This window comes from Streptosporangium sp. NPDC048047, from assembly GCF_040653115.1.
Taxonomy (GTDB): domain Bacteria; phylum Actinomycetota; class Actinomycetes; order Streptosporangiales; family Streptosporangiaceae; genus Streptosporangium.
In genome coordinates this window covers 1-56930 of the sequence record NZ_JBEZNH010000036.1, presented here as the reverse complement: position 1 = coordinate 56930, position 56930 = coordinate 1, and the positions used below count along the sequence as shown (strand labels likewise).

The 56930-nt window shown below is 71.8% G+C and carries 50 protein-coding genes and 1 tRNA gene (1 of these 51 running past the window's edge); 27 read left to right on the top strand and 24 right to left on the bottom strand.

Going from position 1 to position 56930, the window contains the following annotated elements; all coding sequences use genetic code 11:
- Positions 1–884, bottom strand: the 5' portion of a protein-coding gene (locus AB0D67_RS26515; protein ID WP_362941278.1) for a sugar ABC transporter substrate-binding protein. It extends 409 nt beyond the left edge of the window; only the first 884 of its 1293 coding nucleotides appear in the window; it begins with the start codon at positions 882–884; the stop codon falls past the left edge of the window.
- Positions 881–2101 carry an ROK family protein gene (locus AB0D67_RS26510; RefSeq protein ID WP_362941275.1) on the bottom strand — a complete coding sequence of 407 codons (1221 nt, stop codon included), beginning with the start codon at positions 2099–2101 and terminating at the stop codon, positions 881–883. The genes AB0D67_RS26515 and AB0D67_RS26510 overlap by 4 nt, the downstream gene beginning before the upstream one ends.
- 281 nt (positions 2102–2382) lie before the next feature.
- On the opposite strand from AB0D67_RS26510, the gene AB0D67_RS26505 reads away from it, so the two are divergent.
- Together AB0D67_RS26505 and AB0D67_RS26500 are read left to right on the top strand one after the other, a co-directional pair.
- Positions 2383–4935, top strand: a complete 2553-nt coding sequence (locus AB0D67_RS26505; protein ID WP_362941272.1) for an RICIN domain-containing protein — start codon at positions 2383–2385, stop codon at positions 4933–4935.
- 68 nt (positions 4936–5003) lie between these two features.
- Positions 5004–6833, top strand: coding sequence for an alpha-L-fucosidase (locus tag AB0D67_RS26500; RefSeq protein WP_362941269.1), 1830 nt, complete (start codon positions 5004–5006; stop codon positions 6831–6833).
- 63 nt (positions 6834–6896) lie between these two features.
- On the opposite strand, the gene AB0D67_RS26495 is transcribed toward AB0D67_RS26500, so the two are convergent.
- The 4 genes from AB0D67_RS26495 to AB0D67_RS26480 all read right to left on the bottom strand — a co-directional run bounded on the left by AB0D67_RS26495 (position 6897) and on the right by AB0D67_RS26480 (position 12315).
- Entirely contained in the window at positions 6897–8942 is a 2046-nt protein-coding gene (locus tag AB0D67_RS26495) for a beta-galactosidase (RefSeq protein ID WP_362941266.1), read from the bottom strand.
- Between the two features lie 110 nt (positions 8943–9052).
- Positions 9053–10405: a sugar ABC transporter substrate-binding protein gene (locus tag AB0D67_RS26490; protein WP_362941263.1), complete on the bottom strand. Its 1353-nt coding sequence runs from the start codon at positions 10403–10405 to the stop codon at positions 9053–9055.
- A gap of 59 nt (positions 10406–10464) precedes the next feature.
- On the bottom strand, positions 10465–11403 hold the full coding sequence (locus AB0D67_RS26485) for a carbohydrate ABC transporter permease (RefSeq protein ID WP_362941260.1): 939 nt from the start codon (positions 11401–11403) through the stop codon (positions 10465–10467).
- Positions 11404–11406: 3 nt separating this feature from the next.
- Complete coding sequence (locus tag AB0D67_RS26480) at positions 11407–12315, bottom strand: sugar ABC transporter permease (RefSeq protein ID WP_362941256.1); 909 nt, start codon at positions 12313–12315, stop codon at positions 11407–11409.
- Positions 12316–12670: 355 nt separating this feature from the next.
- Between AB0D67_RS26480 and AB0D67_RS26475 the strand changes: the two genes are divergently transcribed.
- Positions 12671–13660 carry a LacI family DNA-binding transcriptional regulator gene (locus AB0D67_RS26475; RefSeq protein ID WP_362941253.1) on the top strand — a complete coding sequence of 330 codons (990 nt, stop codon included), beginning with the start codon at positions 12671–12673 and terminating at the stop codon, positions 13658–13660.
- Between the two features lie 181 nt (positions 13661–13841).
- Here AB0D67_RS26475 and AB0D67_RS26470 read toward each other — a convergent pair.
- Positions 13842–13915: transfer RNA gene (locus AB0D67_RS26470), tRNA-Pro, on the bottom strand.
- 33 nt (positions 13916–13948) lie between these two features.
- A complete protein-coding gene (locus tag AB0D67_RS26465; protein ID WP_362941250.1) occupies positions 13949–14872 on the bottom strand; it encodes a metallophosphoesterase in 924 nt (307 codons plus the stop codon).
- An 80-nt stretch (positions 14873–14952) separates the two neighbouring features.
- Here AB0D67_RS26465 and AB0D67_RS26460 point away from each other — a divergent pair, with 80 nt between their 5' ends.
- Positions 14953–15408: a GatB/YqeY domain-containing protein gene (locus AB0D67_RS26460; RefSeq protein WP_362941247.1), complete on the top strand. Its 456-nt coding sequence runs from the start codon at positions 14953–14955 to the stop codon at positions 15406–15408.
- 101 nt (positions 15409–15509) lie between these two features.
- On the opposite strand, the gene AB0D67_RS26455 is transcribed toward AB0D67_RS26460, so the two are convergent.
- A complete protein-coding gene (locus AB0D67_RS26455; RefSeq protein ID WP_362941244.1) occupies positions 15510–17774 on the bottom strand; it encodes a transglycosylase domain-containing protein in 2265 nt (754 codons plus the stop codon).
- Positions 17775–18091: 317 nt separating this feature from the next.
- Here AB0D67_RS26455 and AB0D67_RS26450 point away from each other — a divergent pair, with 317 nt between their 5' ends.
- Positions 18092–18388 carry a WhiB family transcriptional regulator gene (locus AB0D67_RS26450; RefSeq protein ID WP_179820724.1) on the top strand — a complete coding sequence of 99 codons (297 nt, stop codon included), beginning with the start codon at positions 18092–18094 and terminating at the stop codon, positions 18386–18388.
- Positions 18389–18571: 183 nt separating this feature from the next.
- Here the strand turns inward: AB0D67_RS26450 and AB0D67_RS26445 are convergent, their stop codons facing one another.
- Both AB0D67_RS26445 and AB0D67_RS26440 read right to left on the bottom strand, forming a co-directional pair.
- Positions 18572–19720 (bottom strand): ArsA family ATPase, encoded by a 1149-nt coding sequence (locus AB0D67_RS26445; protein ID WP_362941241.1) that lies wholly within the window; start codon positions 19718–19720, stop codon positions 18572–18574.
- Positions 19717–20721: an ArsA-related P-loop ATPase gene (locus tag AB0D67_RS26440; protein WP_362941238.1), complete on the bottom strand. Its 1005-nt coding sequence runs from the start codon at positions 20719–20721 to the stop codon at positions 19717–19719. Before AB0D67_RS26440 ends, AB0D67_RS26445 begins: the two co-directional genes overlap by 4 nt.
- Before the next feature lie 205 nt (positions 20722–20926).
- Here AB0D67_RS26440 and AB0D67_RS26435 point away from each other — a divergent pair, with 205 nt between their 5' ends.
- The 4 genes from AB0D67_RS26435 to AB0D67_RS26420 all read left to right on the top strand — a co-directional run bounded on the left by AB0D67_RS26435 (position 20927) and on the right by AB0D67_RS26420 (position 23398).
- Positions 20927–21082 (top strand): DUF4177 domain-containing protein, encoded by a 156-nt coding sequence (locus tag AB0D67_RS26435; RefSeq protein WP_012887236.1) that lies wholly within the window; start codon positions 20927–20929, stop codon positions 21080–21082.
- Positions 21079–21537 (top strand): RidA family protein, encoded by a 459-nt coding sequence (locus AB0D67_RS26430; RefSeq protein WP_362941235.1) that lies wholly within the window; start codon positions 21079–21081, stop codon positions 21535–21537. Before AB0D67_RS26435 ends, AB0D67_RS26430 begins: the two co-directional genes overlap by 4 nt.
- Positions 21538–21662: 125 nt before the next feature.
- Positions 21663–22604 (top strand): NUDIX hydrolase, encoded by a 942-nt coding sequence (locus AB0D67_RS26425; RefSeq protein WP_362941232.1) that lies wholly within the window; start codon positions 21663–21665, stop codon positions 22602–22604.
- Positions 22601–23398: an MBL fold metallo-hydrolase gene (locus tag AB0D67_RS26420; RefSeq protein ID WP_362941229.1), complete on the top strand. Its 798-nt coding sequence runs from the start codon at positions 22601–22603 to the stop codon at positions 23396–23398. The genes AB0D67_RS26425 and AB0D67_RS26420 overlap by 4 nt, the downstream gene beginning before the upstream one ends.
- Before the next feature lie 120 nt (positions 23399–23518).
- Here AB0D67_RS26420 and AB0D67_RS26415 read toward each other — a convergent pair whose 3' ends face one another.
- Positions 23519–24199 carry a Crp/Fnr family transcriptional regulator gene (locus AB0D67_RS26415; protein ID WP_179820706.1) on the bottom strand — a complete coding sequence of 227 codons (681 nt, stop codon included), beginning with the start codon at positions 24197–24199 and terminating at the stop codon, positions 23519–23521.
- Between the two features lie 87 nt (positions 24200–24286).
- Between AB0D67_RS26415 and nth the strand changes: the two genes are divergently transcribed.
- Positions 24287–25006 (top strand): endonuclease III, encoded by a 720-nt coding sequence (gene nth, locus AB0D67_RS26410; protein ID WP_362941226.1) that lies wholly within the window; start codon positions 24287–24289, stop codon positions 25004–25006.
- 176 nt (positions 25007–25182) lie between these two features.
- The gene (locus AB0D67_RS26405; protein ID WP_362941223.1) at positions 25183–25824 is read left to right on the top strand and encodes a CoA pyrophosphatase; all 642 of its coding nucleotides are present in this window, start codon (positions 25183–25185) and stop codon (positions 25822–25824) included.
- On the opposite strand, the gene AB0D67_RS26400 is transcribed toward AB0D67_RS26405, so the two are convergent.
- Positions 25774–26490: a HEAT repeat domain-containing protein gene (locus AB0D67_RS26400; RefSeq protein ID WP_362941220.1), complete on the bottom strand. Its 717-nt coding sequence runs from the start codon at positions 26488–26490 to the stop codon at positions 25774–25776. The two genes, AB0D67_RS26405 and AB0D67_RS26400, sit on opposite strands and share 51 nt — an antisense overlap.
- 72 nt (positions 26491–26562) lie before the next feature.
- Between AB0D67_RS26400 and AB0D67_RS26395 the strand changes: the two genes are divergently transcribed.
- A complete protein-coding gene (locus AB0D67_RS26395) occupies positions 26563–27765 on the top strand; it encodes a MarP family serine protease (protein ID WP_362941217.1) in 1203 nt (400 codons plus the stop codon).
- A gap of 192 nt (positions 27766–27957) precedes the next feature.
- On the opposite strand, the gene AB0D67_RS26390 is transcribed toward AB0D67_RS26395, so the two are convergent.
- The 5 genes from AB0D67_RS26390 to acs all read right to left on the bottom strand — a co-directional run bounded on the left by AB0D67_RS26390 (position 27958) and on the right by acs (position 33280).
- Entirely contained in the window at positions 27958–28413 is a 456-nt protein-coding gene (locus AB0D67_RS26390) for a DUF309 domain-containing protein (protein ID WP_362941214.1), read from the bottom strand.
- 61 nt (positions 28414–28474) lie between these two features.
- Positions 28475–29398, bottom strand: a complete 924-nt coding sequence (locus AB0D67_RS26385) for an alpha/beta hydrolase (RefSeq protein ID WP_362941211.1) — start codon at positions 29396–29398, stop codon at positions 28475–28477.
- Positions 29395–29868, bottom strand: a complete 474-nt coding sequence (locus AB0D67_RS26380; RefSeq protein ID WP_362941208.1) for a phage holin family protein — start codon at positions 29866–29868, stop codon at positions 29395–29397. Before AB0D67_RS26380 ends, AB0D67_RS26385 begins: the two co-directional genes overlap by 4 nt.
- A 14-nt stretch (positions 29869–29882) precedes the next feature.
- Complete coding sequence (gene nhaA, locus AB0D67_RS26375; RefSeq protein WP_362941205.1) at positions 29883–31133, bottom strand: Na+/H+ antiporter NhaA; 1251 nt, start codon at positions 31131–31133, stop codon at positions 29883–29885.
- A 161-nt stretch (positions 31134–31294) separates the two neighbouring features.
- On the bottom strand, positions 31295–33280 hold the full coding sequence (acs, locus tag AB0D67_RS26370) for an acetate--CoA ligase (protein WP_362941202.1): 1986 nt from the start codon (positions 33278–33280) through the stop codon (positions 31295–31297).
- Positions 33281–34024: 744 nt separating this feature from the next.
- Here acs and AB0D67_RS26365 point away from each other — a divergent pair.
- The 5 genes from AB0D67_RS26365 (at position 34025) to AB0D67_RS26345 (ending at position 40117) form a co-directional block, all read left to right on the top strand.
- Positions 34025–34798, top strand: a complete 774-nt coding sequence (locus AB0D67_RS26365; RefSeq protein WP_362941199.1) for an oxidoreductase — start codon at positions 34025–34027, stop codon at positions 34796–34798.
- Between the two features lie 1128 nt (positions 34799–35926).
- Entirely contained in the window at positions 35927–36985 is a 1059-nt protein-coding gene (gene ssd, locus AB0D67_RS26360; RefSeq protein ID WP_362941196.1) for a septum site-determining protein Ssd, read from the top strand.
- Positions 36982–38301, top strand: coding sequence for a TadA family conjugal transfer-associated ATPase (locus AB0D67_RS26355; RefSeq protein ID WP_362941193.1), 1320 nt, complete (start codon positions 36982–36984; stop codon positions 38299–38301). The genes ssd and AB0D67_RS26355 overlap by 4 nt, the downstream gene beginning before the upstream one ends.
- Positions 38298–39002: a type II secretion system F family protein gene (locus AB0D67_RS26350; RefSeq protein WP_362941190.1), complete on the top strand. Its 705-nt coding sequence runs from the start codon at positions 38298–38300 to the stop codon at positions 39000–39002. Before AB0D67_RS26355 ends, AB0D67_RS26350 begins: the two co-directional genes overlap by 4 nt.
- Positions 39003–39562: 560 nt before the next feature.
- The gene (locus tag AB0D67_RS26345; RefSeq protein ID WP_362941187.1) at positions 39563–40117 is read left to right on the top strand and encodes a type II secretion system F family protein; all 555 of its coding nucleotides are present in this window, start codon (positions 39563–39565) and stop codon (positions 40115–40117) included.
- A gap of 39 nt (positions 40118–40156) precedes the next feature.
- Here AB0D67_RS26345 and AB0D67_RS26340 read toward each other — a convergent pair whose 3' ends face one another.
- Positions 40157–41434, bottom strand: coding sequence for an alpha/beta hydrolase (locus AB0D67_RS26340; protein ID WP_362941184.1), 1278 nt, complete (start codon positions 41432–41434; stop codon positions 40157–40159).
- Positions 41435–41512: 78 nt separating this feature from the next.
- Between AB0D67_RS26340 and AB0D67_RS26335 the strand changes: the two genes are divergently transcribed.
- The 4 genes from AB0D67_RS26335 to AB0D67_RS26320 all read left to right on the top strand — a co-directional run bounded on the left by AB0D67_RS26335 (position 41513) and on the right by AB0D67_RS26320 (position 43708).
- Entirely contained in the window at positions 41513–42136 is a 624-nt protein-coding gene (locus AB0D67_RS26335) for a TetR family transcriptional regulator C-terminal domain-containing protein (protein WP_362941181.1), read from the top strand.
- Between the two features lie 212 nt (positions 42137–42348).
- Entirely contained in the window at positions 42349–42687 is a 339-nt protein-coding gene (locus AB0D67_RS26330) for a DUF4244 domain-containing protein (RefSeq protein ID WP_362941178.1), read from the top strand.
- Between the two features lie 185 nt (positions 42688–42872).
- On the top strand, positions 42873–43250 hold the full coding sequence (locus AB0D67_RS26325; protein ID WP_362941175.1) for a TadE family type IV pilus minor pilin: 378 nt from the start codon (positions 42873–42875) through the stop codon (positions 43248–43250).
- The gene (locus tag AB0D67_RS26320; RefSeq protein ID WP_362941172.1) at positions 43247–43708 is read left to right on the top strand and encodes an Rv3654c family TadE-like protein; all 462 of its coding nucleotides are present in this window, start codon (positions 43247–43249) and stop codon (positions 43706–43708) included. Before AB0D67_RS26325 ends, AB0D67_RS26320 begins: the two co-directional genes overlap by 4 nt.
- Before the next feature lie 87 nt (positions 43709–43795).
- Here the strand turns inward: AB0D67_RS26320 and AB0D67_RS26315 are convergent, their stop codons facing one another.
- Positions 43796–46120 carry a DEAD/DEAH box helicase gene (locus AB0D67_RS26315; protein ID WP_362941169.1) on the bottom strand — a complete coding sequence of 775 codons (2325 nt, stop codon included), beginning with the start codon at positions 46118–46120 and terminating at the stop codon, positions 43796–43798.
- A gap of 253 nt (positions 46121–46373) precedes the next feature.
- Between AB0D67_RS26315 and AB0D67_RS26310 the strand changes: the two genes are divergently transcribed.
- From AB0D67_RS26310 to AB0D67_RS26290, 5 genes are all read left to right on the top strand, one after another.
- On the top strand, positions 46374–46724 hold the full coding sequence (locus AB0D67_RS26310) for an STAS domain-containing protein (RefSeq protein ID WP_030916965.1): 351 nt from the start codon (positions 46374–46376) through the stop codon (positions 46722–46724).
- A gap of 2 nt (positions 46725–46726) precedes the next feature.
- On the top strand, positions 46727–47173 hold the full coding sequence (locus AB0D67_RS26305) for an ATP-binding protein (protein WP_362941166.1): 447 nt from the start codon (positions 46727–46729) through the stop codon (positions 47171–47173).
- A gap of 498 nt (positions 47174–47671) precedes the next feature.
- The gene (locus tag AB0D67_RS26300) at positions 47672–50011 is read left to right on the top strand and encodes a sodium-translocating pyrophosphatase (protein WP_362941163.1); all 2340 of its coding nucleotides are present in this window, start codon (positions 47672–47674) and stop codon (positions 50009–50011) included.
- Positions 50012–50302: 291 nt separating this feature from the next.
- On the top strand, positions 50303–51382 hold the full coding sequence (locus AB0D67_RS26295; protein ID WP_362941160.1) for a transposase: 1080 nt from the start codon (positions 50303–50305) through the stop codon (positions 51380–51382).
- Positions 51383–51740: 358 nt separating this feature from the next.
- Positions 51741–52214: a histidine phosphatase family protein gene (locus tag AB0D67_RS26290; RefSeq protein ID WP_362941157.1), complete on the top strand. Its 474-nt coding sequence runs from the start codon at positions 51741–51743 to the stop codon at positions 52212–52214.
- Between the two features lie 89 nt (positions 52215–52303).
- On the opposite strand, the gene serB is transcribed toward AB0D67_RS26290, so the two are convergent.
- The 4 genes from serB to AB0D67_RS26270 form a co-directional block, all read right to left on the bottom strand.
- Positions 52304–53527: a phosphoserine phosphatase SerB gene (gene serB / locus AB0D67_RS26285; protein WP_362941154.1), complete on the bottom strand. Its 1224-nt coding sequence runs from the start codon at positions 53525–53527 to the stop codon at positions 52304–52306.
- A 147-nt stretch (positions 53528–53674) separates the two neighbouring features.
- Positions 53675–54268, bottom strand: coding sequence for a hypothetical protein (locus AB0D67_RS26280; protein ID WP_362941152.1), 594 nt, complete (start codon positions 54266–54268; stop codon positions 53675–53677).
- A gap of 450 nt (positions 54269–54718) precedes the next feature.
- A complete protein-coding gene (locus tag AB0D67_RS26275) occupies positions 54719–55966 on the bottom strand; it encodes an S-adenosylmethionine:tRNA ribosyltransferase-isomerase (RefSeq protein ID WP_362941149.1) in 1248 nt (415 codons plus the stop codon).
- Positions 55963–56628, bottom strand: coding sequence for an SDR family NAD(P)-dependent oxidoreductase (locus AB0D67_RS26270; RefSeq protein ID WP_362941146.1), 666 nt, complete (start codon positions 56626–56628; stop codon positions 55963–55965). Before AB0D67_RS26270 ends, AB0D67_RS26275 begins: the two co-directional genes overlap by 4 nt.
- A gap of 145 nt (positions 56629–56773) precedes the next feature.
- On the opposite strand from AB0D67_RS26270, the gene AB0D67_RS26265 reads away from it, so the two are divergent.
- A partial coding sequence (locus tag AB0D67_RS26265) for a transposase (protein ID WP_362941333.1) occupies positions 56774–56930 on the top strand: 157 nt, incomplete at its 3' end.

Genomic DNA, 56930 nt, shown 5'->3' with positions numbered 1-56930 from the left:
AGGCCGGGTGTGTCCTTCAGGGTGCCGATGCCCCAGTAGCCGGTGAAGATCATGGCCGCCCTGCCCTGGGCGAACAGTGGTTCGGGGGCCATGTCCTTGCCCAGGTTGGCGTAGTCGGTGGGCGACGGCGCGACCTTGTCGACGTGGACGAGGTCGTTGTAGAACTTCAGGGCCTCGACGTTGGCCGGGGAGTTCGCCGTCGGCCTGCCGTCGGGGCCGACGACGCCGCCGCCGTTCTGCACCATGAAGGTCATCCACCAGGGCCACCAGGCGCCCGCGGCCATGCCGTACCGGGTGACCTTGTCGCCGTCGCGTTCGGTCAGCCTGATCGCGGCGTCGCGGAACTCCTTCCAGGTCCAGGAGCCCGTCGGGTACGCGACACCCGCGTCGTCGAAGAGCTTCTTGTTGTAGTAGAGCACCATGGCGCCGGCGCGGTCGGGCAGTGCCCAGGTCCTGCCGTCGCGCTGGTAGGCGGCGGCCACCTTCGCGCCGAACCGCCGGTTCAGGTCCAGCTTGGACGCGGCGATGTACTCGTCGAGCGGGGCGAGCTGGTTCCGGCTGGAGAAGACGTGCACGTTCTCGGCGAGCTGCATGATGTCGGGGCCCTTGCCGCCCGCGAGCGCCGTCTGGATCTTCTGGTCGTAGTCGCCCGAGCCGGGGGTCTGCTCCAGCTTCACGGAGACGTCCGGGAACTTCCGGGCGACCAGCGCCAGCCGCTCCCTGTACGCCTTGGCGTCCACGTCGCCTCCCCACACGCTCATGGTGAGCTCGACCTTCCGGCCGGGAGCGGCGGCCGGTCCGCCGTCTCCCGTGGAGGAGGAGCAGGCGGTGGCCAGGATGGAGAGGGCGATGACGGCCAGCGCCGCCTTTGGGGGGTTCTTCATGAGGACCTTCCGGAAATGGTCGCGCCGGCGCTTGAGACGGCTTCGTCGAGGAAGCCTTCGAGGGCGAATGTGGCGGCACCGAGACTGACGGGGTTGCCGGGGATGTCGGACAGGAGAAGCCGGGCGGCGGTCGCCGGGCGGTCCAGGGCGTGCGCCGCCATGGCCTCGGCCACCTCGGGGAGCAGCCGGGGGCCGAGGCGCCTGGCCACCCAGCTGCTGAGGACGACCGCCTCGGGGTTGAGCACGTTGACGAGGTTGGCGAGTGCGGCGCCGAGCAGTCGTGCCGTACGGCTCATGGCCGCGACGGCCCGTGGGTCGTCCGCCGAGGCGAGGCCCGTGATGAACGCCGTCTGGTCGCCGCCGCGCAGCAGCGCGTGCGAGGGATCGGATTCGGCGAGGGTGGCCATGATGCCCGGCGCCCCGACGTACGCCTCGACGCAGCCGCTGCTGCCGCACCGGCAGGTGCGGCCGTCGAACATCAGCACGCTGTGACCCCACTCGCCCGCGGAGTTGGTGGTGCCGCGGTAGAGCGAGCCGTGGATGGCGACGCCGGCGCCGACGCCCGTGCCGATCGTGACGCAGACGAGGTTGTCGGCCTCGCGCCCGGCCCCGAACCACAGCTCGGCCACGGTGCTGGCCATGAGCGGGTTGTCGAGGTAGAGCGGCAGGCCGATGCGGTCCTGCAGGATGGCCAGGAGCGGCACGTCATGCCAGTTCCAGCCGGGTGCGAAGACCGATACGCCGTGCCGGGGCGCCACCTGCCCCGGCACGCTGACCCCGACTCCCCGCACGTCGGCGCGTTCGGCGCCGCATTCCGACAGCAGCGCCTCGATGGCGGCGGCGATGTGCCCGGCCAGATCCTCCGGCTGGTTGATCTCCGGGGTGATGGGGTGCTCGGTCGCGTGCAGGCGACGCAGCGCCAGGTCGAAGAGCTCGACGTGGACGTAGGTCTCCGCCACGTCCACGCCGACCAGCAGGCCGCGCTGCGCGTTGGGGGTCAGGATGGCGCGCGGCCGGCCCCCACCGGACTCCCGGAAGCGGTCCTCCACGACCACTCCGGCCGTGAGCAGGTCGTTCACGACGTTGGCGATGGTGGCGAAGCTGAGCTCGCAGGCACCGGCGATCTCCTGCCGGCTGATGGAGCCGGCGGCGTAGATGCGGCGGAGCACGTCGAGCCGGTTGGCCTTCCGGATGTCGCTCGTGGTTCGGCGCAGCATCGTGTGACTTACCTCTCAAACGGGGGCGGGTGGAGAGAGAGTATGACTTCGTCTAAGAGTTGTAAATACTCCGGAAGCAAATCGGCGGATCCGGAAACCAGGTATTGACGGCCCTCGACGTTCGGGTCAACATAACCGCCAAGCGACAGATGGTGTGAGGCCGACGAAAGGCGCCCGTCACACCGCCCGCATCTCGTGAGCCCTCACCGGCTCCCCACCCCCCGTTCACGCGTGACTCGTCCGCGTACCCCCACCCCCTGGAGACACGCATGCCTTCAGCCATGCCGAAATCCGTCCCCAAGATCCTTTTAGCCCTGACGACCGCGCTGTCGTTCACCCCCCTCGCAGCCGCACCCGCGCAGGCGGCCACGGCCGTCACCGCCCCCGTCAACCCCGGCCTCGTCACCGTGGACGAGTTCCAGGGCTTCGGCACCTCGCTGGCCTGGTGGGCCGACGTCGTCGGCGGGTGGAAGGAGCCTCAGCGGTCACAGCTCATGAACTACCTGTTCACCGACTCCTTCTCCCTCGACGGCAAGACCGTCCAGGGCATCAACCTCAGCAGCGCGCGCTACAACCTGGGCGCCAGCGAACCCGGCGTGGACTACCCGGTCGTCGACCCGCACCTGCCGCCGCGCAACGGCGCCTGGATCGACAGCCTGATCCGCGCGGACGGCACCTACGACTGGAACGTCGACGCCAACCAGCGCTGGGTGCTGGCCGAGGCCGCCAAGCGCGGCGTCGGCAGCTTCGAGCTGTTCTCCAACTCGCCGCCCTGGTGGATGACCTACAGCGGGCACCCCGCGGGACGGTACTCCCACAACTCCCCGGAAGGCTGCTCGCACAGCAACCTGCGGCCCGAGTACCAGGACGACTTCGCCGCCTACCTCGCGACCGTCGCCCAGCGGTTCGCCACCGTCGGGGTGAACGGCGCGGCCAGCCCCAAGGTCCGTTTCAAGACCGTCGAGCCGTTCAACGAGCCGTCCAACGGCTGGTGGTGCTGGGGCAACAACCAGGAGGGGACGTTCCTGCCCGCGTCCGAGCAGAGCTCCGTCATCCTGGCGCTCCGATCCGCCCTCGACTCCCGCGGGATGGACACGGGCGTCTCCGCGACCGACAGCAACAACTACTGGCTCGTCGCCTCGGAGTACGACGCGCTCTCCCCGGCCGCCCGCGCCGCGCTCGCCCAGATCAACGCGCACGGCTACGCCGGCTCCGACCCCGAGCCGGTCCGGGACCGCGTCCAGGCCGGCGGCATGCGCTTCTGGCAGTCGGAGTGGGGGCCCGCCGGCTGGGGCGGATACGACATCACCTCGGAGATGGACGCCGCCCTCGAACTCGCCACCCGCGTCACCAACGACCTGAGCTACGTCGGGGCGAACGCCTGGCAGTACTGGCAGGCCATCGAGGACAGCTCCCGCGGCGACGACCCGGGCTTCTGGGGCCTGATCCAGGCGCCGCTGGACGGCTCCGCCCAGACCTACGACATCCAGAAGCAGTTCCACGTGCTCGGCCAGTACAGCAAGTTCATCCGCCCCGGCGATCTGGTCATCGACTCCGGCAACGGCAAGACCGTCGCGGCGTACGACCCGGCCGGGCACAAGCTGGTGCTGGTCACCTACAACGACACCGCCGAGGCGTTGCCGATCGCCTTCGACCTCAGCAGGTTCACCACCGCGGGGGCCACGGCGCAGGTGTGGCGCACCTCCGGCAGCGAGAACCTGGCGCAGTTGCCCTCCGTCGCGGTCGGCGGCACGCTCAACGCCACCGTGCCCGCGAACGCCGTCACCACGTACGTGATCAGCAACGTCACCGCGAACTCCGCCGGGACGACCGCGGAGGCCGTGAACGACTCCGCGGGCGGGTTCGCCTACGCCGGCAACTGGTCGGACAACGGCTACAGCGGCGGCGCGGTCGGCGCGTACGGCCTGTGGGACCAGGACGAGCACTCGTCGCAGTCGGCCGGGGCCACCGCCGCCTACCCGTTCCACGGGACCCGGATCAGCCTGTTCGGCACGCTCGCCCCGACCAGCGGGAAGATGGCCGTGTCGATCGACGGCGGCCCCGAGACGACGCTGAACCTGTACCGCACGGTCCGGGTGGACGGCGCGAACCTGTGGACCAGTCCCGCCCTGACAGCCGGCCGGCACACCCTGCGGGTCCGGGTCCTCGGCGAGGCCGGAGCGGCCGGCGGCGGGACCTGGGGCAACGTCGACCGCGTCGTCGTCGAGAACTCGGCCTGGACGTCCTGCGCGGCCGAAGGCGGGCAGTGTTCCTTCACCGGCACCGCCGAGGTGCGCTACGGCGCGAACGGCGTGTACAGGCGCGGTGTGTTCGCCGGCGGTGTCGCCTGCGGCAACGCGGTCTTCGGCGACCCGATCCCCGGCGCCAAGAGATGCCACTACCGCCCCGTGACCACGGCGGCCCTGATCCCCAAGCACAGCAGGAAGTGCGCCGGCGTCGGCGACAGCAGCCAGACGGCGGGGGCGGCCGTCATCCAGTGGTCCTGCACGGGGGCGGCCGACCAGAAGTGGACCCTGGAGAAGACCGGGGACGCCTACCGGCTGCGGCCCGCCCACGCGCCCGCCCTGTGTCTGGACGTCGCCGGAGCCTCGACGGCGAGCGGCGCCCAGGCGATCCAGTGGACGTGCGGCACCGGGCCGAACCAGCAGTGGAAGTTCGTCCCCGCCATGGACGGGTTCTACAGACTGACCCCGCTCCACGCCCCCGGCATGTGCCTGGACGTGGCCTCGGCGGCGGGCAACGACGGGGCGGCCATCGCGCAGTACTCCTGCAACGGCTATCCCAACCAGTTGTGGTCGCTGGGCACTCCCTGACCACCCCGGCGGTGTGCCCCGCGGGGCACACCGCCCACCCCGCGAGACACGCGAGAGGAACACCCCCCATGACACCGTCCCTGTCCCGGCGGCAGCTGCTGGCCGCCGCCACGATCGCCGCCGGAGCGCCTCTCCTGGCGGCGCGGCCGGCCTCCGCCGGCGCGTCCCCTCCGGTGGCGCGGCCGGCCGCCTACACCGTGCCGTCCCGGCTGGCCTGGTGGTACGCCGCGCGGTTCGGCATGTTCATCCACTTCGGCTCCTACTCCTACCTGGGCCGCGGCGAATGGGTCTTCAACAACGAGAACTGGTCCAAGGCCGACTACCAGTCGCAGGCCTCGGCCCGCTTCCAGCCCACCGCGTTCAGCGCCGCGACCATCGTGGGCCTGGCCAGGAGCGCCGGGATGAAGTACCTGGTCATCACCGCCAAGCACCACGAGGGCTTCGCGATGTGGGACTCCTCCGTGGGCGGCTTCACCGACACGACGGGCACGAAGCGCTACACACTGCCCGCCTACGCCGGCTACCGGCCCGACCTGCTCGCCGCGCTCAAGGCCGAATGCGACCGGCAGGGCATCAGGTTCGGCCTGTACTACTCCATCCTGGACTGGAACCACCCGTCGCAGACCATCCGCCGCGGCGACACCGTCTTCTCCACGATGTCCTCTCCCGCCGCCCGCGCCGCCTACATCGGCGACATGAAGGCGCACCTACGGGAGCTGCTCACCCGCTATGACCCGGCGATCCTGTGGTTCGACGGCGACTGGTGCGCCAACCCCGCCACGCCCACCCCCGACGACTGGTGGACCGAGGCCGACGGCCGCGAGCTCTACGACTGGCTGCTCACCCTCAAGCCCGGCCTCATCGTCAACGAACGCGTCAAGCGCGGCCTGGGGCTCGGCGACTTCGAATGCCCCGAGGAGATGGTCCCCGCCGCGCCCCTGACCCGCCCCTGGGAGACGAACGTGACGGCCAACGGCGCCTGGGGCTACAACGCCGGCAGGGAGGGCTCCTACCGGTCCACCGGGACCCTCGTCCGGGAACTCGTCACGGTCGTCAGCCGCGACGGCAACTACCTGCTCAACATCGGCCCGGCCGGCGACGGCACGGTGACCCCCGGGTCGACCGCGATGCTGCAGGGCATCGGCGGCTGGATGAGCGTGTACGGCGAGGGCGTCCACGGCACCACCGCCAGCCCCTATCCCTTCGAGTGCTGGTGGGGCCGGTTCACCAAGAAGCCCGGGAAGCTCTACGTGCACGTGTTCGACTGGCCGGCCGACGGCCGGCTGCGCGTGCCCGCCCTGCAGAACTCCGTCAGCCGGATCTACCCGCTCAACGCCCCGGCGACCTCCCTGCCCTACAGCGTCGGCGGCGGATACATCGACGTCACCGTGCCCGCGCAGGCGCCGAACGCCCTCGTCTCGACACTCGTCGTCGAGGTCGCCGGCACGCCGGCGGCCGCGACGAGCGGCGGCGTCCTCTCCGGCGCCGTCTACAAGCTGATCAGCCGGCGCAGCGGCAAGGCCCTCGACAACGGCAACACCACCGGCGACGGCGCCTACGCCCTGCAGTGGACGGACCACGGCGGTCCGCAACAGCGATGGACGGTCACGGCCACCGGCTCCGGACGGTACAAGCTCGTCAACCACCTGAGCGGCAAGGCCCTCGACAACGGCAACACCGTCGATGAGGGCGCGCCGGTCGTGCAGTGGACCGACAACGGCGGCGTCCAGCAACGCTGGACGATCAGCGACGCCGGCGGCGGAGCCTTCAAGCTGGTCTGCCCCCTGAGCGGCAAGGCCCTCGACAACGGCAACACGACCGACGAGGGCGCCACCGCGATCCAGTGGACCGACAACGGAAGCCCGCAACAGGCGTGGCAGCTCGTCCGTGTCGGCTGACCGCGGCCACCGCCGCGCGGCACCGCGTCCACCCGCCTGACCCTCCGGCGGGCCCGCGTCCCCTCACCGGAGACGAGGACGGCGGAGGACGCGCACCTGCCGCGGGGCGAGGATCGGGCCGGAGGCCAGGGAGGGGCCGCCGAGCGGCTCGCCGGAGATCGAGGAGAGGTCGGCCTGCCGGTCCGTGCGGTTGATCAGGAACCAGTAGTCGTCGGTTCCGTCGGTACGGACGGCCAGCTCTACCGTGCCGCGGGCTTCGGGTGGCAGCTCGGAGGAGACCCCGGCGGCGTCCAGCAACAGGGGAAGGAGCACGCCGAGACCTCCGGGACCGAGGCGGGTGGAGACGTAGGACGCCGACCCCGCTCCGGTCCGGCGCGTCGTGACGGCGGGGCGGCCCGCCTGGTCGCCGTTCTCGTACGTCGCCAGGACCTCGGTCGCCGGGTCGGTGAGGTCGATCCGGTCGGTCCACAGGGTGCCGGAGACGCCGAGGTCGAGGTCGACGGCCTCGCCGTCCGGCAGGGGGGCGAACTCCTGGATGCGGATGCCGAGCAGGTCGCGCAGGGCCCCGGGGTAGGCGCCGGGCCACACGCGGTCGTTCTCGTCGACGATGCCGGAGAAGTAGGTGGTGACGAGGTGGTAGCCGGAGGCGACGAGGTCCTCCAGCCGTCCGGCCAGGGCGGCGGGCACGACGTGCAGGATCGGCGCCACGACCAGCGCGCGGCCGGTGAGGTCGTCGGCGGGGCCGACGACGTCGGCGCGCACGCCCGCGTCGAGGAGGGCCGAGTACCAGTCGAGGGCCTCCTGCCGGTAGCGCAGCCGGGAGGTGGGATGGGAGTCGAGCTCGGCCGCCCACCAGGACTCCCAGTCGAGGACGATCGCGACCGGGGCGGGACGGCGGCGGGTGCCCGCGACCGGGGCGAGGGCGGCCAGCGTGGCGCCCAGGTCGGTGACCGACCTGAACACGTCGCTGTCGGTGCCGGCGTGAGGGACCATCGCGGAGTGGTACTTCTCGGCGCCGCCCGCCGACTGCCGCCACTGGAAGAAGCAGACCGCGTCGGCGCCGTAGGCGACGTGTGTCAGGGAGTCGCGGGCCATGCCGCCGGGCTTCTTGGCCAGGTTGACCGGCTGCCAGTTGACCGCGCTGGTGGAGTGCTCCATCAGGTACCACGGCCGGCCGCCGGCCAGCGAGCCGGTGAGGTTCGCCGAGAAGGACAGCTCGTCCTGGGCCTGGGGGCCGGTCAGCAGGTAGTGGTCGTTGGAGACGAAGTCGACCTCGCCGGCCCAGTCGGCGTAGTTCATGCCGCTGCTCTCGCCCATGACCATGAAGTTGGTGGTCACGGGGATGCCCGGCGTCAGCTCGCGCAGGATGTCCCGTTCCGCGCGCAGATACTCCTTGAGCGCGTCGGAGGAGAACCGCTTGAAGTCGAGCTGCTGGGTGGGATTGGGGTGGGAGGCCGCCAGGCGCGGCGGCAGGATCTGCGACCAGTCGCCGTAGTGCTGGGACCAGAACGAGGTCGTCCAGGCGTGGTTCAGCGCGTCCAGGCTCCCGTACCTCGAGCGCAGCCACTCGCGGAAGGCGGCCGCGGCGTCGTCGGAGAAGTCGTGGACGTTGTGACAGCCGAGCTCGTTGGAGACGTGCCACGCGGCCAGCGCGGGGTGCGTGCCGTACCGCTCCGCCAGGGCGCGGACCAGGCGCAGCGCGTGTTCGCGGAAGACCGGCGAGGTCGGCCGCCAGTGCTGCCGCGCCCCCGGCCACACCGTGTGGCCGTCGCGGTCGACGGGCAGGACCTCCGGGTGCGCGGCCGTCAGCCAGGGAGGCGGCGAGGCCGTCGCCGTGGCCAGGTCGACCGCGATGCCGTTGGCGTGGAGCAGCTCCATCACCTCGTCGAGCCAGCCGAAGTCCCAGACGTCCTCGTCCGGCTGGATCCGTGCCCAGGAGAAGATCGCCAGGGAGACGATGTTCACCCCGGCGGCCCGCATCGCGCGCATGTCCTCGTCCCAGACCTCGCGGGGCCACTGCTCGGGGTTGTAGTCGGCGCCGAACGCCAGCCGCGCTCGTGCGGGGTCCGACGGCCAGCGCAGCCACCGGTGACCGTGGTCAGCTTCCACGAAGACTCCTGTTTCCGAATGTTTCCGAAATCGGTGATGGTGACGTGAACCCTGTCCCGCGCTCCCCGCCCGGACGGCGGGGAGCGCGGGACGGCGGGGAGCGCGGGGCTCTACCGCCGGACGGTGAAGCCCTGCTCCTCGCCGTACCTGAGGGAGGCGTCCTGCCAGGCGTTCAGACCGTCCCGCAGCGTGGCCGAGGAGGTGTACGCCTTGCCGACGGTGTCGTTGAAGACGCTGTTGGCGTACACCTGGAAGGGCAGGTACGACCAGCCCGGGACGACCTGCGAGGCGGACTCGGCGAGCACCCGGTTGACCTTCTGGCCGCCGAAGTAGGGGAACTCCTCGTCCAGGAACGCGGGGTCCCGGAGCTGGGCGGTGGTGGCGGGGAAGGCGCCGCCGTCGACGCGGGTCCGCACGCCGTCGCCCGCGTCGGCGTACTCCAGGAAGGCGTAGGCGAGCGTCTTGTTCGCTCCGGCCTCGGGGATCGCCAGGGAGCTGCCGCCGTTCTCGGCGGTGGCCCGGCCACCGGCCTCCCACTGCGGCATCGGCGCGACCCGCCACTTGCCGTTCCCGGCCTTGACGCCCGATTCGAGGTTGGCGGGCATCCAGGCGCCGATGACCAGGGTGGCGATCGTGCCGTCGCCCAGGCCCTTGTACCAGGCGTCGCTCCAGCTGGTGACCGGAGCCAGCAGTCCGCCGTCGATGAGCTTCTGCCAGGTCGCGGTGAACCTCTGCGTCGCCGGTTCGGTGAAGTCGACGCCGACGTCGGTGCCCTTCACCGTGTACGGCCTGCCGCCCGCCTGCCAGATCATGCTGGTGGTGAAGCCCGCGTCACCGCTGTCGTTGGTGATGTACGCCTCGGGGTCCGCCCCGTGCAGCTTCTCGGCGGCGGCGGCGAACTCCTCCCAGGTGGCCGGGACCTTGAGGTCGTGCCTGTCGAAGACCTCCTTGTTGTAGAACAGCGCCATCGGGCCGGAGTCCATGGGCAGGCCGTAGACGCCGTCGCCGACGTGGACGGAGTTCCACGGACCGGGGGTGAAGGCGCCGTCCAGCCTGTCCGCGCCGAAGGCTCTCAGGTCGGCGACCGACCGGGCGAGGGCGAACTGCGGCAGGGCGTAGTACTCGATCTGGGCGACGTCCGGCACCCCGGACCCGGCCTTGATCGCGTTCTGCAGGGCGGTGTACTGGTCGTTGCCGGTGCCGGCGTTGACCAGGTTGACCTTGACCTTGGGATGCTCGGCCTGGAAGTCCGCGGCGACCTTCTTGAGCGTGGGTTCCCAGGCCCAGACGGTGATCGAGCCGCCGGCGTCGAGGGCCTTCCGGAGGTCGGCTTCGGAGACGGCGGTGGAGGGGGCGGCGGCGCCCTGTGGGCGGTCGCCGATGGAGGAGCCGCAGGCGGCGGCGAGGAGCGACAGGGTCAGGGCCGCGGCAGGCAGGAGGGGGTGACGGCGGATCATCGCCATGGTCGGTGCCTTTCTGGGTTTCCGGGCGGGAGAGATGTCTGTCGGGCCGCGGACGGCGGTCACTCCTTCACGCTTCCGGCGGCCAGCCCCGACTGCCAGTAGCGCTGGAGCAGCAGGAACGCCGCGATCAGCGGGACGATGGTGAGCAGCGAACCGGTGATCACGAGGTTGAACACGGCCTGGCCGCCCGCCGTGAGGGCCTGCTGGTTCCACTCCTTGAGGCCGACGGTGAGCGGGTACCAGCCGGGGTCCTTCAGCATGATCAGTGGCAGGAAGTAGTTGTTCCAGGTCGCGACCACGTTGAACAGCAGGACCGTGACGAGGCCGGGCATCAGCAGCGGCAGGCTGATGCGGAGGAAGGTGCGCAGTTCGCCCGAGCCGTCCACGCGCGCCGACTCCAGGATCTCCTTCGGCACGGCGTCACCGGCGAAGGTCCACATCAGGTAGAGGCCGAACGGCGAGACCAGCGACGGGATGATGATCGCCCATGGGGTGTCGGTCAGACCCATGTCGGCGAACATCAGGAACGTGGGGACGGCCAGCGCGGTGCCCGGCACCGCCACCGCTCCGATCACGGCGGCGAAGACGGCCTTCTTGCCGGGGAAGTCGAACTTCGCCAGCCCGTAGCCGGCGAGCGTCGCGAGCAGGGTCGCGCCGCCCGCCCCGGCCACCACGTACAGCAGGGTGTTGAGCAGCCAGCGGGTGAAGATCCCGTCGTTGTAGGTGAAGGTCGCGGCGACGTTGTCGAACAGGGCGAAGTCACCGCCGAACCACAGGCCGAAGGAGTCCAGCAGCGCCTCCTGGGTCTTGGTCGCGTTGATCGCCAGCCACACCAGGGGGAGCAGCGTGTAGACGAGCATGAGCGCGGTCAGCGCGGTCAGCGTCACGCTGCGCCGGCGGGACGGCCGGCGGCGCCCGGCCCGCCGGACGACCAGGGGGCCGCGGCTCGGGGCGGTCCCGCGGCGGGGCGCCCGGTGGGAGAGGGGTGTGGTCGCCATGACTCAGGCCGCCTTCCGCATGCCGCGTAGCTGGACCAGGTAGGCGACGACCATCGTGATGATCCCCATGACGATGGCGACCGTCGCCGCGTAGTCGAACCGCTGGCCCCCGAAGGACAGCGAGTAGGCGTAGTAGTTCGGTGTGAAGTAGGTGGTGACGGAGTTCGGCGCGAGCGACCTGAGGATGCTCGGCTCGTTGAACAGCTGGAAGCTGCCGATGATCGAGAAGATCGTGGCGACCAGCAGCGCGCCGCGCAGGGCGGGCAGCTTGATCGCCCAGACGATCCGCAGCTGGCCCGCCCCGTCGAGCTCGGCGGCCTCGTACAGGGACGGGTTCACCACCCGCAGCGCCGAGTAGAGGATCAGCATGTTGTAGCCCACGAACTCCCAGGTCACGATGTTGCCGATGGAGGCGAGGATCAGGCCGGGTGACAGGGGGTCGGGCAGCGAGACCCCGAACGCCTCGTTGATGTTCCCGATCAGGCCGAACCGGGACCCGTACATGAAGCCCCACATGAGCGCGGCGACGACCGCGGGGACCGCGTAGGGGAGGAACACCGAGATCCGGAAGAACGCCGAGCCGTACAGCCGGCCGCTGTCGATCGCGAGCGCGACCAGCAGCGCGAGGAACAGCATGATCGGCACCTGGACGGCCAGGAACGCCGCCACCCGCCCGGTCGCCGACCAGAACTGCGGGTCCCGCAGGACCTTCGCGTAGTTGTCGAGGCCGACGAAGGACGTCCCGCCGATCAGCCTGGTGCGGAACAGGCTCAGATGAATCGAGGAGGCGATCGGCGCCAGGAAGACCAGCCCGAACACCGCCATGAACGGTCCGACGAACCGCCAGCCGATCCACGACCGGCGTCCGGCGGCCCGGGTCCTCCGTACGTTCGAGTGGCCTTCCGTGCCCACCGGCTCGCTCCTCTCGGCGGCGTGCCCACCGGTCGTGGTGATGTTTACGTAAACATCACCCGCGTGGGAGGGTGATGCGGATGGCACGAAGAGTGATGCGACGAGTCGCCAGGGTTATGTTTACGTAAACTTCCGTCGCGGTATGATGGCACCCGTCCCAAATGAGGTCAAGGGCTCGCCCACGTCCGACGTCCGGCCGGATCCCGGCCGGCGGCCCCCGCGACGGAGGCGAGCAGGCAGGAGCGGCACGCTGATGGATCCGGACGGCCCGGCCCGGCAGTCTCCGACGCCGGTCGGCGGCGTGCAACGGGGCGGCTCGGGCATTCCGGGCGGCCGACGCAAACAACGGGTCTCCATGGCGGACGTGGCCAGGCTCGCGGGCGTCTCCTCCCAGACGGTCTCCAGGGTCTCCAACGGCCATCCCGGCGTCGTCGGCACGACCCGCGAGCAGGTGCTCGCCGCGATGCGTGAGCTGGGCTACCGCCCCAACAGCGCCGCCCGGGCCCTGCGGTACGGGCGGTTCAACACGATCGGCGTGATCCTGTTCAACCTGACCTCGATCGGCAACGGCCGCACCCTGGAGGCGATCGCCACCCACGCCGCGGCCGAGGGATACGCGATCACCCTGATCCCCATCGACGTCCCCACCCAGGACAACGTGCTGGGAGCCTTCACCCGGATGGGCGAACTGGCCGTCGACGCCGTCATCGTCATCATCGAGGTCCACCTCCTCGACGCCGGGACGGTGACGCTGCCACCGGGCGTCCACGTCGTCGTCGTGGACTCCGACGCCGGCGACCGGTACAGCGTCGTCGACGCGGACCAGGCGGAAGGCGCCCGCCTCGCCGTACGGCACCTGCTCGATCTGGGGCACCGCACGGTCTGGCACGTCACCGGCCCGAAGGCGTCCTTCGCCGGTCAGCGCCGCGAACAGGCGTGGCGCCTGACCCTGGAGGAGGCCGGCCGGCCGGTGCCCCCGCCGCTGAACGGCGACTGGTCCGCCCGGTCGGGCTACGCCGCCGGGCTGGCGCTGGCCGGAGACCCAGACTGCACCGCGGTGTTCGCCGCCAACGACCAGATGGCCCTCGGCCTGCTGCGCGCCTTCCACGAGCGGGGACGGGCGGTCCCCGCCGACATCAGCGTGGTCGGTTTCGACGACATCCCCGACGCCGCCTGCTTCGTCCCCCCGCTGACGACCGTCCACCAGGACTTCGCCGAGGTCGGACGCCGTTGCGTGCAGGGCGTGCTGCGGCAGATCCATGAGGGAGGCGTCGCCCCACCGGGCACCGACCTCGTCCCCACCCGCCTGGTCGTCCGCGACAGCACGGCGCCGCCCGCCCGGTAGAGGGCCGGCGTCTCCACCGCGTCAGAGACGTCCGGGCCGGAGGACGGACGCGACCCGGCACAGGTGGTGGCCGGTCGGGAGCGTCTTCACCTCCGAGCGGGACCCAGGGACGCGGCGAAAACGGCCAGGGGCCCGATCGCTGTCTCCAGCGATCGGGCCCCTGGTGTCGGGAATCCAAACGTCGGGGTGACAGGATTTGAACCTGCGACCTCTTCGTCCCGAACGAAGCGCGCTACCAAGCTGCGCTACACCCCGGCGCACGACGGGCTTGCTCGTGCTTGAGAAAGTCTAGCGGACTTCGCGGGTGCTTGCGTCATTCCGGCGTCGCGGTACCAGGGTCAGCAGACTCGCCTCGGGGAAGCAGGCGAACCGCGCCGGAGCGTAGGGGCTGGTGCCCAGGCCGGCCGAGACGTGGAGGAACGCCGAGTCGTGACGGCTCAGGCCCTTGACCCGGGCGCGGTCGATGCCGCAGTTGGTGACCAGCGCGCCGTAGAACGGGACGCAGAGCTGGCCGCCGTGGGTGTGGCCGGCCAGCAGCAGCTGGTAGCCGTCAGCGGCGAAGCGGGTCATGTTGCGCGGCTCGGGGGAGTGCATCACGCCCAGCCGGAGGTCCGCCTCCTCGGGCGCGGGCCCGGCGATCAGGTCGTAACGGTCGCGGTTGATATGGGAGTCGTGGATGCCGCCCACGGCCACGTCGAGGTCGCCGACCTTGAGGCGGGCGGTGGTGTTGTTCATGTCCAGCCAGCCCTCGGCGGACATGGCCGCGCCCAGCTCCTCCCAGGGAAGCGAGGGGATCTTCTGGACGTGGTCGCCCTTGGAGGTGCGCCACAGGTAGCGGGCCGGGTTCTTGGGGCGCGGCGCGTACATGTCGTTGGAGCCGTAGACGAACAGGCCCGGACGGGTCAGCAGCGGCTCCAGGGCCTCCATCAGCGGGCCGACGGCGTCGGGGTGGGCGATGGAGTCGCCGGTGTTGACCACCAGGTCGGGCTGGAGCTCGCCCAGCGAGCGGACCCAGTTGATCAGCATTCGCCTGCGCGGGGTGAGGTGCAGGTCGGACAGGTGCAGGATCCGCACCGGACGCCGGCCGGGCGGCAGCACGGGCACGTCGAACCGCCGTAGGCGGAACGCGTTGCGCTCGACGACCGAGGCGTAGGCGAGGCCGGTAAGGCCGACGCCGAGCAGGGACAGGGGCACCGCGGCTGCTTTCCTCACACCCTCATCATGCCCGACACCCGGCGTCCTGGGAGAAACCCTGGATACACCGGGACCGGTGAGACGGCAAGATGGACCGCATGAGCACATTGAAGGACAAGCTGAAGGCCGACCTCACGGCCGCGATGAAGGGCCGCGACGAGGTCCGCACCCGGACCATCCGCATGGCCCTGGCGGCCGTGAACGTCGAGGAGGTGGCCGGCAAGACGGCGCGCGAGCTCTCAGACGACGAGATCGTCAAGGTGCTGACCAAGGAGGCCAAGAAGCGCCGGGAGGCGGCGGAGGCGTTCAGCGGCGCGGGCCGCGCCGAGCAGGCGCAGGCCGAGCTGGACGAGCAGGCGGTGCTGGAGGAGTATCTCCCCGCCCAGCTCTCCGACGACGAGATCGCCGGGCTGGTGGACGAGGCCATCGCCGAGACCGGCGCCTCCGGGCCCAGGGAGATGGGCCAGGTCATGAAGGTCCTGAACCCCAAGGTCGCGGGGCGGGCCGAGGGCGGCCGGGTGGCGCAGATCGTGCGGACCCGCCTGAGCGCCTGAGTCCGCTCCGGAGAACACCGGGAGCCCTCCCGCGATGCGGGGAGGGCTCCGGCGGTCCGGCCGCCGGTCCCTGGAAGGACCGACGGGGCGTCCACGGGTTCCTAGCGGGTGCCCTCGTTGACGACGCCGCCGTTGCCCCGGCCCCGGCCCCGTCCGTTGCCCCGGCCGAAGCCGGGCCCGAAGGTGCCGCCGTCGTTGACGACCGTGTTGTCGCCGCCGCCGTCGTCGCCGAAGTCGCCGCCGACGTCACCCGGCTTCTTCGGCGGCGGCTTGGGCGCGCAGTTGCCGGAGCAGCCGCCGAAGCGGTTCATGTTGACCGAGTGGAACGGGGTCGGGTCGACGCCCTTCAGCGCGCCGGGCATGGACAGCTTCCAGATCTTCCCGGAGATGGTGGCGCCGTAGACGTAGCCGTAGGGGGTGCCGCCGATCGTCACGCCCGTCAGGTCGTGGGTGAAGGCGCCGCGCGGGTCGCCGAGGCTGACCGCGGAGGCGAGGTCGGGGGTGAACCCGGCGAACCAGGCGGCGGTGTAGGCGTCGGTGGTGCCGGTCTTGCCCGCCGCCGGCCGGCCGATGCCGCCGATCTCGCTCATCGTGCCCTTGGTGAACACCCCGGACATGATGTGGGTGGCCGCGTCGGCGACCTCCTCGTCGAGGACCTCCTCGCACTTCGGCTTGTACGGAGTGGCCTTGCCGTAGCGGTCACGGATCTCGGTGATGGCCATCGGCTCGCAGTAGGTGCCGCGGGCCGCGATGGTCGCATAGGCGGCGGAGACCGTCACCGGGTCCATCTCGTTGACGCCGAGGGTGAAGGTCTCGACCTCGCGCAGCGGGCCGCCGTCGGACCGCTCGATGCCGAGCTTCTTGGCCGTCTTGACGACGTTGCAGAGGCCGACCTTCTCCTCCAGCTTCATGAAGAAGGTGTTCACCGAGCCCAGCGTGCCGGTGGTCAGCGACTTGAAGCCGCCGCCGCCCTCGCTGGAGTTGAAGACGTCATGAGTGGGCTCGCCGACCGCGTTGCCCTTGCAGTCGCGGAACGCGCCGTGGCTGGGGGCGTTGTAGGACTTGCCGGTGGTGTTGCCGTCGTTGAGCTTCATCCCCTGGTCGAGCGCGGTGAGCAGGGTGAAGGCCTTGAACGTCGAGCCCGCCTGGAAGCCGATGCCGCCGCCGTGCTGGGCGTCGGCGGCGAAGTTGATGCTGCTCTCGTTCTTCTTCTTGCTGTTGCCGAACTTCCGGCTGGTGGCCATCGCCCTGATGGCGCCGGTGCCGGGGACGACCATCGCCTGCGCGGCGACCGGCTTGTCGCTCGCGTGGACCATCTGCTTGATGGCCTTCTCCGAGGACTTCTGCGCCTGCGGGTCGAGCGTCGTCTTGATCGTCAGGCCGCCGCGCTGGAGCAGCTTCTCGCGCGCCTCGGGGGACTTGCCGAACAGCTTGTTGTGGCGGATCTCCTCGCGCACGTAGACGCAGAAGTAGGGGTACTTGCTGGTCTCGCAGCCGCCCGGGGCCGAGACGTCCTTGAACCCGAGCTTCTTGGCCTTGGCCTCGTCGGCCTCCTGCTTGGTGATCTTGCCGAGCTCGTACATGCGGTTCAGGACGGTGTTGCGCCGCTCCAGCAGCTTCTGCTGGCGGGCCTTCCAGGGCTTGGAGGACTCGCCCTGGTGCCGGGCCGGGTCGGTGCCGTTGGGGTCCTGTACGGCGCCGGCCAGCGTGGCGGCCTGCCACAGTTCCAGCTTGGACGCCGGCTTGCCGAAGAACCGCTTGGCCGCCGCCTGGATGCCGTGGGCGCCGGCGCCGAAGTAGGAGATGTTGAGATATTTCTCCAGGATCTCCGACTTGGTGTACTTCTCCTCGACCGCCAGGGCGTAGCGCAGCTCGTTGAGTTTCCGGGAGATGGTCGGCGCGATCGCGGCCTGCTTCTCCTCGGGGGTCTCGGCGCTGTTGAAGAGCACCTGCTTGACGTACTGCTGGGTGATCGAGGAGCCGCCCTGCGTGGAGCTGCCGCCCGCGTTCCGCACCGCCGCGCGCATGGTGCCCTCGATGTCGATGGCGCCGTGCTCGTAGAACCGGAAGTCCTCGATCGAGATGATCGCGGTCTTCATGACGTCGGCGATCTCGTCGAGCTTCACCGACTCGCGGTTCTCGTAGTAGAACTGCGCGAACGGCTTGCCGTCGGCGGCCAGCAGGACGGTCTTCTCCGGCAGCGGGGGTTCCTTGAGCGCCTCAGGGCGTAGGTGCAGCTCCTCTGTGACGGAGTTCACGCCGAGTCCCGCGCCCCCGACCGCCGGGAACGCGACGCCGGCCGCCAGAAGACCCGCGGCGGCGCCCGCGGCGACCAGCCGCAGAACCTTTCCGACCGCGCCTATCACCGTTACATGATCTTTGCCCTGAGCTTGCACACGTCAAGAGTACGTCGGACGGATGTCCCAAACGGTAACGGATCGCCAATCAGACTTGACCCGGTCATGTATCGAGTCAGGCGACGGCCACGCGCCGAGTCAGGTGACTAGTCATTCCCGGCCACGTGGCCGCTGATGACCATGCGGGAAATTGGTCCCGCCGGGGTCTGTCGGCTCGAACGTCTGATTGCGTACGTTCTCTTTCTGCGGCAACTGAATACGGAGGCCCGACGCCCGCGCCCGTCGGCCCCAAGTCACGACTGACCACCTAAGGGGAGTGGGGTCGAATGTGGATCACGGATTGGACCTCCCGTGCGGCCTGTAAGGGTGCGGATCCTGACGCGTTGTTCGTTCAGGGCGCTGCCCAGAACCGGGCGAAGCTGATCTGCCGGGGATGCCCGGTCCGTACCGAGTGCCTCGCAGATGCACTGGACAACCGCATCGAGTTCGGGGTGTGGGGCGGGATGACCGAGCGCGAGCGCCGCGCGTTGCTGCGCCGGCGACCTGACGTCGACTCCTGGCGCGATCTGCTGGAGATGGCCAAGGAGGAGTACGAACGGACGAACGAGCTGATCGCCGGCTGACGTCCGTTCCGATCACGTATGTACGGCCGGCGCCTCGGCGCCGGCCGTATCCGCGTGTTCCGGGGGAGGCCCCGAGGCGTCACCGGACGGCCGGGAGCCCGCCGGCCTGAAGGCTCCGGGGCACTGGCCGGGGCGCTACCGGGCGGCCGGGACCGGGGCGCCACCGCGGCCGGGATCCGTGCGCTACTGGGCGGCCAGGAGCTTGCCGATCTGGCGGAGGCCCTCCAGATCGTGCACGTCCTCCCACATGGCCGGCACCTCCGCGACGGGCACCGTCGGGTGGGCGGTGACGAAGTGCTCGCGCTCGCGGTGCTCGCGGGCGGCGAGCTGCATCCGGCCGGCGTGCAGCCGGAGCACGGCGGCGGCCAGGTCGTGCCCGCCCCGCGACTCCAGTTCCTCGGCGGCGGCGGCGCTGCGCGCGGCCGACAGGCCCTCAGCGGGCGAGCGGTGCACCCGGTTGATCACGACGCCCGCCAGGGGCATCCGCTCCTCGGCGAGCCGTTCCACGAAGTACGACGCCTCACGCATCGCGTCGCGCTCGGGCGCGGCCACGACGACGAACGCGGTCCCGGGGGCCTGCAGCAGCTGATACGTCTGCTCGGCGCGCGCCCGGAAGCCGCCGAAGACGGCGTCGAGCGCGGAGACGAACGTCTGCAGGTCCTTGAGCACCTGCGCGCCCAGCAGCTTGGTCATGGCCCCGGCGATCAGACCGAAGCCCGCGTTGAACAGCTTGAACGCGCTCCGCCCGCCCGCCTTGGCGGGGGCGGTCAGCACGCGGATCAGCCGGCCGTCCAGGAAGCGGCCGAGCCGTTCCGGCGCGTCCAGGAAGTCGAGCGCGGACCGCGACGGCGGGGTGTCCACGATGATGAGATCCCACTCACCCGACCGGCGCAGCTGGCCGAGCTTCTCCATCGCCATGTACTCCTGGGTGCCGGAGAAGCTGGACGACAGCGACTGGTAGAAGGGGTTCGTCAGGATCTGCCGGGCCCGCTCCGGGTCGGCGTGGGCTTCGATGATCTCGTCGAAGGTCCGCTTCATGTCGAGCATCATGGCGTGCAGCGTGCCGTCGCCCGCCACGTCCTCGACCGGCCGCGGGACGTTGTCCAGCTCGGTGAGGCCCATCGACTGCGCGAGCCGCCGCGCCGGATCGACGGTGAGCACGACGGCCGCCCGGCCGCGTTCGGCCGCGCGCAGCCCCAGCGCGGCCGCGGTGGTGGTCTTGCCGACGCCGCCGGAGCCGCAGCAGACGATGATCCGGGTGTCCGGGTCGTCGACGATCGCGTCGAGGTCGAGGACCGGGACGTCCCGGTGCCCGCCGGGTCGCTCGCTCATGCTGCTCCCTGGTTGCGGATCGATTCGGCCAGCTCGTACAGCCCGGCGAGGTCGACCCCGTCGGCCAGCAACGGCAGCTCGTAGCGGGGGCGGCCGGACGCGTTGAGCGACTCCCGCTCCCGCTGCTCCAGCCCGGTGCGGTGGGCGTGCTCGACGATCTCCTCGGCGAGCGCCTCGGCCACCGCGGCGGCGTCGGAGGTGCCGTCGGCGAGCCCCGCGGCCTTGAGACCGAGCGCCAGCTCGGCCGGGTCGAACCGGCCGCCGGCCGCGGCGTCCAGCACGGAGGCGGGGAGCAGCGACTCCCTGACCATGTTCGTGAAGATCCCGCCGGGCGGGAGACCGGCGGCGGTCAGCTCGGCGAGCCCGTCGAGGGTCTCCTGGACCGGCATCTCCTCCAGGAGCGTGACGAAGTGCACGGCGGTCTCCGGGGAGGCCACCACGCCGTTCACCAGGTCGGCGTGGTTCTTGATGGGGCCGACCCTGGCCAGGCCCGCCACCTCGTTGGTGACGTTGAGGAAGCGGGTGATCCGCCCGGTCGGGGGCGCGTCGAGCACGACCGCGTCGTAGACGCGCCTGCCGTCCTTGTTCTTGCGGCGGACCGCCTCGGTGGTCTTGCCGGTCACCAGGACGTCGCGGAAGCCGGGGGCGACGGTGGTGGCGAAGTCGACGATGCCCATCTTGGTCAGGGCCTTGCCCGCCCGGCGCATGCCGTAGAACATCTCGAGGTAGTCGAGCATGGCCTCTTCGGGATCGACGGCCAGGGCGTGGACGTCCCCGCCCCCCGGCGCGACGGCGACCCGCCGCTCCTCGTACGGCAGCGGCGGCAGGTCGAAGACCTGCGCGATGCCCTGCCGGCCCTCGACCTCGATCAGCAGGACCTTGCGTCCGCCCGCGGCGAGGGCAAGGGCGAGCGCGGCGGCCACCGTGGTCTTGCCGGTGCCGCCCTTCCCGGTGACGACGTGGAGGCGTACGCCGTCCCAGTCGGTGTCGCGAGCTCTCACGTCTCGAAGGCTACCCAACCGTCACCTCACGATTCGCCCGGACCGTCCTGCTCCGGGACCCATCACGGTGATCCCGCTCACTTCCGCGGCGCGCGGCCGGCCGTACGGCCTCGAAACGGGGACGGACCAGGGGCGGAACGGGCGCGCGATCGCGGGGCGGCGTAGGGCGGACGCCGGCCGGGCCCGCCTCGCTAATGTGTCCCCCATGACGAAATGGGAGTACTCGACGGTGCCACTGCTGGTCCACGCGACCAAGCAGATCCTCGACAACTGGGGCCAGGACGGCTGGGAGCTCGTCCAGGTCGTGCCGGGGCCGAACCCCGAGCAGCTGGTCGCCTACCTGAAGCGGCCCAAGCAGTGACGCCGCAGCAGAGGCTGGACGAGCTGGGCATCGCGCTGCCGGAGGTCGCGGCGCCGCTGGCGTCCTACGTCCCGGCCGTCCGGACGGGCAACCACGTCTACACCTCGGGCCAGCTCCCGATGGTGGACGGCGGGCTCGTGGCGACGGGCAAGGTCGGCGAGAAGCTGACCGCGGAGGAGGCCGCCGGCCTCGCCGGGATCTGCGCGCTGAACGCCCTGGCCGCCGCGGCGTCGGCGGCGGGCGGCGTGGACAACATCGTGCGGATCGTCAAGGTCGTCGGCTTCGTGGCCAGCGCCCCCGACTTCACCGGGCAGCCGCAGGTGATCAACGGCGCGAGCGACCTGCTCGGCAAGGTGTTCGCCGAGACCGGCGGGCACGCCCGCAGCGCGGTGGGCGTGGCGGTCCTCCCGCTGGACGCGCCGGTGGAGGTCGAACTGATCGCCGAGGTCCGCTGACGGCGGCTCGCCGGTGGCCGGGCCGGTCCCGGCCCGGCCACCGGGGCCGGCCGCGATTGTCCGGAGCGGCGGACCTGCCACATGATGGTCACCGAGACCGACTGTTGTTCTGGTGGAGGATCTGAATGGGCGGGTTCCCGCTTTCCGGCGCGGACGGCGAGCGCGCGCGCGACATCCTGGCCGGGCGGGCGCGGCCCGTTCCGGCCCGGGACGCCGCCACCGTGGTCCTGCTGCGCGAGGGCACCGCGAACGCCGAGGGCGTTGAGAGCGCCGGGGACGTCGAGAGCGCCGGGGGCGCGGGAGACTCCGGGAGCGCCGGAGGCATCGACACCGGGGGGTCCGGGCACGGGGGCGTTGAGGTCTACCTGCTCCGGCGCACGGCCGCGATGGCCTTCGCGGCGGGCGCCTACGTCTTCCCCGGCGGGTCGGTGGACCCCCGGGACGCCGACCACGCGGTCGCATGGGCCGGGCCGTCGCCCGCCGAGTGGGGCGAGGTCTTCGGGGCGGACGAGAAGCTCGCCCGCGGCCTGGTGTGCGCCGCGGTGCGCGAGACGTTCGAGGAGTCGGGCGTCCTGCTCGCCGGCTCGTCCCCGACGTCCGTCGTGGCCGACACCACCGGCGACGACTGGGAGGCCGACCGGCTGGCCCTGATCGACCGGAGCCTGTCGTTCGCCGACTTCCTCGCCGGGCGCGGACTGGTCCTCCGCTCTGACCTGCTGCGGCCCTGGGGCCACTGGATCACCCCGGTGGTCGAGCCCCGGCGCTTCGACACCCGCTTCTTCGTCGCCGCCCTCCCCGCGGGCCAGCGCACCCGCGACGTCGGCGGCGAGGCCGACCAGGTGACCTGGGCCCGGCCCGCCGACGCGCTCGCCGGGGCCAGGGACGGGCGGATCTTCCTGATGCCCCCGACCCACCGCACGCTCGGCGAGCTCGCCGGGTACGCGACCGTGGCCGACGTGCTCGCCGTACGGCGGGAGATCGTCACGCTCATGCCGGAGGTCGCCGAGGTGGACGGGGAGCTGTGCCTGGTGCTCGACGGCGAGTACTTCAGGCAGGGCCGCCGGTGAGCGGGCTGCGGATACCCCTGGGCGGGCCGGACGGCTCCGGCACGGCCCACACCCTGGCGCTGCTGGCGCCCAACCCGTCCCCGATGACGCTGGACGGCACGAACACGTGGGTGATCGGCCGCCAGGACGTGGAGGAGGACGTGCTCGTCGTCGATCCCGGGCCGGACGACGAGGCGCATCTCGCGCGGGTCGCCGCCCGCCTGGCCGGGCGCAGGGTGGCGGCGATCCTGCTGACCCACGGTCACGACGACCACAGCGGCGGCGCGCGGAGGTTCGCCGGGCTGGTGGGCGCGCCGGTCAGGGCGCTGGACCCCCGGCACCGTCTCGGCGACGAGGGCCTCGCCGACGGCGACGTGGTCACCGCCGGCGACCTGGAGCTGCACGTCGTCGGCACGCCCGGCCACTCGTTCGACTCGCTGTGCTTCTGGCTGCCGGAGGACCGGGCGATGCTGACCGGCGACACCGTCCTCGGCCGGGGCACCACCGTGATCGCCCCGGACGGCGACCTGGCCGACTACCTGCGGTCGCTGGACCGGCTGCGGGCGACGGCCGAACGGGCCGGGGCCGAGGCCCTGCTGCCCGGCCACGGTCCGGTGCTGGCCGATCCGATCGGCGCGCTGGACGGCTACGTCGCGCACCGCAGGCGGCGGCTGGACCAGATCCGGGCGGCCCGCGCCCGGGGCGCGACGACGCCGCGGGAGATCGTCGAGATCGTCTACGCGGACGTCGACCCGTCGCTCTGGCCGGCCGCCGAGATGTCGGTCCGAGCCCAGCTCGGCTACCTGGAGGACTGACCGCGCCGTGGCCCGCCCGTACGGCCAGCCGGCCGGGCCGGTCGCGTGGGCCCGGTCGGTCGCGTGGTCCGGCTAGTCGTGGGAACGCCGTGGGAACGGTCCCAACGGTCCCGGCGGGTCCTACCGGGAGCGGTTGTGCAGGCGCTCCAGGTCGAGGATGACCACGGCCTTGGCCTCGATCCGCAGCCAGCCGCGCTGGGCGAAGTCGGCGAGGGCCTTGTTCACCGTCTCCCGGGACGCGCCGACGAGCTGGGCCAGCTCCTCCTGGGTGAGGTCGTGGTGGACGCGGATGCCGTCGTCGATCCGCTGGCCGAAGCGGTCGGCCAGGTCGAGCAGCGCCTTGGCGACCCGCCCCGGGACGTCGGTGAAGACCAGGTCGGCCAGCACGTCGTTGGTGCGGCGCAGCCGCTGGGCCAGCGCCCGCAGCAGGTGCAGGGCGACCTCGGGACGGCCTGTCAGCCAGGGACGCAGGTCGTCGTGCCCGAGCCCGGCCAGCCGGACGTCGGTCAGGGCGATGGCGGAGGCGGTGCGGGGACGGGGGTCGAACAGCGACAGCTCGCCGAACATCTCACCCGGGCCGAGCACGCTCAGCAGGTTCTCCCGGCCGTCCGGCGCGGTCCTGGACAGCTTGATCTTGCCTTCGAGCACCACGTAGAGGCGGTCGCCCGTCTCGTTCTCGCTGAAGAGCGTCTGCCCCTTGGACAGGGTGACCTCGGAGATGCTCGTGCGCAGCGCCGCGGCGCTCTCACGGTCGAGCGCCGCGAACAGAGGTGCCTTGCCCAGCACGTCGTCGGTGTTCACAGTGCCTCCTGTTTCACGGCTCACGCAGTCATTGTGACGTATCCCACCGCGCAGTCCCAAAGGGGGCCGTACGCGTAGGCTGTCGGGGTGGCCCGCAACATCATCCCCGCTGGTGAGACCCGGCTCGCCCTGGTCCGTCGTGCCCGGCGAATGGACCGGATCCTGGCGGAGACCTACCCCGACGCGCACTGTGAACTCGACTTCCGCGACCCGCTCGAACTGCTGGTCGCGACGATCCTGTCCGCACAGTGCACCGACAAAAGGGTCAATCTAGTCACTCCAGCTCTTTTTATGAAATATAGAACAGCGGAGGACTACGCCGCCGCCGACCGGGCCGAGCTGGAGGAGCTGATCCGGTCCACCGGCTTCTTCCGCGCCAAGGCCGCCAGCATCGTCGGCATGGCCCAGGCCGTCTGCGAGCGCCACGGCGGCGAGGTCCCCCGCAGGCTCGCCGACCTCGTCAAGCTGCCCGGCGTGGGCCGCAAGACGGCGAACGTCGTGCTGGGCAACGCGTACGGCGTCCCCGGCATCACCGTGGACACCCACTTCCAGCGCCTGGCCGGCCGGTTCGGCTGGACCACGGAGACCGACCCGGTGAAGATCGAGAAGGTCGTGGGGGAGCTGATCCCCAGACGCGACTGGACGATGGCGTCCCACCGCATGATCTGGCACGGCCGCCGCATGTGCCACGCGCGCAAACCCGCCTGCGGCGTCTGCCCGCTCGCCGCCCTCTGCCCCTCGTACGGCATCGGCCCGGTCGATCCCGTCCAGGCCGGGAAACTGGTGCGGCCCGGACCGTTCTCCTGATCCGGCCGCCCGGCCCTGCCGCGGACGGGCCGGAGAGGCGGACGGGCCGGAGAGGATCATGGAACCCGCGCACCCTCGGCCCCCGCCGCCCCGGCTCCCGCGAACCCTCCGGAAGCGGCGGGACCCGGGAAGCAACCGGCCGGGCCGAGGTGTTGCAGAAGATCGGAGGTGTACCCGTGGAAGTTCCCGGATGGTTGGAAACCCTCGCCAGGAGAGCCGCCAAGGCGCCGGTTCCCCCGATGCTGCGCCCGCCCGCCTCCGGAGGGCGCGCCGCCGCGGTGCTGCTGCTGTTCGGTGAGGGCCCTCTCGGCCCCGACGTGCTGCTGATCCAGCGCAGCCGGCGCGGGCGGCTGCACGCGGGCCAGCCCGCGTTCCCCGGCGGCGGGGTCGATCCCGTCGACGGCGGCCCGGTCGCCGCCGCGCTGCGCGAGGCGCGGGAGGAGACCGGCCTCGACCCGGCGGGGGTGCACGTCGTCGGCACGATGCCGGAGCTGTACGTCTCGCACAGCCACAACCGGGTGACCCCGGTTGTGGGCTGGTGGCACACCCCGTGCGCGGTCCACGCGGCCTCGCCCGACGAGGTGGAGTCGGTGGAGCGGGTCCCGGTGGCCGAGCTGGTCGACCCGGTCAACCGCCTCCGGTTGCGTCACCCGAGCGGCTACAGCGGCCCGGCGTTCCGGGTGCGGGGGCTGCTGGTGTGGGGCTTCACCGCCGGAGTGCTCGACGGCGTGCTCGCCGGATCGGGATTCGAGCGGCCCTGGGACCGCTCACGGGTCGAGGACATCCCCCCGGACGTCGTCAACCTCGCCGCCCGCTGACGGCCGCCCGCCGTCTGACGGCCGCCCGGCGCGGGCCCCGCCATCGCCTGACGGCCGTCCGCCGGTCCCGCCGCCTGACGGTCGCGCGCTCTCCTCGCCGGTGGTCGCCGGCCGCCCGTCACCGGTCGCGGCGGCCGGCCGGACGCCGTCGATCGCGCCGCCCGTCGACAGCGCCAGGCCCAGGCAGGCCCACTCGGCCACGTCGTCGTCGGGGTCGGCGGCCAGCCGCCGCAGCGCCGCGAGGCCCGTGGGGTCCGGCGGCCTGCCCACGATGTTCGGCAGCGCGTAGGCCGCGCCGTACCGCACCCTGGGGTCGGGATGCTCGCTCAGGCGGATCACCGACGGCAGCGCGCGGCGGTCGTGGAGATGGCCGAAGGCGATCAGCACCGAGTACAGGACCGTCCGGTCCTCCTCGCGGGCGGCCAGCGCGCGCAGGATGGGCAGGCCGCGGTCGTTGAGGCCCAGACGGCCGAGGATGTCGGCCCCGAGCGTCCGCTCGGCCACCGTCCCGCCGTCGCACAGCCGCCGCGCCGCGGCGAGGGTCTCCAGGTCGTGCCGCTCGCCCAGCAGCCCGATCACGTGCCAGCGGACCTCGCCGTCCTCCTGGTCCCGCAGCGCGGTCTCTATGAGAGCCGCCACGGGCGCCGACCCCCCGATCGTTGCCATACGGCCACGATAACGGGCCGCACGTCACCGAAGGAGTGCACGCGCGGGCCGGTCGGTGGATACCGTAAAGGGGTGAGTGGTGATCTCCTCGACCTTATCCTGATCGCACTGATGGTGGCCTTCGCGGTGTCGGGATACCGGCAGGGGTTCATCATCGGGGCGCTGAGCTTCGTCGGATTCGTCGGCGGAGGGCTGCTGGGCATGTTCATCGCCCCGCCGATCGCGGCCGCCGTGGTCGACGGGGAGACCGAGCGGGCGCTGCTCGCCATCGTCATCGTGTTCCTCAGCGCGACCATCGGGCAGTTCGCCTCCTCGACGATCGGCGCGGTGGTCCGCAGCCACGTCACCTGGGAGCCCGCGAAGGTCGTCGACGCTGTGGGCGGCACCTTCGCCAGCGCGTTCTCGGTGCTGGTCACCGCCTGGCTGATCGGATCGCTGCTGGCCTCCTCGCAGTTCACGCTGCTCAGCGAGCAGGTCAACAAGTCGCTGCTGATCAGTACCGTCGACCAGGCGCTGCCGACCGCGGCGAAGGACTTCCAGAAGCCGTTCAAGAGCTTCATCGACACCTCCGGCTTCCCCAAGGTCTTCGACGCCATAGGGGCGGGCCAGTTCGTCGAGGTGCCGCCGCCCGACCAGGGCGTGCTGAAGGGATCGCAGCTCTCGCGGGCCCGCCGGGGCATCGTCAAGGTCCAGGGCATCGCCACGAGCTGCCGCAGGCACATCGAGGGCACCGGCTTCGTCTACTCCCAGAACCGGATCATGACCAACGCCCACGTGGTCGCGGGCGTCGACCAGGGCCTGCAGGTCACCGACTACCTCAACAACGTCCACGACGCCAGGGTCGTGCTCTACAACCCCGACCGGGACATCGCGATCCTCTACGTCCCCGGCCTGAACCTCCCGGTCCTGCGCTTCGACGGCGGCGCCGAGAAGGGAGACGACGCCATCGTCGCGGGCTTCCCGCACGGCCACGGCTTCACACCCAACGTCGCCCGCATCCGGGGCCAGCAGAAGGCGAAGGGGCCTGACATCTACGACCGCAAGACGGTCTTCCGCGACGTCTACGCGATCCGCGGCCTGGTACGGCAGGGCAACTCCGGCGGGCCGCTGCTCTCCCCCGAGGGCAAGGTCTACGGCGTCGTCTTCGCCGCGGCCCTCGACCAGCGCGAGACGGGATACGTCCTCACCGCCGCCGAGGTCACGCCGGACGCCCAGGACGGCTCGCGGCTGGTCAACCGGGTCAGCACCCAGGAGTGCGACCAGAGCGGCGGCTGACCCCGCGAAGCCCGCTCCCGGCGGTCACCCCACCGGCAGGCGGACCGTTCCCGCGGCCGGGCTCCCGGCGCTTCCGCGGAGGACCCGGTCATCGGAGCCTCCGGGGTGTCCCGCGGAGGAGCCCCGCGTCACCGGGCCGGGACCCGCGTCATCCGCCCGGGGAGGTCCCGGGCCCTGCGGAGCCCGGGTTCCTCAGAGCCCGGGTCCGTCGAGGAGGTCGCGGATCGCGGCGACGGCCGCCCCGGCGTCCGTGTCCCCCAGGGTCCGGGCGGTCCTGGCGACCTCTTCGTACGGCACGCCGTACCCCTCGACCCGGTCCGCTCCCCGGGCGAGCAGCGCCGCGGCCCCGCGACGATTGCCGCGCTGGAGGTGGGTGAGGCCGACGCAGATCTGCGCCAGCCCCTGCCACAGCTCCCGCTCCCCGGCCGGGGAGTTCTTCCACCGCCCCTCGAACACCTCGTGGGCGTGGAACGGCCGGCCCTCGCCGAGCAGCCGCCGCGCCTCCGACAGGGCTTCGGCGGCACTCGGCGCGTAGTCGTCGGGGACGCGCTCGACGCCCTCGGCGTCGTGCGGCAGCGGCCTGCCGAAGGCGTCCCGGGGCCGCCGGTTGCGCGGCCGTCCCTCCGGGTCGCGGTCCCTGGGGATCACCGGCCGGACTCCTTCGCCGTACAGCGGGCCGGGGACGCCCCGGGGACGCGGTCGCGTGGGATCACCGGCCCGGCTCCGGGTCGGCCAGCCAGGAGACGAGCTCGGCGTCGAACTCCTCCGGGCGCTCCTCGTGCGGGAAGTGCCCGGCGCCGTCGATCATCTTCCACCGGTAGGGGCCGGTCACGTAGCGGCCCGAGCCGTGGGCGGTGCGCGGCAGGGCGTGGGGGTCCAGCGCGCCGTGCAGCTGCAGCGTGGGCGCGTCGATCCCCTTCCGCATCATCCTGGCGTACCGCAGCCCGTCGGGACGGAGCTGGGAGCGGGCGAACCAGCGGTGGTACTCCACCGCGCAGTGGGAGACCGTGGGGATGCGGAACACCTCGCGGTAGGTCCTCGCCACGTCCTCCTCCGGCCAGCCCGGCCCCGACCACTCGTCGAGCATCCGGCCCACCTTCGCCCCGTCCCCGGCCGTCAGGAGGCGCTCCGGCAGGAACGGAAGCTGGAAGCCCAGCGCGTAGGAGGCCGCCCGCAGCTGGCCGAACGGCTCGCCGAACAGGGCCGCGCGGAGCCTGCGCGGATGCGGGGCCGACACCGTCACCAGCCGCAGGACCGCCTTGGGGTCGCACACCGCCATCGTCCAGGCCAGCAGCCCGCCCCAGTCGTGGCCGACCACGACGGCGCCGCTCTCGCCCAGTGCCCGGATCAGCCCGGCCGCGTCACCGGCCAGCGTGGGCAGGTCGTAGCCGCGCGGCGGCTTGTCGCTGCCGCCGTAGCCGCGCAGGTCGACGGCGACGGCGCGGTATCCCGCCGCGGGCAGCGAGACGAGCTGGTTGCGCCAGGTCCACCAGAACTGCGGGAACCCGTGCAGCAGCAGCACGAGCGGCCCCTCGCCGGCCTCCACCACGTGGAAGCGGGTCCCGCCGGCGTGCACCGAGCGGTGGGTCCAGGGGCCTTCGACCCGTACCAGGGACTCGTCGGGGGCGTTCACAGGTCCCGGCTCACCGGCTCACGGTGCGAGCCGACCTGGCCCGCAGTCGGGGGGACGGGCGCCGCCGCGACGGGGAGGTCGCTCTCGCCGCTCTTGAGCGTCTTCAGCGAGTGCAGCGTCCGCTTCATCCCGGTCAGGCCCTTGAGCCGGCGGATGCCGAGGTAGACGAACAGGGCCGCCACCACCAGGTAGAACACCGTGACGATCGTGAACGCCAGCCACGTCCAGACGCCGAGGGCGACCAGGCCGTAGGCGATGGCGAACGAGGCCAGGATCAGGCAGAGGTGGGCCATGAACGCGGCGGCGCCGAACAGGCCGGCCGCCACGCCGGCCCGCTTGGCGTCGAACCTGAGCTCGGACTTGGCCAGCTCGATCTCGGCGCGGACCAGGGTGGAGATCTGGTCGGTGGCCGCGGCGACCAGCGAGCCCAGCGACTCCTCCTGGGGTTCCGCGGGTGGCATCTGTGTCATCTGGGGTTCTCCAATCAAGGGCCGGTGTCGACCATCATCCTGCGTGCCGAGTGTTCGCGCACGCGCACCCTGAGCAGGACCGCCGCCAGGACCGAGGCGATGAGGCTCGCCGCCAGCACGCCGACGGTCACGGCGTCCGCCCGCCCCTGGTCGCCGCCGTAGGCCAGGTCGCCGATGAGCAGGGAGACGGTGAACCCGATTCCCGCCAGGGTGGACACGGCCGCCATGTCCCGCCAGCTCAGCTCCGCGGCCAGCCTCGCCAGGCCGAGCCGTACGGCCAGCCAGGCGCCGCCGAAGACGCCGATGAACTTGCCGACGACCAGGCCCGCGACCACGCCGAGCACCACCCGGTCGCCGGCCGCGTCGCCGAGCCCGGCCAGGTCGAGCGGGACCCCGGCGGACAGCAGCGCGAAAACGGGCACGGCGAGGCCCGCCGAGAGGGGGCGGATCCGGTGGTCGGCCCGTTCGGCGGGGGAGCCCGTCTCACCCGGCGCGGCGTGCACTCGCGTCATCAGCCCCAGCGCTACCCCGGCGACGGTCGGGTGAACACCGCTGATCTCCACGGCGTACCAGGCGGCCAGGGCGAGTGGGAGATAGATCCACAGACCGCGGACCCGGCGGGCCTGGAGCAGGCCGTACAGGGCGATGATCGCCGTTCCGGCCAGCAGGGCGAGGAGGTTCAGGTCGTGGCTGAAGAAGACGGCGATGACGGTGATCGCCCCGAGGTCGTCCACGACGGCGCAGGTCAGCAGGAACGCCCGGAGCGCGGCCGGCATCGCGCTCGCGGTCACGGCGAGCACGGCGAGGGCGAAGGCGATGTCGGTGGCGGTGGGGATGGCCCAGCCGCGGGCCGCGTCCGGCGCGCCCCGGCTCACCGCGAGGTAGACCAGGGCGGGCACGACCATCCCGGCGATCGCCGCGATGACGGGCAGCGCGGCCTTGCGGAGGTTGGCGAGCTCACCGTGGACGAACTCCTCCTTGACCTCGACGCCGGCGACGAAGAAGAAGACCGCGAGCAGGCCGTGCTGGGCCCACCGGTACAGCTCCAGGTCGAGGCCCAGGGCCTGTGGGCCGAAGGAGGCGGCGCGCAGCCCTTCGTAGGAGTCGTGGGAGACGTTGGCCCAGACCAGCGCGGCGACCGCGGCCAGCAGCATGACGACGCCGCCGACGGTCTCGGCGCGCAGTGCCTCGGCGACCTGGCGGCCGTACCGGATGGTGGGCCCGAAAGGCCAGATCTCGGCGGGACGGCGTGCGGGACGGGGCATGGGACCTCCTGGCAACGCGGCGGAGGTCGTTCCCCCACCGGCCGACCAGACTTCCCGGCACACCTGCCCGTCAGCCTACATGGGCTGGAAAATCCCTTTTCGGCCCGTGTGGCCCCGCGGGTCCGTGGATTCACGGCCCGCGGGGCCACACGGGCCGGGGGTCACTCGTCGCTCTTGGCGCTGGGGAGTTTCTCGGAGATGAGGTTCATCACCGTGCTGTCGGCGAGCGTGGTGACGTCGCCGATGCTGCGGTTCTCGGCCACGTCGCGCAGGAGACGCCGCATGATCTTTCCGGAGCGGGTCTTCGGCAGCTCGGGGACCACCAGGATCTGCCGCGGCTTGGCGATCGGGCCCAGCGTCTTCGCCACGTGGTTCCGCAGCTCGGCGGCGACGTCGTCGCTCTCCTCGACGTTGCCGCGCAGGATCACGAACGCCACGATGGCCTGGCCGGTGACCGGGTCGGTGGCGCCGACCACCGCGGCCTCGGCGACCTTCGGGTGGGAGACCAGGGCCGACTCCACCTCGGTGGTGGAGATGTTGTGGCCGGAGACGAGCATGACGTCGTCGACCCGGCCGAGCAGCCAGATGTCGCCGTCCTCGTCCTTCTTGGCGCCGTCGCCCGCGAAGTACATGCCCTCGAAGCGCGACCAGTAGGTGTCGATGTAGCGCTGGTCGTCACCCCAGATCGTGCGGAGCATCGACGGCCACGGGTCGCGGATCGCGAGGTAGCCGCCACCGCCGTTGGGCACGGAGTTGCCCTGGTCGTCGACCACGTCGGCGCTGATGCCGGGCAGCGGGCGCATGGCCGCGCCGGGCTTGGCCGCTGTGACGCCGGGCAGCGGGCTGATCATGACGCCGCCGGTCTCGGTCTGCCACCAGGTGTCCACCACCGGGCAGCGCTCGCCGCCGATGTGCTCGCGGTACCAGACGTACGCCTCGGGGTTGATCGGCTCGCCGACGCTGCCCAGGACGCGCAGGGATGACATGTCGTACTTGGCGGGGATGTCGTCACCCCACTTCATGAAGGTGCGGATCGCCGTGGGAGCGGTGTAGAGGATCGTGACCCCGTACTTCTGCACGATCTCCCAGAACCGGCCGCGGTGCGGGGTGTCCGGGGTGCCCTCGTAGATGACGCTGGTCGCGCCGTTGGCCAGCGGGCCGTACACGATGTAGGAGTGGCCGGTCACCCAGCCGATGTCGGCGGTGCACCAGTAGACGTCGGTGTCGGGCTTGAGGTCGAACACCGCGTCATGGGTGTAGGCGACCTGGGTGAGATAGCCGCCGGTGGTGTGCAGGATGCCCTTGGGCCTGCCGGTCGTCCCGCTGGTGTAGAGGATGAACAGCGGGTCCTCGGCGCCGTTCGCCTGGACCTCGTGGGTCTCGGACTGCCGGTCCACCAGGTCGTGCCACCAGACGTCCTTGTCGGTCCAGTCCACCTCCTGGCCGGTCCGCCGCACGACCAGGACGTGCTCGATGCCGGGGCACTCCTTGACGGCCTCGTCCACGGTCGGCTTGAGGGCGCTGGGGGCGCCTCTGCGGTAGCCGCCGTCGGCGGTCACCACGAGCTTGGCGTCGGCGTCCTTGATCCGGCCGCTGAGCGCGCTCGCGGAGAAGCCGCCGAACACCACCGAGTGGATCGCGCCGATGCGGGCGCAGGCCAGCATCGTGATCGGCAGCTCGGGGATCATGGGCATGTAGACGGCGACCCGGTCGCCCCTGCCCACGCCCAGCTCCCGCAGCGCGTTCGCCGTCTTGGAGACCTCGCGCTGCAGGTCGGCGTAGGTGAGGGTACGGCTGTCGCCCTCGGGCTCGCCCTCCCAGTGGTAGGCGACCTTGTCGCCGCGGCCCGCCTCGACGTGGCGGTCGACGCAGTTGTAGGCGACGTTGAGCTCTCCGCCGACGAACCACTTGGCGAAGGGCGGGTTCCACTCCAGCGTGGTGTCCCAGCGCCTGGACCAGGCGAGCCGGGCGGCCTGCTTCTCCCAGAACGCCAGGCGGTCCGCCTCGGCCTCCGTGTAGGCGTCGGCCGTCACGTTGGCGGCCGCGGCGAGGGCGGCGGGAGGCGCGAACCGCCGGGTCTCCTGCAGCAGGTTCGACAAGGTCTCCTGGGTCTCACGCGACTCGGAACCAGGGGTCTCCGGGGTCACTGCGCACTCCTTACGTACGGCCGGTCGGTCTGGACGGTCCCACTTCACCAGGCTGGCGGTGCCCGCCACAAGAGGTCTAGACAGGTCTGTACCAACCGGTGATAGGGGGTCGGCGCGGTTCACAAAGGTCTCGGCGGCCGATGACGCGCGCCGGAAAACCGTTGTGCTTTCGACACCATAAGAATGGATAAAGCGTTATTCACATGGTTTTACAGGGGGTTGCGGTGGGCGGTGGTATGCGTTCGCCGAACGGCGTGGCGCGCGTTTCCCGTCGCACGCACCGGGCGTTTCGGCGACGGGCCAAATCGGCCTGACGATCCGGTCCGGCCCCGGCCGGAGACCGGCGGCGCCGTATCGGGGGCAGGAGGAGGAACGGAGGCGGGGCGCGGGGAGAACGGTGCGATGCCGCCCGGAGCGCGGGCCGGATGCTCCGCCGGACGTTCTGCCGGACGTTCTGCCGCTCGCTTCGCCGGGCGAGGGCCGGGTTTCGCCGCTCGCTTCGCCGGGTGAGAGCCGGGTTTCGCCGCTCGCTTCGCCGGGTGAGAGCCGGGTTTCGCCGTACGGGGCGCGCGGCCGGAGACCGCCACGGGGGCGCGCGGCCACAGGCCCGGCGGGCCGGGACGCCCGGCCGCGGGCTCGCCACGCGGATCCCTCGGGGTTCGGGGCTCGGGGTTCGGAGCGGATACCGGGATCGTCCGGCGGGCGGCGGCGGTCCTTTGTTGACCGGCCGGTAGGGTCGGGGACGTGAACGACCCATTGGCTGCCATCTCCGAGCTCCCCGGGGTGCCCGAGGCCGTCGCCGAGGCGCGCGCGGCCGTGGACCGGCTCTACCGGCATCGCGTGCTGCGGCGCAAGAGCCCGCAGGTGTCGGCCATGTCCGCGCTGCACGGGGCACGCGCGTCCGCCGCGCTGGACGGTGCGGACGTCCCCCTCGAAGCCATCCCCGAGGCCACCGACCCGGTCGTCCAGGGCGCGCTGCGCGTCTCGGCCGAGCTCGGCCGGCTCGGCCCCACGTGGCGTACGGCGCCGCGCCAGGTGCTGGCCAGGCTGCACACCCTCGCCGCGACCGGCCTGACCGAGGACCTCGGGCGGCCCCGGGCCGCCGCGGAGGCGCCCGACCCCCTGGGAGTGGGCCCCGCGCCCGGCCCGGAGGAGACCGTGGCCCGGGTGGACGGGCTGGTGGGCCTCGTCACGGGGACGTCCACGGCGCCCGCCCTGGTGCTCGCCGCCATCGTGCACGCGGAGCTGGCGGTGCTGCGGCCGTTCGGGTCGGCGGACGGCGTGATCGCCCGGGCCGCGGAGCGGCTGAGCCTGGTGGAGTTCGGCCTCGACCCCAAGTCCCTGGTGGCCGTCGAGGTGGGTCACGCCGAGCTCGGTCCCGGCTACCCGGAGGCCCTGCGTTCCTACATACTCGGCACCCCGGAAGGGGTGGCGCGCTGGGTGCGGCACTGCGCCTCGGCGGTGACCCTCGGAGTGCGGGAGGCCACGGCGATCTGCGAGTCCATGCAGCGCGGCTGACCGGACCCCGGATGCGCCGGGGCCTCCCGCGTCCGAAGCGGACGGCGTGCCGGTGGGGCGTCCGGTTCGATCGGGTACGCCGATGGGGTGCCCGGTCCGGTCGGGTGTGCCGGCGGGGCGTCCGGTCAGGTGTGCCGGTGGGGCGTTCGCTCTGGTCGGGTGTGACGGTGGGGCGTCCGCTCTGGTCACAGGCGCGGCCCGGCCGCAGTCGCGTTCCGGTCACAGGCGCGGCCTGGCCCCGGTCGCGGACATAGCAGACGGCGCTCCTGGTGTGGAGCGCCGTCGCTGGCACGTCCAGACGGGTTACCAGGCGTGCACCCTGATGTCACTGAGCGGGTTGGAGCCCGCTCCGACATGCCTCCCGCGGCTCGGCGGCACGTGGGTGCCCGATGGCCATGCCCCGGACAAGTGGTCCGTTGAACCCTTTCTATGCCGGATCGAGGCGGATGGGAACCCCTGAGACCAAGACCTTTACAGACCGAGGGACATTCATGGACCAACCTCACTTGCCCGACATAGGGGACATGAGCGTACAAACTGGGAATCGTGTCTGCCGTGTCACTCTTCGTGTCCGCGGAGCCTCAACGGTGGGGAGCGATGAATGGGCAGTTCCTCGCGACGGAATCGTTACCTTAGAAAAACCGTAAGAAATCGCCGTTTACTCCTCGACGAAACTCAAGTCGATCGGGCAGCATTAGGGCGTATCCCCGTACCGGGGCGGCAGCGGACGAGTTCGTTCGGAAGTGATCCCGTTCCGCCTCGGATACCGCTGAAGGCTTTCTTCTGAAACGGGACCGGCTCTACCCCCCCAGAGCCGGACCGATCGGCGACCCCCGCTCTCCCCCCTGCGGGGGTCGCCGCTTTTCCGGCCTCCGTCCCGGTCATGTTCCCGGCGGTCTCTCCGGCCTGGTTCCGGCTCCGTTCTCCCCTCCGCCCGCGTGCTCGTACCCCTTCGCGGCCCCGCGCTCCTTCGGAGCAGGGCGCACGGGTCCGTCCGTACGGCGCGCCGATCCTGCTGTCCACAGGGGGTGGCCGCGCCGCCGGAGTTTTCCACAGAGCGGCGTTCGGCGCCCCGGGGACGGGCGCCTTCCCCGGAAAGTGGGCCTTCCGCATTTCAGGGAGGCACCCATGGACCGCCCGCTGGTCATCACCGAAGACCCCGACCTGCTCGACGACCTGCTCCGCGTCGCGGCCGCAGCCGGAGCCGAGCTGGACGTCGCCCACGCCCCGGCACACGCCCGGCCCTACTGGAACCGCGCGCCGCTGGTCGTGGTCGGCAGCGACCTGGCCGACGCCCTGGCCGCCACCGGGCCACCGCCCAGACCTCGCGTCCTGCTGGTCACCCGCGCTCCGGACGAACCCGACACCTGGCGCAGATGCGTGGCGGTCGGCGCCCAGTCCGTCCTCGAACTGCCGTCGGCCGAGCGGCGACTGGTCGACGAGTTCGCCGACGTCGTGGAGCCGGCCGAGCGAGCGGGGCGCGTGGTCTGCGTCGTGGGCGGGAGCGGCGGGGCGGGGGCCAGTGTTCTGGCCGCGTCGCTGGCGCTGAGCGCCTCCCGTCGCCGCCTCCGTACCCTCCTCGTGGACGCCGATCCCCTCGGCGGCGGCCTCGACCTGCTCCTCGGCCAGGAGGAGGCCGAAGGGGCCCGCTGGCCCGACCTGGTCGCCCGCGAGGGCAGGATCAGCTTCACCGCCCTCCAGGCCGCCCTGCCCTCCTTCGCCGAGCTGACCCTGCTCTCCTTCCACCGCGGGGAGGCCCAGGCCATCCCCGCCGAGGCGATGCGTTCGGTCCTCGAATCGGGCACGCGGGGTTTCGATCTGGTGATCGTCGATCTCCCTCGCCGCCTCGATCCGGCCGCGGCGGAGGCGCTCGGCCGGGCCGCCGTCACCCTGCTCGTGGTCACGGCCGACGTGCGCGGCGTGCTGGCCGCCGCCCAGGTCCTGACCGGGCTGCGCGAGCACACGGGTGAGGTGCGCGCCGTCGTGCGCGGCGGGGTCCTCGAAGAGAGCGTGGTCACCGCCTCGCTGGGCGTCCCCTCCGTGGGCGCCCTGCCCGACCAGCCCCGGCTCGCCGCCGCGCTCAACCGCGGTGACGCCCCGCCGGTCGGCCGTCGCACCTCCCTCGGCCGTTTCTGCTCCTCGTTCCTGAACTCGCTGTACGGGCCCGAGAACGGCGCCGGGGCATGAGCCGGGAACCGGCCGCGGGCCGTGCCGGCGACCGCTCCGCGGGCACGGCCGCGGCCGTCTCACCCGACCTGGTGGAGGCGGTCCGCGTACGGCTGGCCCGGGCCGGCGTCGAGCCCAGCGCCGCGCACGTCGCCGCCGCACTCAGAGCCGAGCGCGCGGTGCTCGGTGACGCCGAGATACTGGCGGTCGCCCGGGCCCTGTGTGCGGACCTGATCGGAGCGGGCCCGCTGGAGCCCCTGCTGGCCGAGACCGAGGTCACCGACGTGCTGGTGAACGGCCCGCGCGAGGTGTGGGTCGACGACGGATGCGGTCTGCGCCGGACGCCGATCGTCTTCCCCGGTGAGGACGCGGTCCGGCGGCTCGCCCAGCGCCTCGCCGCGGCGGCGGGGCGGCGACTCGACGACGCCTGCCCCTACGTCGACGCCCGGCTCCCCGGCGGCGTCCGGCTCCATGCCGTCCTGCCGCCGGTGGCGCCCGGGGGCACCTGCCTGTCCCTGCGGCTCCCACCCCGCCGCGCCTTCGCCCTCGCCGACCTCGTCGAGGCGGGCGCGATCGGAGCCGGCACCGTCCCGGTGCTCACCGCGGTGGTCGAGTCCAGGCTCGCCTTCCTCGTCACCGGCGGCACCGGCACGGGCAAGACCACACTGCTGTCGAGCCTGCTGTCCCTCGCCGATCCCGGTGACCGGCTGCTGCTCGTGGAGGACTCCGCGGAGCTGAGGCCGGAGCACCCGCACGTGGTGCGCCTGGAATCCCGCCCGGCCAACCTTGAGGGAGTGGGCGGCGTCTGCCTGCGCGACCTCGTCCGCCAGGCACTCCGGATGCGCCCGGACCGCCTTGTCGTCGGCGAGGTGCGGGGCGCCGAGGTCGTCGACCTCCTCGCCGCGCTGAACACCGGGCACGAGGGCGGCTGCGGCACCCTCCACGCCAACACCGCGACCGATGTGCCGCCCCGGCTGGAGGCCCTGGCGTGCGCCGCGGGTCTCAGCCGCGAGGCTGTCCACAGCCAGATCGCCGCCGCTCTGGACGTCGTCATCCACCTTGTCCGCGACCACGCCGACGGCCGCCGCCGGGTGGCCGAGATCTGCATGATGATCCGTCGCCCCTCGGGTCTGGTGGAGGCCGAACCGGCCCTCACCTTCCCGTCCGGGGGTGAGGTGATCCCCGGCCCCGGGTTCGTGGCCCTCAGGGCGCGGATCCCTGACATCACCACCGTGGCGGCCCGTCCGGTGTACCGGGTCTCCACCCCCGAGCGTCACACCCCAGGTCCTCCCGCCTCCGGGCCTCCTGGCCACGGCACCTCGGAGGCGTGGCCGTGACGGCGGCGGCCGTGTTCCTCGTCTCCCTGGCAGTCTGGCTGTGGACCGGGCCGGACCCGGGGACGGCGCGTCTCCTCCGGATGGGCCGTCGTCCGTTCCTCCGGGTTTCCTCCCTGAAGGAGAGGGTCACCCGCCGTTCCAGGCCCGCCAGACGCGCCGCGGCCTGGCGGGCCGCCTCCTTGGAGCTGTGCCAGGGGCTGGCGGCGGAGCTGACCGCGGGGCGGACACCCGGTGAGGCGCTGGCCCGGGCCGCGGCGGTCGCGGAGTTCCCCGACCCGGTGGCGGTGCGGCCGCTGGTGGCGGCGGCCAGAGACGGGGGCGACGTTCCGGCCGCCCTGCTGGCCGCCGCACCGGAGCAAGGGGGAGAGGCGTTCCGCGGTCTGGCCGCCTGCTGGCGGGTGAGTGCGACCGCAGGGGCGGGATTGTCGGCCCTCGTCGACCGGGTGACCGCCTCACTGAGGGAGGCCCAGGCGCATCGCCAGGAGGTCACCGCCCAGCTCGCCGGCCCGCGTGCCACCGCACGCCTGCTGGCGGTCCTGCCGGCCCTCGGCCTGGTCATGGCCACCGGGCTCGGCATGCGGCCGCTGCGCTTCCTGTTCGGCGGCCCGGCGGGGTTCGGCTGCCTGCTCGCCGGGCTGGCGCTCGACGGCTGCGGCCTGTGGTGGACCCACCGCCTGGCGGCTCGCGCGGAACGCTCCTGACCGTGGAGCGGGAGCGGCCACCGGAAGGCCACCGGAAAGCCGGCGGAAAGGCCGGCGGAAAGGCCGGCGGAAGGAGCGGCCACGGACCGGGAAGCGGCGGGCTCAGGCGGCCACGGGCACCGGAGGCGGTGCGCTCCGGGGCGGTGAGCCCGCGAAGGCACGAAAGCCGGAGAGTCGCGGGGTCCGGGAAGCGCGGGGTGCCGGAAGTTCGAGGTTCGGAAGCGTGAGGAACGACTCGGGAGAGGCAGATGATCGGACTGGTCACCGTCATGCTCACCGCGCTCGCGGGATGGCTGTGGATACCACCTGACGAACCGGCTCGGCGCGTCCACCGGATTCACCGGGCCGGGCGAGCCAAGGGCCCATCAAGTCCGTCAGGCCCGCCGGGCTCACCGGGATCGGTGGCTCCGGCGAGCCCGTGGAGTCCGTGGAGTCCGGGGACGTCGCGGGCGGGAGACGGGGCGTCCCTGTTCGGGCTCCCCACGGCGGACGGCGCTCCGGCCGCGAGGCGACGACCCGGCCGGGGAGAGGCGCTGCTCTGCGCCGCCGTGGGTGTCGTGGTGTTCCTCCTTGTCGGAAGCGTCCCGGGGGTCGCCGCGGGAGCGCTCGGCACCGTGGTCACGTGGGTGTCGCTCCGCAGGCGAGAGCCTCCCGGATCACGCCGTGAGCAGGACCGTGTGGCGGCGGACCTGCCGCTGGCCGCGGATCTCATGGTCGCCTGCCTTCGCGCGGGACAACCGGTCACCGGAGCCGTCGACGTCACGGCCGAGGCGATCGGCGGGCCGATCGCGGAACGGCTGGCCTGGGTGAGCGGGCAGTTGAGACTGGGAGCGGCACCGGAGAGCGCCTGGCGGGCCCTCGCCGCCGAACGCCCGCTGGCGCCTCTCGCACGGACGATGAGCAGGGCGGCTCTCAGCGGTGCTCCGGTGGCCGATGTCCTCAGCCGGTTGGCCGACGACTCCCGTCACGAGGCACGGGCCGTGTCCTCCGCCGCGGCCCGTCGAGTCGGAGTTCAGGCCGTCGCACCGCTCGGCCTCTGTTTCCTGCCCGCCTTCGTCCTCCTCGGGATCATCCCCGTCGTCGCGGGTCTCGCCGACGAGGTGCTCTTTCCCTGACGTCCGGCGGGGTGCGGCGAAGGAACCTCTGACGTCCGGTCAGGGTGTGGTGGGGGGACGCAGGAAGCCGAGGACCACGTGCCTGGCGATCTGGCTGCCGAAACCGCCCCACGACAGGTCGAACTGGTGATCCGCGTAAGGGATCTCCACGAGCTCGGTTCCGACTCCGGCGCCGGTCAGCCGGGTGGCGAGAGCCCTGGTGTCCTCCGCGGGCTGGAGGATGTCACGTCCGCCCTGTATCAACAGCGTTCGCGGCAGTCCCGCCCGGATGTGATGACGTGGCGACGCGCGGACCCGATCCTCGTCGGCCAGCCGCCATGTCTCCTCGGTGAGCTGCCGCCGTACCGGCTCGGAGAGCCGGAAGGCCGGGGGTATCTCGGCGGTCATGTCGCTCGGCGCGTACCAGGCGATGACGCCGTCCAGCTCGGCTTCGGGCACCTCGCAGGTGGGAGGGAGTTCGGCGGCGGTGGTGTACGCGGCCAGCAGGGCGAGATAGCCGCCGGCCGACTGGCCCATCAGGGTGATCCGTTTCGGGTCGGCGCCGTAACGTCCGGCATTGCGCGCCACCCAGCCGATCGCGCACTTGACGTCGCCGGGAGACGACCGCCAGTCGTAGTCCCGGAAGAAGCGGTAGTCCACGTCGAACACCACGTGGCCGGCGTCGGCCAGCCAGGTGTCCCATCGGGGAAAGGGGCTTTGCGGCGTGTCCTGCGCCCCGCCGTGCACGTTGATCACCACTGGCAACGGCCCCGAAGCCGCCTTCGGGTTCGCCGGTCGCCAGACGTCGAGCATGAGGTCCGTGCCACCCGCTCGCGCGTACCGTACGGTCGCGTCGGGGCCGCGGTCGGCGGTGTCGGACAACCCGTCGAGATAGCCCGCCAGGCTCAGGGGGACATCGTGGTCCTGGGCGGTCCGCCACGCCGAGACCGCCGGGAGGAGGGCGGCGACGAGCACCACCGCGTTCAGCGCGCCCGCGGCCGTCGCGGCCACCCGGCGACCGGTCCGTCCGGCTCCGCCTCCGGAGCGTGGGCGGTCCGTCGGCGGGGCCTCGTGCCCGGCGGACTCCGTCTCCGCGGCGTTCGGTACGGCGGCGGCCCTCCCACGTGCGGCGATCACCGCCAGGACGACGCCCACCAGGGCGAGCGGCACAAGGAGCAGGCTGAACTCCAGTGCCAGAAGGCCCATGGCCCACAGGGACAGGCTGGGCATCGGCAGCAGTGCCGTGCTCGCCGCCGTCGCCGTCACGAGGGCCATGAGCCAGGCCCCCACCAGGGCGAGCCACCGTCCCGCCATCCGCTTACGTGTCCGCTGGTTCATCGTAAAACCTCGTCCACTTTAGAATGCGAACGTATTTAATACTACTGTATTTGATAAGACGTGCGGGAGACTGGACGAGTGCCAAAGGTCGTCGATCACCAGGAGCGCCGTCGTCATATGACGGCCGCCCTGCTGCGCATCACCGAACGCGAGGGCCTCGAAGCGGTCAGCGTCCGTACGGTGGCCGCCGAGGCGGGTTGTTCCGTTGGGGCGGTGCAGCGCTACTTCACCACCAAGGACGAGATGCTGGCCTTCGCCCTGCACGCCGTCGTCACCGCGGAGAGAGAGCGTCTGCGGCATATCCGGCTGGATCCGGCCGGGATGACCTTCCCCGACGCGCTGCGTGCCACGATCATGGAACTGCTGCCGCTCGACGCGCGCAGGCGGGGCGAGGCCCGTGTCTGGGCCGCCTTCTACGCCAGGGCCGTCGTCCATCCCGAGTTCGCCGCATCGATCGAGGAACTGAACCAGGAGGCCCGCGAGAACCTCGGCAGGGTCTTCGGCTACGCCGAGTCCGTCGGCGAACTGCGTTCAGGGATCGACCACGACGCGCTCGCCCGGATCATTCTTTCGATCATCGACGGGCTCATGTGGGCGATCCTCATGAGCCCGTCCGAAGATCCAGGGGTTCATGAGGCGACCGTGGACGCCGCGGTCCGCCTCGTCACCGAGCCGGTCAGGCGGATCCAGGAAGACCTCTGACCTCGCCCTCGACGATTTCGGGTATCTGTCCAGGCCTCGTCATCGCTCGCCGTGCGCCTCGGGCGGGGGAGCGGGGTTTTCCACAGGGGGTTCCCTCGGCCTCCGAGTTGTCCACAGAACGTCGTTCGGCTCCTTCGGCGCCCACCCGCATCGGCGACCCTGGCTTCGCAGGCACCGGGCATGGGGTCCGGTCGCGGCATCCAGGAGGAGACATGGTTCGTTCGCCGAGCTCACCCGCCGCCGGCTCGCTCTCCGGCGGCGTCCGGAGGGGGCCGTTGCGCAGCGTGCCGGCGCTCCCGCCGGGCGGATGGCACGCGCGGTCGCGGCGCTGGGCGGAGAGGTTGTCCGCGCGGGCGCGCAAGGCTCTGGCCCGGCGGACGGCCGCCCTCACCGGCCCAGGCCGTGACCGGGGCATGTCCACCGCGGAGTACGCCGTCGGCACGATCGCCGCCTGTGCGTTCGCCGCACTTCTCTTCAAAGTGGTCACGAGCCCGGAGGTCCAGGAGCTGATCTCCAAACTGATCAACCGAGCGCTGAACGTTGCGGGATGAGCCCGGCGAACGCCTTCGCTCCTCCTCGTCCGAGATCTCGTGCCCGTATCCACCCGAAGCCGGGTGCCCGAGCTCCTCGGCCCGCCGGGCTCCGCCGGTTCACCCGGTCCCGGCGGTCCGCCCGGTTCCACCGGCTTGGGAGGCCGGTCGGCGTCCTCGCCCGCCCGCACCGGTCCGGGGGATCGGTGACCGCCGAGACGGCCGTGGTGCTGCCCGCCGTCGTGGTGGTGCTGGCCGCCGCTCTGTGGGCGGTGGCGACGGTCGGGGCGCAGCTTCAATGCGTCGACGCGGCCCGGGCGGGTGCCCGGGCCGCGGCCCGGGGTGAGCCCGTGGAGCGGGTGCGTGCCGACATCCTCGCCCTCGCCCCGATGGGAGCGGCGGTCAAGGTGGACGTGACCGCGGAGACCGTCCGAGTCGAGGTCGCCGCACATGTCCGGCCCCGCTGGGGTTCCCTGCTCCCCGCCGTCGAGGTCGGCTCGTCCGCCGTCGCCGCCCCGGAGCCCGGAGTCCCTGGAGTTTCCGATATGCCGGGAGCGTCCGGGGGATCCGAGGGGGAGCCGTGAGCCGGGGAGGCACGAACGACCTGACGGGCGACGGGTTGTTTCGCCGCGAGGCCGGAACGGCGGCGCGGAGCAGAGCCGGGCGAGAGCGAGGATCGGCGACGATCTGGGCGGTTGCCGTGATGGCGGCGGTATGGGCCATGGCGGCGGTGATCATGACCGTCGGCGCGGCCAGGGTGGGAAGGCATCGCGCGCAGAGCGCCGCGGACCTGAGCGCGCTCGCCGCCGCCCGGCTGGCCTTCGTGGTTCCCGACCGCGGGTGCACGCGGGCCGAGGCGCTGGCCCGGGCCAATGGCGCGGAGGTCACCGGATGCGTCGTCGGCCAGGACGGCATCGCCGACATCCAGGTGACCTTACGGTTGCCGCTGCCCGGTCTCGGTTTTCGACCGATCACCGCGCTCGCCCGGGCCGGGCCGGTGTACATCGCCGAGTCCCCGGCGGAGTCGCCGGCGGGACCATGAGGCGGCTGATCGGCCGTCCGGCTCCCCCGTCGCACTGGGACCTGTTCCGTGGGTCCTGTTCCGTGGCGAGGACCCACGGAACAGGACCTAGGAACCTGTCCCGAGGGAGAGCAGGACGGCGAGGAGCCGGAGCGCGCCGGCCTTGTCCAGAGGTTCGTTTCCGTTGCCGCACTTGGGTGACTGGATGCACGAGGGGCAGCCGTGGTCGCACTCGCAGGAGGCGATGGCCTCGCGGGTGGCCGTGAGCCAGTCGAGGGCCCGGGCGTAGCCGCGCTCGGCGAAGCCGGCGCCGCCTTCGTGACCGTCGTAGACGAAGACCGTGAGCAGGCCGGTGTCGGGGTGCGACTCGGTGGAGACCCCGCCGATGTCCCAGCGGTCGCAGGTGGCGAAGAGCGGCAGCAGTCCGATGGACGCGTGTTCCGCGGCGTGCGCGGCCCCGCCCAGGTCCAGGCCCTCCTCGGCCAGGGGGGTGACCACGGAGGCGGGCAGCGTCCACCAGACCGCCCGGGTGCGCAGGGTGCGCGGCGGCAGGTCGAGGTCCTCGTCCCCGAGGAGTTCACCGCTCTGGGTGCGGCGTTTGAGATACGACACGACCTGGCGGGTGACCTCCACCGAGCCGAAGTGGAGCTCTCCCGGGCCCAGGGGCCGCGAACGCAGTGACTCGAGGATGGAGATCTCGGTGACGTCCCGGGCGAAGGTCGTGTAGTCCGGTGTTCCCGTCTCCACGAGGGCCACCCCGGCGTCCAGGTCGAGCTCCTCCACCAGGAACGTCTCCCCCTGGTGGACGTACACGGCGCCGGCGTGCACGGTCGTGTGGGCCGAGGGTTCGTCCACGGTGCCGAGCAGCCGCCCGGTGGACGCCTCCACGACCTGGATCGGCGATCCGCCGGCTCCCCGGATGTCGGCGAGGTCGGTGGCCCGTTCCCGCTTGGTCCAGAACCATCCGGTGGTGCGCCGGCGGAGCAGTCCGTCCTCGACGAGGCCGGCGAGCACCTCCTTGGCGGACGGGCCGAAGGTCTCCAGGTCGTCGGGGGTGAGCGGGATCTCGGCCGCGGCGGCGCACAGGTGCGGGCCCAGTACGTAGGGGTTCTCGGGATCCAGCACGATCGCCTCGACGGGCCGGCCGAAGAGGGCCTCGGGGTGGTGGACCAGATAGGTGTCCAGGGGGTCGTCCCTGGCGATGAGCACAGCCAGGGCGTCCTGTCCGTCCCGGCCCGCCCGGCCGGCCTGCTGCCAGAGGGAGGCTCGGGTGCCCGGCCAGCCCGCGATGAGCACGGCGTCCAGTCCGGACACGTCGACGCCGAGTTCCAGCGCGTTGGTCGTGGCCAGCCCCAGCAGCTCACCGGACCGGAACGCCCGCTCCAGCCTCCGTCGGTCGTCGGCGAGATACCCGGCCCGGTAGGCGGCCACCTTGTCCGGGAGATCGGAGAGCCTCCCGCCGCCGGTGGATTCCTCGCCGCCGGTGGATCCCACGCCGCCGGCGTATCTCTCCACGTCGTGGACGGGCCTTCCCGCGTCGGCGGCCAGGTCCTCCAGCCTCGCCCGGGTGGTGAGGGCCACCGACTCGGCGGCGCGGCGCGAGCGGACGAAGGCCAGGGTGCGGACGCCTCCGGTGACCAGGTCGGCGAGGAGTTCGGCGCTCTCCATCGTCGCGGGACGGCGCACGGGGGCGCCGCCCTCGCCGCGCAGTTCGGTCAGGGGCGGCTCCCACAGGGCGAAGGTGGTGGTGCCCCGGGGAGAGGCGTCGGCGGTCACCTCCTCGGCGCGCAGGCCGGTCAGGCGCGTGGCGAAGGCGCCGGGCTCGCTGGCGGTGGCCGAGGAGAGCAGGAAGACCGGGCGGGAGCCGTACCTGGCGCAGACCCGCCGCAGCCGGCGCAGGATCTGCGCCACGTGTGAGCCGAACACGCCCCGATAGCCGTGGCACTCGTCGATCACGACCACCCGCAGCCGCCGCCAGAAGGCCGACCACTGGGCGTGCCGGGGCAGCAGGGTGCGGTGGAGCATGTCGGGGTTGGTGAGGAGGTAGTTGGCGTGCCTGCGGGCCCACGCCCGTTCCTCGAACGAGGTGTCACCGTCGAAGGTGGCCGCGCGCAGCTCCGGCGGGTCGAGCTCGGTCAGCGTGCGCAGTTGGTCGGCGGCCAGCGCCTTGGTCGGCGTCAGGTAGAGCACCGTGCCGCCGTCGAGCACCTCGGAGACGGCCGGAACGAGATAGGAGAGGGTCTTGCCCGAGGCGGTTCCTGTGGCAATGATCACGTTTTGCCCGCCGCGGACCAGTTCGGCCACCTCGATCTGGTGTCGCCACAGGCCGGTGACGCCCAGGTTCGCCCAGCGCGTAACCAGACGTTCGTCCACCCAATCCGGCCAGCTCAGCGGTACGGCGGGGCGCGGAGGGACGTGCTCGACGTGGGTCACGCGGGCACGACGTGCGGGAACGTCGAGCAGGCGGGCGAGCGCGGAGCCCGCCCGAAGCGGCGAAGATGAGAGCGGAGTCACTGGTTTCCAGTCTGGCATCTGTGGGCAGAGTCGCCGGGAATCGTGATTTCGTATAGACACTGAGCGTACGCATGGTTGAATGCCGCGCGTCAGGGCTTGTCGTCTGGGGCCGTCCGGCCCCGGGGAGTCACGCCTGAATCGGTACTTTCGCAGGCAAGGCGCTGGAGGATCTGTGGATCTGAAGTTGGACCACCATTCCGAGGATCGTCTCACCATCGTTGAGGTCGAGGGTGAGATCGATGTCTACACCGCGCCCAGATTGCGTGAGCTCCTGATCGACCTGGTCAACAAGGGAAACTTCCACCTCCTGGTCAACATGGAGAAGGTCGACTTCCTCGACTCCACGGGCCTCGGTGTCCTGGTCGGCGGGCTCAAGCGAGTTCGGGCGCACGACGGCTCGCTGGAGCTGGTCTGCACCCAGGAGCGCATCTTGAAGATCTTCCGGATCACCGGCCTGACCAAGGTGTTCGGGATCTACGCCTCGGTCGATGAGGCCAAGGAAGCTCACGGCCGAGACAAGTAGTCATGGCCACTGTCGAGCTGACGTTCAGCGCTCTTCCCGCCCATGTCCGAACGGCACGCCTGGTCGCCACCGCGATCGCCAGGCGCACCGGAGTGGAGGAGTCGGTGCTGGACGAGGTACGGCTCGCCGTCGGTGAGGCGTGCTCCCGGGCCGTCGAGGCGCACCGCCTTCACTGTCCGGGGGAGCCGATCCGTATCGAGCTCTCCGACGACCTGGGGCGTTTCGAGGTGACCGTCACCGACTCGGCCCCCAGCGACGAGTCGGAGCATGATCGCGGGATATTACGGATCGACGATCCGCTCGGGCAGCTCCCCGACACCCTGATGTCCGGCTTCGGCATCGCGGTCATCGCGGGGCTCGCGGACGATGTCCAGGTCTATCCGAGCCCCAAGGGCATGCGCATCCGCATGAGCTGGCCCGCGGCGCCCAACGGCCTGCCCCGAGTCTGATCCGGGTCCGACCTGGGTCTGGCCGGGTGGTCGCCGAAGGCCCGGTGGTCGCCGGGGCAGACCCGATCCGACGTTCACGGATTCCGGTAGCCGGGTGCCTCACCGGGGCACCCGGCCACCCACGTTCCTGGTCTCTCATTTTCGGCCAAAGCATAATTTTGGCCCCCGAAGACCGAAACATGCTTGAAATCTGGTTTCGGGCTCACCATGTGAGACGAATCGGCCTCGTCAGCGGGCTCCTTGACAAGGTTCGGCCAAACACGCTGTCAATTCGCCGTGCGCGGAGGCTTTATATCCGCAGCCACGCTGCGTAGACTCCCTGGACCGGCCAAGGTTTGTCCTTCGGACCGGCCCGTCAGCGGGTCCGGCCCCCGGAGGAGGTCTGCGGACGCAACCGGAAGCGGCACTGCCAATACCCGGATGTGTGCCGCTTCTGTCGACCATCCACGGCGGCGCACTCCGGGCAGGACGTGAACCCGTCTTGCCGAGGAGAGTCGGATGTCTGTGCTTCGATCAGCCGTTGCCGATGAGCCAGCGGTATCCCTGAGCGGTTCCCATTTCACCATAGTGATCGTCGTGGCCGTCGTGGCCCTGCTGGCGCTCGCCGTAGCGGGTGTCCTGGTGCGGGAGGTGCTGGCCGCCGGCCAGGGCACCGAACGCATGCAGAACATCGCGCGAGCCGTACAGCAAGGTGCCTCCGCCTATCTGGCGCGGCAGTTCCGGACGCTCGCCGTCTTCGTCGTTCTGATCCCCTTCCTGCTGTATCTCCTTCCCGCCCCCTCGACCGGCGCGGCCATCGGCCGGTCGGTCTTCTTCGTCATCGGCGCCGTGTTCTCCGCGCTGACCGGCTTCATCGGAATGTGGCTGGCGGTTCGCGGCAACGTCCGCGTCGCCGCGGCGGCCCGCGAGTCGGGTGAGAAGCGAGCGATGCGGATCGCCTTCCGCACCGGCGGCGTGGCCGGCATGATCACGGTCGGCCTCGGCCTGCTCGGCGCGGCCATCGTGGTCCTGATCTACCGGGGCGACGCGCCCGCGGTGCTGGAGGGCTTCGGCTTCGGCGCCGCACTGCTCGCCATGTTCATGCGGGTCGGCGGCGGCATCTTCACCAAGGCGGCCGATGTCGGCGCCGACCTGGTCGGCAAGGTCGAGCAGGGCATCCCCGAGGACGACCCGCGCAACGCCGCCACCATCGCCGACAACGTCGGCGACAACGTCGGTGACTGCGCGGGCATGGCAGCCGACCTGTTCGAGTCGTACGCGGTCATGCTCGTCGCCAGCCTCATCCTGGGCAAGGTCGCCTTCGGCACCGAAGGACTGGTCTTCCCCCTGATCGTCCCGATGGTCGGCGTCATCACGGCGATCATCGGCATTTTCACCACCGCCCCGCGGAACGGCGACCGTTCCGGCATGAGCGCGATCAACCGCGGCTTCTTCATCTCGGCGATCATCTCGGCGGTACTCGTCGCCGTGGCCGCCTTCGTCTACCTGCCGGGCAGCTTCTCCGAGCTGTCCGGGGTGAGCCCGCAGGTCGCCTCCGTCACCTCCGACCCCCGCCTGATCGCGATCGGCGCGGTGCTCATCGGCCTGGTGCTGGCCAGCGCCATCCAGGTCCTCACCGGCTACTTCACCGAGACGACCCGCCGCCCGGTGCGGGACATCGGCGAGAGCTCGCGCACCGGTCCCGCCACGGTCATCCTGTCCGGAATCAGCGTGGGCCTGGAGTCGGCGGTCTACTCGGCGCTGATCATCGGCGCCGCCGTCTACGGCGCGTTCCTGCTCGGCTTCGGCAACGTCACCATCGCCCTGTTCGCCGTGGCGCTGGCCGGGACCGGCCTGCTGACCACGGTCGGTGTGATCGTGTCCATGGACACCTTCGGACCGGTCTCCGACAACGCCCAGGGCATCGCCGAGATGTCCGGCGACGTCGAGGGGGAGGGCGCCCAGGTGCTCACGTCGCTGGACGCCGTGGGCAACACCACCAAGGCCATCACCAAGGGCATCGCGATCGCCACGGCGGTGCTCGCCGCGACCGCGCTGTTCGGCGCGTTCCGTACGTCGGTCGAGACGGAGCTGGCCAAGGCGTCGGCGGGCGTGCAGGCGGCGCTGGGCAACTTCAAGGTCTTCAGCCTCAGCGTCGACTCCCCGAACGTCCTGGTCGGCCTGATCATCGGCGCCTCGGTGGTCTTCCTGTTCTCCGGCATGGCCATCATGGCGGTCGGCCGCGCCGCCGGACGGGTCGTCTTCGAGGTGCGCGAGCAGTTCCGTACCAAGCCGGGCATCATGGCCGGCACGGAGCTGCCCGACTACGGCAGGGTGGTCGACATCTGCACCCGTGACTCGCTGCGGGAGCTGGCCACGCCGGGTCTGCTCGCCGTGCTCACCCCCATCGCGGTCGGCTTCGCCCTCGGGTACGCCTCCCTCGGCGCCTTCCTGGCCGGGGCCATCGCCTGCGGCACCCTGATGGCGGTCTTCCTCGCCAACTCCGGCGGCGCCTGGGACAACGCCAAGAAGCTCGTCGAGGACGGCCACCACGGCGGCAAGGGCTCCGAGGCGCACGCGGCGACCGTCATCGGCGACACCGTCGGCGACCCGTTCAAGGACACCGCCGGTCCGGCGATCAACCCGCTGATCAAGGTGATGAACCTGGTCGCCCTGCTCATCGCGCCGGCGGTGGTGACCTACGCCGACAACCCGGCGCTGCGGATCGGCGCCAGCCTGGCCGCGGTCGCCGTCATCGTCGGCGCGGTGGTGATCTCCAAGCGCCGGTCGGCGAGCATCGCCCCGGCGGAGGACCGGCCCGCCGACCGGGAGCCGGAGCCGGAGCAGATCTCGCACTGAGGACGGCCTGCCGGCTCCGCCCCCGGAAGGCGGGCGGAGCCGGCAGGACCGGACACGGCCGGCGAATCGGTACGACCCGCGAGCACCGGACCGGCGAATCGGTACGGCCCGCGAGGGCCGGGCCGGGTACGGCCGGCGAGATCCGTGAAGCTCACGAGGGGGTGCGCCGGAGCGGCGCACCCCTTTCACCGAAATGTGCAGCGCGGAAGCCCGGTCCTTCAGGGCCGGGAGGAAGCGCGGGACGGTGCCGCACGTTTGTCTTCCGAATGCATTGAGTTATATCCTCAATGCATGTTGGTGACGGAGATGTTGAAGCTCGCCCCGAGCGCTGAGCAGGCAGCGAGCCTGCTGGCGACGATGCGCGCATGCAACGCCGCCGCCGACCGCGCCGCCGAAGTGGCGTTCGCCCACCGCAGCGCCAACAAGATGGCGGTGCAGAAGCTCGTCTACGCCGACCTGCGGGCCTCCTTCGGCCTGTCGGCACAGATGGCCATCCGGTCCATCGCCAAGGCGTGCGAGGCCTACAAGCGGGACAAGAAGATCAAGCCGACGTTCCGGGAGCTGGGCGCCATCGCCTACGACCAGCGCATCCTCACCTGGAAGGGCCGCGACGCGGTCAGCATCCTGACCCTGTCGGGCAGAACCATCGTCCCGGTGGTCTACCAGGGCCGATGGCTGGCCACCAGCGGTGCCACCATGCGCGGCCAGGCCGACCTCATCTACCGCGACGGGGCGTTCTACCTCGCCGCCGTGATCGACGTCCCCGAACCGCCGCAGGGTCCCGAACCCGACGAGTGGCTGGGCGTGGATCTCGGCATCGTCAACCTCGCCACCGACTCCACAGGGGAGGCCCACAGCGGCAAGGGCGTGCGCGCCGTACGGCGGCGCAACGCCCGACTACAGGCCAAGGGCACCAAGTCCGCCAAACGCCTGCTGAAGAAGCGCCGCCGCGCCGAGTCCCGCTTCACCCGCAACGTCAACCACGTGATCAGCAAGAAGCTGGTCGGCAAAGCCGAAGACACCCGCTCCGGCATCGCCCTCGAAGACCTCGAAGGCATCCGCGACCGGGTAACGGTTCGAAAGGCTCAGCGTGCCGACCTGCACTCGTGGGGCTTCCACCAGCTCCGCGCGTTCGTCACCTACAAGGCCGCCCTCGCGGGCGTGCCCGTGCGCCTGGTGGACCCCCGCGACACCTCCCGCACCTGCCACCGGTGCGGGCACTGCGACAAGCGCAACCGTCCCACCCGGGACGACTTCTCGTGCCTCGGTTGTGGGTTCGCTGGCCCCGCCGACCACAACGCGGCCATCAACATCGCCAGGCGCGGTGCCGACGGCCGGGCAGTGAGTCACGCTGCCGACGACGCGGCCTGAACCGTCGAACCCATCGACGGCGAGGAGCTGCAAGCTCGGTCCTTCAGGCCCGACAAGCTGACGTATGCGAGGTGGTGCGGTGGGAAACTGGACCACATGACTTCTCCACTTCACGCGGCGGGCGGTGGCCAGGCCCCGGACGGGCCGGGCGGCGAGCCGGCTCGATCCCTTCCGGACCCGCGGACCGCGCCGGGGACGCGGACGCGCCGGACCCGCCCGGCGCCCCTCTCCCCGGACCTCACGGAACGGCGGATCTGATGGAACAGCAGCCCTCCGGAGGCAAGACGCTCCTGCTCATCCTGCTGGGGATGGCCGTGGTGTTCGCGGTGATCGTCGGGCTCGCCATCTGGGCGTCGGGGTGACGCCGCGCACGCTGGTCGTCCTCAGGCACGCCGAGGCCGCCACCGTCCCCGGCCTGGCAGACCGTGATCGTCCGCTGACGGCGCGCGGCGAGCACGACGCCCGCGGGGCGGGCGAGGCGCTCACCGATCTGGGGCTGCGCCCCGAGGTGGTGCTGTGCTCGCCCGCGCTGCGCACCCGGCGGACGGCGGAGCTGGCCCTGCCCGGCGCCGACATCAGATTCGAGACGGGCATCTACGAGGCCTATCCGGATGAGCTTCTTGAACTGCTCAGACAGAGTGATCCCGAGGTCCGCACGCTGGCGCTGGTCGGCCACAACCCCGGCGTCCACGAACTCGTCCTGGGCCTCTCCGGCGTGGACGGCGGCGACGGCTTCCCACCCGGCACGTTCGCCGTCCTCGAGACCGAGGACGAGTGGACCGGGCTCGGCGAGGGCCGCGGGGTCGCCCGCTGGTCACCGGGACGGCGCTGAAGGGCCACGCGATCGCCCGGCACTGAGGAAGCACGGCGTCGCCCGGCGGTCACCGGGGCGGTGCCGAAGGGCCGCAGGACCGGCCGCGCTCAGGGCGTCGGCGGGGTGACACCGTCCTCCGCGTCGGCGGCCTCGACCTCGGCGCGCGGGATGCCGAGCAGGTAGAGGATCGAGTCGAGGTAGGGCACGTTGACCGCGGCGTCGGCGGCCTCGCGCACCACCGGCTTGGCGTTGAACGCGATGCCCAGGCCGGCCGCCGAGATCATGTCCAGGTCGTTGGCGCCGTCGCCGATGGCCACGGTCTGGCTGATCGGGATGCCCGCCTCCCGGGCGAAGCGCTCCAGCGCCCGCGCCTTGCCGGGGCGGTCGAGGATCTCGCCGACCACCCGGCCGGTCAGCACGCCGTCCGTCACCTCAAGGGTGTTGGCCGCGGAGTAGTCGATCCCGAGATCCTCGACGAGGGCGTCGGTGAGCTGGGTGAACCCGCCGCTGACGATCGCGAACCGGTAGTCGAGCCGCTTGAGGGTCCGCACGAGCGTCCGTGCGCCCGGGGTGAGCACCAGCTCCTTGCGGACCGTCTCGAAGACCGACTCGGGCAGGCCGGCCAGCAGCGCGACCCGTCGGCGCAGCGACTCGGCGAAGTCGATCTCGCCGCGCATCGCCTCCTCGGTGACCTTGGCGACCTCCGGCAGGCAGCCCGCGTGCGCCGCGAGCAGCTCGATCACCTCGTCCTGGATGAGGGTGGAGTCGACGTCCATCACGATCAGCCGCTTGGCCCTGCGGTACAGGCCGGTCCGCTGCACGGCCACGTCCACCTGGTGCGCGTGCGCGGCGGCGGCGAGGCTGGCTCGCAGCATGTCCGGGTCGGCGCCGGAGACGGACAGCTCGATGCTGGTCACCGGGTAGTTGGACAGGCGCTCGATGCGGTCGATGTTGGCCCCGGCCGCGGCGATCCGGCCCGCGATGCCGGCCATCGCGGCGGGTTGCAGGGGCGAGCCGAGGACGGTGACGTGGAGCCGCCCGCGCCGCCGCTTCTCCTGCGGGTCGGTGCCGGTGGTCAGCTCGACGTGGAGGCCCATGTCCTCGGCGATGGCCTCCACGGCGGTCCACATGGCGCCGAGAGTGCCGCCGGTGCCGGTCGGCGGGCCTCCGGAGTAGGCGACGAGGACGCCGAGGGTGAGCCGGCTGCGGATGACGACCTGCTCGATGTCGGCGACGACGACGGGGAAGCCGGCGAGGACGGAGAAGAGCCGGGAGGTGACGCCCGGCCGGTCCGGCCCGGTCAACGTGATCAGGAGCGTGCGCTGGTTCATCGCCATCTACGCTACTTGGCTGGGGAAAATGCCGTGGATGCGGTTCACCATACGGACGCCTGGAGTTCGCCCCCCCGCCTTACGACCGGAAAGGCCCCCGCCTTCCGGCGGGGGCCTCCCTGTCCGATCGTCGCGCGGCGGCGCGGGTCAGCGCACGACGCGCGTGCTGTGCCGCTTGCCGTAGAGCCAGCTCTTGACGCCGAGACGCTCCAGTTCCTCGCGGCTCAGGTTCTCCGCGCCGTTGGGCACGTCGAAGGCCAGAACGCCGAGGGTGGTCTTCAGCGTGCCCTTGGCGCTCTTCTTGACCTTCATCTCGAAGGTGAAGGAGACCGAGTCCCCGACCTTCATGGTCTTGTCGACCGCGCAGAAGGCGAACTGGTCCTCGCTGGCGCACGCGCTCTTCTTGGGACCGTAGTAGGACCACTTGCCGGTGACGTCGACGCCCTTGGGGGCGCCCACCACGATGTAGTACTCCCCGGCCTTGGACTCGTAGGGGCCGGTGTTGGTGGCCTTGAGGGTGTAGGTGATCTTCCCGCCGGGACGGACCTTCGCCGAGGCCGAGCCCTTGACGGCGAAGACCGAGAACGGGTCGTCGGCCTTCTTGGCCGCGGAGACGGTGGAGGCCGCGGCGGGGGCGGTGGAGGCCGCGGTGGCCGCGGTGGCGGGGGCGGCGAACAGCATCGCGCCCGCGAGCGGGCCGGCCACGGCGAGGGTGACGATCTTGGAGATCGGGTGGCGCATTAAACGTCTCCCAGTAGAGGGGGGAACGGGGATATCGCACGTTCCCCGTGAAAGTCCAAGATTTTTACCACATTCTGCGGGAAATAGGGAATGGAATATGGAGACCCCGGGGGCCCATTGATGTATCCGCGGTGAACCGGCGGGACCCCGGAACCCCCGCCGGGGCGCCGGAACCCCTGTCGTCCCTGGGCTTACAGGTCCCCGAAGGCCGATTCCCCGGCCCATTCACCAGCCGTTTCCTCCCGGTCCTGAACCGTTCCAAGGCCGGAACCGTACGGCGTGCCCCATCGCCGGACGGGCGGTCACGACGGACCGGGCGCCCGCGATTTCCCCGCTCCCGGGAATTCGTTTCCGGCCGGAGGCGGCCGGGGACGACCGCCGCGGCCGACGGTGATCGGGGTGCCGGGCCGACGACGGCGCCAGCGGATGATGCGGATGATTCAGACGGCGTCAGCGGATGATGAGGTGCAGGTCGCCGAACTCGTGCCACAGGTAGCCCTCCCCGAGGGCCTGCGCGTAGGAGCGGGAGAGCAGTTCGTCACCGGCGAGCGCGGACAACATCAGCAGGTGGCTGGAGCGCGGCTCGTGCAGGCCGGTCACCAGGCCGTCCACGACCCTCACCCCGGACCGCGGGGTGACGAGGTGGGTGGTCCAGCCGTCCGCGGCCCCGATCAGGCCCCCGGACAGGGCGGCCGTCTCCAGTGCCCGCACCACGGTCGTGCCCACCGCGATCACCCTGCCCCCGGCCTCACGCGCGGACGCGACCTGCCGCGCGGTGGTCTCCGGCACCTCGAACCTCTCCGGGTAGGGCGGCTCGTCCGCCTCCGGTGAGGCGACCCCGGTGTGCAGGGTGATCGGCGCGACGCCGATCCCGCGTGACACCAGCTCGGTCACCAGGGCGGTGGTGAACGGCCGTCCGGCGCTCGGCATCTCCGCGCTGCCGGGCCGCAGGGCGAAGACCGTCTGGTAGTCGGTCAGCGGCCAGTCCCGGCCCACGTAGGAGTAGCGGATCGGCACGCCGTACCGGCGCAGGTAGCCGAGGACCTCACGGTCCAGCCGGGCACGCCACAGGCGCGGCGTCCGTCGCTCCAGGAGGTGCAGCGTGGCCCCTCCGGGGAGCGGCAGCCACTCGCCGGGCACGCCGCCCGGGTACGGCTCGCTCGCGCCGGTCCCGCGGTCCGCCCGGACCGTCACGCCGCTCGCCGCACCGCCGTCCGCCCCACCGCCGCCCGCCGTTCCCGTTCCCGTGCCCGTGCCCGTGCCGCCGGCCGTCTTCCCGGCGGGCCGGCCCGTACGGCGGCGCAGCTCCACCAGCCAGGTCCCGTCCTCGCACTCGGTCGAGAAGTGCACCGCGAGCCGGTCGAGCCGGACCGCCGCCGGGAGCGTGGCGGAGTTGTTGACCACCAGCAGGTCGCCGGGCTCCAGCAGGCGGGGCAGGTCGGTGAACCTGTGGTGGCCGATCTCCCCGGTGCCGCGCCGCGAGACCAGCAGCCGTACACCGTCACGGGCCAGTCCTCGCGCCTCGGGCGGCTCATGGGCCTCCAGGCCGTCGGGGAGGGTGAAGTCGTGCGCGCCGCCGAGGAATCCGTCCGGGAGCGTTACGTCGTGCGCGCCGCCCGTGTGGCCGTCCGGGAGGGTGACGTCGCCCGCGTCGCCGGAGCGTCCGTCCGGGATCGCGATGTCGTGCGCGCCGCTCATGAGTGGCTCACCCGCCCGCTCGGCGGACGCTCCGCCACCAGTCGCCGCAGCGTGGGGACCACCGTCTCCGGCGGGGAGGCCGCCGCCGCCTCCTGTTCGCCGACCGCGTCGGAGAGCATGGCCGTGCTCATCTCGCCCGGGTCCACCCACCAGACGGCGACGTCCGGCTCCTCGGCCGCCAGGACGTTGGAGAGCTGCTCCAGGGCCGCCTTGGTGGCGCCGTAGCCGCCCCAGCCCTCGTACGCCTCCACGGCGGCGTCGGAGGTGATGTTGACGATCGCGCCGCGCCGCCCCCGCAGGCCCGGCAGCGCCGCCTGGACCAGTGCCAGCGGGGCCAGCACGTTGGTCCGGAACAGGTCCTCAAGCTCCCCGAGCGGGTAGCGGGACAGCGGTGGCAACGGGACCGCACCCAGCCCCGAGGCGTTGTTGACCAGCAGGTCCAGCCCGCCGTGGTCCTCCGCGGCACGGGCCAGCCGCTCCCGGTGGGCCGGGTCGGCGACGTCCCCGGCCAGGGCGAGGGCGCCGAGGTCGCCGGCCGCGGAGCGCAGCGCCTCCTCTCCCCGCGCGGTGAGGATGAGGCGCCAGCCGTCGGCGGCCAGGGAGCGGGCCAGTGCCAGCCCGAGCCCACGGGAGGCGCCGGTGATGAGTGCTGTCTTCGTCATGTCCCCGACGCTAGGAACCGGCCTCGCGCCGCACATCGGCCACCGGCCGCAGGACCCCGCGGGCCGATGGTCCTAGGGCCTGTACGGGGTTGAGATCAGTGGGATTCGCCTGCGCGATGGTTTGTCGTCCTGGTAGGCCATCGTCATGGCGCGTGGAGACCTCACCGATGACGAATGGTCCTTGATCGATCCTCATCTGCCCTTGGGTGAGCGCGGTCCGATCCCGGACCTGCGGCAGCAGTTCAATGCGGTGATGTGGCGGTTTCGTACCGGCAGTCCGTGGCGGGACCTGCCCGCCGAGT

Coding starts and splice junctions, on each gene's coding strand:
- AB0D67_RS26295 (WP_362941160.1), top strand. CDS start 50,303: ATGTTGGTGACGGAGATGTTGAAGCTCGCCCCGAGCGCTGAGCAGGCA.
- AB0D67_RS26450 (WP_179820724.1), top strand. CDS start 18,092: ATGTGGATCACGGATTGGACCTCCCGTGCGGCCTGTAAGGGTGCGGAT.
- nhaA (WP_362941205.1), bottom strand. CDS start 31,133: ATGCCCCGTCCCGCACGCCGTCCCGCCGAGATCTGGCCTTTCGGGCCC.
- AB0D67_RS26270 (WP_362941146.1), bottom strand. CDS start 56,628: ATGACGAAGACAGCACTCATCACCGGCGCCTCCCGTGGGCTCGGGCTG.
- AB0D67_RS26435 (WP_012887236.1), top strand. CDS start 20,927: ATGACGAAATGGGAGTACTCGACGGTGCCACTGCTGGTCCACGCGACC.
- AB0D67_RS26490 (WP_362941263.1), bottom strand. CDS start 10,405: ATGGCGATGATCCGCCGTCACCCCCTCCTGCCTGCCGCGGCCCTGACC.
- AB0D67_RS26505 (WP_362941272.1), top strand. CDS start 2,383: ATGCCGAAATCCGTCCCCAAGATCCTTTTAGCCCTGACGACCGCGCTG.
- AB0D67_RS26330 (WP_362941178.1), top strand. CDS start 42,349: ATGGTTCGTTCGCCGAGCTCACCCGCCGCCGGCTCGCTCTCCGGCGGC.
- ssd (WP_362941196.1), top strand. CDS start 35,927: ATGGACCGCCCGCTGGTCATCACCGAAGACCCCGACCTGCTCGACGAC.
- serB (WP_362941154.1), bottom strand. CDS start 53,527: ATGAACCAGCGCACGCTCCTGATCACGTTGACCGGGCCGGACCGGCCG.
- AB0D67_RS26475 (WP_362941253.1), top strand. CDS start 12,671: ATGGCGGACGTGGCCAGGCTCGCGGGCGTCTCCTCCCAGACGGTCTCC.
- AB0D67_RS26340 (WP_362941184.1), bottom strand. CDS start 41,434: ATGAACCAGCGGACACGTAAGCGGATGGCGGGACGGTGGCTCGCCCTG.
- AB0D67_RS26460 (WP_362941247.1), top strand. CDS start 14,953: ATGAGCACATTGAAGGACAAGCTGAAGGCCGACCTCACGGCCGCGATG.
- AB0D67_RS26275 (WP_362941149.1), bottom strand. CDS start 55,966: ATGAGCGGCGCGCACGACATCGCGATCCCGGACGGACGCTCCGGCGAC.
- AB0D67_RS26500 (WP_362941269.1), top strand. CDS start 5,004: ATGACACCGTCCCTGTCCCGGCGGCAGCTGCTGGCCGCCGCCACGATC.
- AB0D67_RS26380 (WP_362941208.1), bottom strand. CDS start 29,868: ATGACACAGATGCCACCCGCGGAACCCCAGGAGGAGTCGCTGGGCTCG.
- AB0D67_RS26280 (WP_362941152.1), bottom strand. CDS start 54,268: ATGCGCCACCCGATCTCCAAGATCGTCACCCTCGCCGTGGCCGGCCCG.
- AB0D67_RS26305 (WP_362941166.1), top strand. CDS start 46,727: ATGGCCACTGTCGAGCTGACGTTCAGCGCTCTTCCCGCCCATGTCCGA.
- AB0D67_RS26445 (WP_362941241.1), bottom strand. CDS start 19,720: ATGAGCGAGCGACCCGGCGGGCACCGGGACGTCCCGGTCCTCGACCTC.
- AB0D67_RS26510 (WP_362941275.1), bottom strand. CDS start 2,101: ATGCTGCGCCGAACCACGAGCGACATCCGGAAGGCCAACCGGCTCGAC.
- AB0D67_RS26355 (WP_362941193.1), top strand. CDS start 36,982: ATGAGCCGGGAACCGGCCGCGGGCCGTGCCGGCGACCGCTCCGCGGGC.
- AB0D67_RS26425 (WP_362941232.1), top strand. CDS start 21,663: ATGGGCGGGTTCCCGCTTTCCGGCGCGGACGGCGAGCGCGCGCGCGAC.
- AB0D67_RS26400 (WP_362941220.1), bottom strand. CDS start 26,490: ATGGCAACGATCGGGGGGTCGGCGCCCGTGGCGGCTCTCATAGAGACC.
- AB0D67_RS26485 (WP_362941260.1), bottom strand. CDS start 11,403: ATGGCGACCACACCCCTCTCCCACCGGGCGCCCCGCCGCGGGACCGCC.
- AB0D67_RS26300 (WP_362941163.1), top strand. CDS start 47,672: ATGTCTGTGCTTCGATCAGCCGTTGCCGATGAGCCAGCGGTATCCCTG.